This is a genomic window from Kitasatospora sp. NPDC101176, assembly GCF_044768035.1.
Lineage (GTDB): Bacteria > Actinomycetota > Actinomycetes > Streptomycetales > Streptomycetaceae > Kitasatospora.
This window is the reverse complement of the sequence record NZ_JBIWPA010000026.1, coordinates 57408-112808: the sequence shown is the minus strand read 5'-3', so window position 1 is coordinate 112808 and position 55401 is coordinate 57408. Positions and strand designations below refer to the sequence as shown.

At 75.0% G+C, this 55401-nt stretch carries 55 protein-coding genes (2 of these 55 running past the window's edge); 32 read left to right on the top strand and 23 right to left on the bottom strand.

From position 1 onward, the window contains the following. Positions 1-1745, top strand: the 3' portion of a protein-coding gene (locus ACIRS1_RS29020) for an amino acid adenylation domain-containing protein (protein ID WP_402844844.1). The gene continues 1444 nt to the left of window position 1, outside the view; 1745 of the gene's 3189 nt are visible here — the last part of the coding sequence; its start codon lies beyond the left edge, outside the window; its stop codon occupies positions 1743-1745. A gap of 278 nt (positions 1746-2023) precedes the next feature. Here ACIRS1_RS29020 and ACIRS1_RS29015 read toward each other — a convergent pair whose 3' ends face one another. The 4 genes from ACIRS1_RS29015 to ACIRS1_RS29000 form a co-directional block, all read right to left on the bottom strand. Then, positions 2024-2962: a sigma-70 family RNA polymerase sigma factor gene (locus ACIRS1_RS29015; RefSeq protein ID WP_402844845.1), complete on the bottom strand. Its 939-nt coding sequence runs from the start codon at positions 2960-2962 to the stop codon at positions 2024-2026. 10 nt (positions 2963-2972) lie between these two features. Then, a complete protein-coding gene (locus tag ACIRS1_RS29010; RefSeq protein WP_402844846.1) occupies positions 2973-4163 on the bottom strand; it encodes an NAD(P)/FAD-dependent oxidoreductase in 1191 nt (396 codons plus the stop codon). Positions 4164-4367: 204 nt separating this feature from the next. Then, positions 4368-7643, bottom strand: a complete 3276-nt coding sequence (locus ACIRS1_RS29005; protein WP_402844847.1) for an AMP-binding protein — start codon at positions 7641-7643, stop codon at positions 4368-4370. Positions 7644-7796: 153 nt separating this feature from the next. Beyond that, the gene (locus ACIRS1_RS29000) at positions 7797-8186 is read right to left on the bottom strand and encodes a carboxymuconolactone decarboxylase family protein (protein WP_402844849.1); all 390 of its coding nucleotides are present in this window, start codon (positions 8184-8186) and stop codon (positions 7797-7799) included. Positions 8187-8390: 204 nt separating this feature from the next. Here ACIRS1_RS29000 and ACIRS1_RS28995 point away from each other — a divergent pair, with 204 nt between their 5' ends. From ACIRS1_RS28995 to ACIRS1_RS28975, 5 genes are all read left to right on the top strand, one after another. Then, positions 8391-9290: a LysR substrate-binding domain-containing protein gene (locus ACIRS1_RS28995; protein WP_360219034.1), complete on the top strand. Its 900-nt coding sequence runs from the start codon at positions 8391-8393 to the stop codon at positions 9288-9290. Positions 9291-9384: 94 nt separating this feature from the next. Further along, the gene (locus tag ACIRS1_RS28990) at positions 9385-10620 is read left to right on the top strand and encodes a hypothetical protein (RefSeq protein ID WP_402844850.1); all 1236 of its coding nucleotides are present in this window, start codon (positions 9385-9387) and stop codon (positions 10618-10620) included. 90 nt (positions 10621-10710) lie between these two features. Beyond that, complete coding sequence (locus ACIRS1_RS28985; RefSeq protein ID WP_402844852.1) at positions 10711-11442, top strand: leucine-rich repeat domain-containing protein; 732 nt, start codon at positions 10711-10713, stop codon at positions 11440-11442. Positions 11443-11662: 220 nt separating this feature from the next. Further along, entirely contained in the window at positions 11663-12892 is a 1230-nt protein-coding gene (thrS, locus tag ACIRS1_RS28980) for a threonine--tRNA ligase (protein ID WP_402844853.1), read from the top strand. A 220-nt stretch (positions 12893-13112) separates the two neighbouring features. Beyond that, entirely contained in the window at positions 13113-13367 is a 255-nt protein-coding gene (locus ACIRS1_RS28975; protein WP_360219022.1) for a hypothetical protein, read from the top strand. Positions 13368-13422: 55 nt separating this feature from the next. On the opposite strand, the gene ACIRS1_RS28970 is transcribed toward ACIRS1_RS28975, so the two are convergent. Further along, complete coding sequence (locus ACIRS1_RS28970) at positions 13423-13833, bottom strand: VOC family protein (protein ID WP_402844855.1); 411 nt, start codon at positions 13831-13833, stop codon at positions 13423-13425. Positions 13834-13952: 119 nt separating this feature from the next. Here ACIRS1_RS28970 and ACIRS1_RS28965 point away from each other — a divergent pair, with 119 nt between their 5' ends. Continuing rightward, the gene (locus tag ACIRS1_RS28965; protein WP_402844857.1) at positions 13953-14462 is read left to right on the top strand and encodes a MarR family winged helix-turn-helix transcriptional regulator; all 510 of its coding nucleotides are present in this window, start codon (positions 13953-13955) and stop codon (positions 14460-14462) included. Positions 14463-14518: 56 nt separating this feature from the next. Here ACIRS1_RS28965 and ACIRS1_RS28960 read toward each other — a convergent pair whose 3' ends face one another. Next, complete coding sequence (locus tag ACIRS1_RS28960) at positions 14519-15184, bottom strand: C40 family peptidase (RefSeq protein ID WP_402844913.1); 666 nt, start codon at positions 15182-15184, stop codon at positions 14519-14521. A gap of 223 nt (positions 15185-15407) precedes the next feature. Here ACIRS1_RS28960 and ACIRS1_RS28955 point away from each other — a divergent pair, with 223 nt between their 5' ends. After that, positions 15408-15812: a RidA family protein gene (locus ACIRS1_RS28955; RefSeq protein WP_402844859.1), complete on the top strand. Its 405-nt coding sequence runs from the start codon at positions 15408-15410 to the stop codon at positions 15810-15812. Between the two features lie 16 nt (positions 15813-15828). Here ACIRS1_RS28955 and ACIRS1_RS28950 read toward each other — a convergent pair whose 3' ends face one another. Beyond that, on the bottom strand, positions 15829-16338 hold the full coding sequence (locus ACIRS1_RS28950; RefSeq protein WP_360223285.1) for a nuclear transport factor 2 family protein: 510 nt from the start codon (positions 16336-16338) through the stop codon (positions 15829-15831). A 205-nt stretch (positions 16339-16543) separates the two neighbouring features. On the opposite strand from ACIRS1_RS28950, the gene ACIRS1_RS28945 reads away from it, so the two are divergent. Then, on the top strand, positions 16544-17566 hold the full coding sequence (locus ACIRS1_RS28945) for a LysR substrate-binding domain-containing protein (RefSeq protein WP_402844861.1): 1023 nt from the start codon (positions 16544-16546) through the stop codon (positions 17564-17566). A gap of 186 nt (positions 17567-17752) precedes the next feature. Here the strand turns inward: ACIRS1_RS28945 and ACIRS1_RS28940 are convergent, their stop codons facing one another. Both ACIRS1_RS28940 and ACIRS1_RS28935 read right to left on the bottom strand, forming a co-directional pair. Next, positions 17753-18241: an SRPBCC family protein gene (locus tag ACIRS1_RS28940; protein ID WP_402844863.1), complete on the bottom strand. Its 489-nt coding sequence runs from the start codon at positions 18239-18241 to the stop codon at positions 17753-17755. Then, positions 18238-18699, bottom strand: coding sequence for an ArsR/SmtB family transcription factor (locus tag ACIRS1_RS28935; protein ID WP_402844865.1), 462 nt, complete (start codon positions 18697-18699; stop codon positions 18238-18240). Before ACIRS1_RS28935 ends, ACIRS1_RS28940 begins: the two co-directional genes overlap by 4 nt. A 344-nt stretch (positions 18700-19043) precedes the next feature. Between ACIRS1_RS28935 and ACIRS1_RS28930 the strand changes: the two genes are divergently transcribed. The 3 genes from ACIRS1_RS28930 to ACIRS1_RS28920 all read left to right on the top strand — a co-directional run bounded on the left by ACIRS1_RS28930 (position 19044) and on the right by ACIRS1_RS28920 (position 21872). Next, positions 19044-19775: a ScbR family autoregulator-binding transcription factor gene (locus ACIRS1_RS28930; protein ID WP_360223297.1), complete on the top strand. Its 732-nt coding sequence runs from the start codon at positions 19044-19046 to the stop codon at positions 19773-19775. A 407-nt stretch (positions 19776-20182) separates the two neighbouring features. Further along, on the top strand, positions 20183-21049 hold the full coding sequence (locus tag ACIRS1_RS28925; protein WP_363365654.1) for an AfsR/SARP family transcriptional regulator: 867 nt from the start codon (positions 20183-20185) through the stop codon (positions 21047-21049). 97 nt (positions 21050-21146) lie between these two features. Then, on the top strand, positions 21147-21872 hold the full coding sequence (locus tag ACIRS1_RS28920) for a TetR family transcriptional regulator (protein ID WP_402844867.1): 726 nt from the start codon (positions 21147-21149) through the stop codon (positions 21870-21872). 97 nt (positions 21873-21969) lie between these two features. Here ACIRS1_RS28920 and ACIRS1_RS28915 read toward each other — a convergent pair whose 3' ends face one another. Next, positions 21970-22752: an MBL fold metallo-hydrolase gene (locus ACIRS1_RS28915; RefSeq protein WP_402844869.1), complete on the bottom strand. Its 783-nt coding sequence runs from the start codon at positions 22750-22752 to the stop codon at positions 21970-21972. A 90-nt stretch (positions 22753-22842) separates the two neighbouring features. Between ACIRS1_RS28915 and ACIRS1_RS28910 the strand changes: the two genes are divergently transcribed. The 5 genes from ACIRS1_RS28910 to ACIRS1_RS28890 all read left to right on the top strand — a co-directional run bounded on the left by ACIRS1_RS28910 (position 22843) and on the right by ACIRS1_RS28890 (position 28190). Next, a complete protein-coding gene (locus ACIRS1_RS28910; RefSeq protein ID WP_402844871.1) occupies positions 22843-23451 on the top strand; it encodes a CGNR zinc finger domain-containing protein in 609 nt (202 codons plus the stop codon). Positions 23452-23500: 49 nt separating this feature from the next. Beyond that, positions 23501-23686: a hypothetical protein gene (locus ACIRS1_RS28905; RefSeq protein ID WP_402844872.1), complete on the top strand. Its 186-nt coding sequence runs from the start codon at positions 23501-23503 to the stop codon at positions 23684-23686. A 278-nt stretch (positions 23687-23964) separates the two neighbouring features. Next, positions 23965-26040, top strand: a complete 2076-nt coding sequence (gene ligA, locus ACIRS1_RS28900; protein ID WP_402844874.1) for an NAD-dependent DNA ligase LigA — start codon at positions 23965-23967, stop codon at positions 26038-26040. A 55-nt stretch (positions 26041-26095) separates the two neighbouring features. Continuing rightward, complete coding sequence (locus ACIRS1_RS28895; RefSeq protein ID WP_402844876.1) at positions 26096-26995, top strand: DUF1963 domain-containing protein; 900 nt, start codon at positions 26096-26098, stop codon at positions 26993-26995. Between the two features lie 391 nt (positions 26996-27386). Continuing rightward, positions 27387-28190 (top strand): putative protein N(5)-glutamine methyltransferase, encoded by an 804-nt coding sequence (locus ACIRS1_RS28890; RefSeq protein WP_402844877.1) that lies wholly within the window; start codon positions 27387-27389, stop codon positions 28188-28190. A gap of 70 nt (positions 28191-28260) precedes the next feature. Here ACIRS1_RS28890 and ACIRS1_RS28885 read toward each other — a convergent pair whose 3' ends face one another. From ACIRS1_RS28885 to ACIRS1_RS28875, 3 genes are all read right to left on the bottom strand, one after another. Beyond that, complete coding sequence (locus tag ACIRS1_RS28885; protein ID WP_360221738.1) at positions 28261-28692, bottom strand: PPOX class F420-dependent oxidoreductase; 432 nt, start codon at positions 28690-28692, stop codon at positions 28261-28263. A gap of 128 nt (positions 28693-28820) precedes the next feature. Next, positions 28821-31745, bottom strand: coding sequence for an RNA repair domain-containing protein (locus tag ACIRS1_RS28880; protein ID WP_402844879.1), 2925 nt, complete (start codon positions 31743-31745; stop codon positions 28821-28823). Next, entirely contained in the window at positions 31745-33583 is a 1839-nt protein-coding gene (locus ACIRS1_RS28875; RefSeq protein ID WP_402844880.1) for an RNA ligase family protein, read from the bottom strand. Before ACIRS1_RS28875 ends, ACIRS1_RS28880 begins: the two co-directional genes overlap by 1 nt. A gap of 452 nt (positions 33584-34035) precedes the next feature. Here ACIRS1_RS28875 and ACIRS1_RS28870 point away from each other — a divergent pair, with 452 nt between their 5' ends. Then, positions 34036-34281, top strand: coding sequence for a hypothetical protein (locus tag ACIRS1_RS28870; protein ID WP_402844881.1), 246 nt, complete (start codon positions 34036-34038; stop codon positions 34279-34281). Positions 34282-34317: 36 nt separating this feature from the next. Here ACIRS1_RS28870 and ACIRS1_RS28865 read toward each other — a convergent pair whose 3' ends face one another. Then, positions 34318-35148 carry a PIG-L family deacetylase gene (locus ACIRS1_RS28865; RefSeq protein WP_387899436.1) on the bottom strand — a complete coding sequence of 277 codons (831 nt, stop codon included), beginning with the start codon at positions 35146-35148 and terminating at the stop codon, positions 34318-34320. A gap of 418 nt (positions 35149-35566) precedes the next feature. On the opposite strand from ACIRS1_RS28865, the gene ACIRS1_RS28860 reads away from it, so the two are divergent. From ACIRS1_RS28860 to ACIRS1_RS28840, 5 genes are all read left to right on the top strand, one after another. Beyond that, positions 35567-36739: a CopD family protein gene (locus ACIRS1_RS28860; protein ID WP_402844884.1), complete on the top strand. Its 1173-nt coding sequence runs from the start codon at positions 35567-35569 to the stop codon at positions 36737-36739. Positions 36740-37146: 407 nt separating this feature from the next. Then, a complete protein-coding gene (locus tag ACIRS1_RS28855) occupies positions 37147-38700 on the top strand; it encodes a carboxylesterase/lipase family protein (RefSeq protein ID WP_402844886.1) in 1554 nt (517 codons plus the stop codon). A gap of 207 nt (positions 38701-38907) precedes the next feature. After that, a complete protein-coding gene (locus ACIRS1_RS28850; protein WP_402844887.1) occupies positions 38908-39603 on the top strand; it encodes a hypothetical protein in 696 nt (231 codons plus the stop codon). 271 nt (positions 39604-39874) lie between these two features. After that, positions 39875-40039 (top strand): GPR1/FUN34/YaaH family transporter, encoded by a 165-nt coding sequence (locus ACIRS1_RS28845; RefSeq protein WP_402844889.1) that lies wholly within the window; start codon positions 39875-39877, stop codon positions 40037-40039. Between the two features lie 115 nt (positions 40040-40154). Beyond that, positions 40155-40871, top strand: coding sequence for a flavodoxin family protein (locus ACIRS1_RS28840; RefSeq protein WP_402844891.1), 717 nt, complete (start codon positions 40155-40157; stop codon positions 40869-40871). 487 nt (positions 40872-41358) lie between these two features. Here the strand turns inward: ACIRS1_RS28840 and ACIRS1_RS28835 are convergent, their stop codons facing one another. Next, positions 41359-42018 carry a hypothetical protein gene (locus ACIRS1_RS28835; protein WP_402844893.1) on the bottom strand — a complete coding sequence of 220 codons (660 nt, stop codon included), beginning with the start codon at positions 42016-42018 and terminating at the stop codon, positions 41359-41361. A 233-nt stretch (positions 42019-42251) separates the two neighbouring features. Continuing rightward, complete coding sequence (locus ACIRS1_RS28830; protein WP_402844895.1) at positions 42252-42896, bottom strand: TetR family transcriptional regulator; 645 nt, start codon at positions 42894-42896, stop codon at positions 42252-42254. An 87-nt stretch (positions 42897-42983) separates the two neighbouring features. Here ACIRS1_RS28830 and ACIRS1_RS28825 point away from each other — a divergent pair, with 87 nt between their 5' ends. The 3 genes from ACIRS1_RS28825 to ACIRS1_RS28815 all read left to right on the top strand — a co-directional run bounded on the left by ACIRS1_RS28825 (position 42984) and on the right by ACIRS1_RS28815 (position 44969). Further along, positions 42984-43658, top strand: a complete 675-nt coding sequence (locus ACIRS1_RS28825; RefSeq protein WP_402844897.1) for a class I SAM-dependent methyltransferase — start codon at positions 42984-42986, stop codon at positions 43656-43658. Continuing rightward, positions 43655-43849, top strand: coding sequence for a hypothetical protein (locus ACIRS1_RS28820; RefSeq protein WP_402844899.1), 195 nt, complete (start codon positions 43655-43657; stop codon positions 43847-43849). The genes ACIRS1_RS28825 and ACIRS1_RS28820 overlap by 4 nt, the downstream gene beginning before the upstream one ends. 295 nt (positions 43850-44144) lie before the next feature. Beyond that, complete coding sequence (locus ACIRS1_RS28815) at positions 44145-44969, top strand: SAM-dependent methyltransferase (RefSeq protein ID WP_402844901.1); 825 nt, start codon at positions 44145-44147, stop codon at positions 44967-44969. Between the two features lie 64 nt (positions 44970-45033). Here the strand turns inward: ACIRS1_RS28815 and ACIRS1_RS28810 are convergent, their stop codons facing one another. Further along, positions 45034-45876 (bottom strand): hypothetical protein, encoded by an 843-nt coding sequence (locus ACIRS1_RS28810; RefSeq protein WP_402844902.1) that lies wholly within the window; start codon positions 45874-45876, stop codon positions 45034-45036. Next, the gene (locus ACIRS1_RS28805) at positions 45869-46381 is read right to left on the bottom strand and encodes a SigE family RNA polymerase sigma factor (protein WP_402844904.1); all 513 of its coding nucleotides are present in this window, start codon (positions 46379-46381) and stop codon (positions 45869-45871) included. Before ACIRS1_RS28805 ends, ACIRS1_RS28810 begins: the two co-directional genes overlap by 8 nt. A 477-nt stretch (positions 46382-46858) precedes the next feature. Between ACIRS1_RS28805 and ACIRS1_RS28800 the strand changes: the two genes are divergently transcribed. The 4 genes from ACIRS1_RS28800 (at position 46859) to ACIRS1_RS28785 (ending at position 49894) form a co-directional block, all read left to right on the top strand. Beyond that, the gene (locus ACIRS1_RS28800) at positions 46859-47437 is read left to right on the top strand and encodes a hypothetical protein (RefSeq protein WP_402844906.1); all 579 of its coding nucleotides are present in this window, start codon (positions 46859-46861) and stop codon (positions 47435-47437) included. Between the two features lie 169 nt (positions 47438-47606). Next, positions 47607-48167, top strand: coding sequence for a hypothetical protein (locus ACIRS1_RS28795; protein WP_402844908.1), 561 nt, complete (start codon positions 47607-47609; stop codon positions 48165-48167). Positions 48168-48626: 459 nt separating this feature from the next. Further along, positions 48627-49016: a tyrosinase cofactor gene (locus ACIRS1_RS28790; protein WP_402844909.1), complete on the top strand. Its 390-nt coding sequence runs from the start codon at positions 48627-48629 to the stop codon at positions 49014-49016. Positions 49017-49066: 50 nt separating this feature from the next. Further along, positions 49067-49894 carry a tyrosinase family protein gene (locus ACIRS1_RS28785; RefSeq protein ID WP_402844911.1) on the top strand — a complete coding sequence of 276 codons (828 nt, stop codon included), beginning with the start codon at positions 49067-49069 and terminating at the stop codon, positions 49892-49894. 68 nt (positions 49895-49962) lie between these two features. On the opposite strand, the gene ACIRS1_RS28780 is transcribed toward ACIRS1_RS28785, so the two are convergent. The 4 genes from ACIRS1_RS28780 to ACIRS1_RS28765 form a co-directional block, all read right to left on the bottom strand. Further along, the gene (locus tag ACIRS1_RS28780; protein ID WP_402844911.1) at positions 49963-50790 is read right to left on the bottom strand and encodes a tyrosinase family protein; all 828 of its coding nucleotides are present in this window, start codon (positions 50788-50790) and stop codon (positions 49963-49965) included. 50 nt (positions 50791-50840) lie between these two features. Then, positions 50841-51230: a tyrosinase cofactor gene (locus tag ACIRS1_RS28775; RefSeq protein ID WP_402844909.1), complete on the bottom strand. Its 390-nt coding sequence runs from the start codon at positions 51228-51230 to the stop codon at positions 50841-50843. Between the two features lie 459 nt (positions 51231-51689). Continuing rightward, the gene (locus tag ACIRS1_RS28770; RefSeq protein WP_402844908.1) at positions 51690-52250 is read right to left on the bottom strand and encodes a hypothetical protein; all 561 of its coding nucleotides are present in this window, start codon (positions 52248-52250) and stop codon (positions 51690-51692) included. A 169-nt stretch (positions 52251-52419) separates the two neighbouring features. Continuing rightward, complete coding sequence (locus ACIRS1_RS28765) at positions 52420-52998, bottom strand: hypothetical protein (protein ID WP_402844906.1); 579 nt, start codon at positions 52996-52998, stop codon at positions 52420-52422. 477 nt (positions 52999-53475) lie between these two features. Between ACIRS1_RS28765 and ACIRS1_RS28760 the strand changes: the two genes are divergently transcribed. Both ACIRS1_RS28760 and ACIRS1_RS28755 read left to right on the top strand, forming a co-directional pair. Continuing rightward, the gene (locus ACIRS1_RS28760) at positions 53476-53988 is read left to right on the top strand and encodes a SigE family RNA polymerase sigma factor (RefSeq protein WP_402844904.1); all 513 of its coding nucleotides are present in this window, start codon (positions 53476-53478) and stop codon (positions 53986-53988) included. Continuing rightward, complete coding sequence (locus tag ACIRS1_RS28755) at positions 53981-54823, top strand: hypothetical protein (protein WP_402844902.1); 843 nt, start codon at positions 53981-53983, stop codon at positions 54821-54823. The genes ACIRS1_RS28760 and ACIRS1_RS28755 overlap by 8 nt, the downstream gene beginning before the upstream one ends. A gap of 64 nt (positions 54824-54887) precedes the next feature. On the opposite strand, the gene ACIRS1_RS28750 is transcribed toward ACIRS1_RS28755, so the two are convergent. Further along, positions 54888-55401 carry the 3' portion of an SAM-dependent methyltransferase gene (locus ACIRS1_RS28750; protein WP_402844901.1) on the bottom strand. Its footprint extends 311 nt past the window's final position, so the window shows 514 of its 825 coding nt (coding positions 312-825); its start codon lies beyond the right edge, outside the window; its stop codon occupies positions 54888-54890.

Sequence of the window (55401 nt, the reverse complement as noted above, 5' to 3'; positions counted from 1 at the left end):
GGTTCGCCGAGCAGGCCGCGGCCCGCCCGGACGCGCCCGCGCTGGAGTGCGACGGCCAGGCCCTGAGCTATCGCGAACTCGACCGGCGCTCCACCGACCTGGCCCGGCGGTTGGGGCCGGTGGCCGGCCGGGTGGTCGCGGTCTCGATCCCGCCCTCCTTCGACCTGGTCGTCGCCCTGACGGCGGTCTGGAAGGCCGGCGCCGCGTACCTGCCGCTCGACCCGGCGCACCCCGAGGAGCGCCGCCGGCTGATGCTGCGCGAGGCCGACGCGGTGCTGGTCCTCGACGGGGCGGAGAGCGGGACCGGCCCGGAGAGCGGGGCCGGCCCGGAGGCCGGGAGCGACCGACCGGACGGGCCCGAGGCCGCCGCCGACCCCGGCGGCCTGGCCTACGTGCTCTACACCTCCGGATCCACCGGCGCCCCCAAGGCCGTCGCCGTCGACCACCCCGCGCTCTCCGCCCGGGTCGCCTGGATGGCCGGCCCCGACGGGTACGCGCTCGGGCCCGCCGACCGGATCGTCCAGTTCGCCTCCCTCGGCTTCGACACCCACGCGGAGGAGCTGTGGCCGGCGCTCGCCTCCGGCGCGTGCGTCGTCCTGCTCCCCGGCGGCGGCCGCAGCCTGCCCGACCTGCTGGGCGGCCCGCACGGCGACACCGTCACGGTGCTGGACCTGCCGACGGCGTACTGGGAGGAGCTCGTCGGGCTCGGCGAGCAGACCCGCTGGCCGGCCGCGCTGCGCCTGCAGATCCTCGGCGGCTCCCAGGTCGGCGCCGACGCCGTCGCCCGGTGGCACGCGCGCCACGGCGACACCGTGCGGCTGGTCAACACCTACGGCCCCACCGAGGCCACCGTGATCGTCACCGCGACCGACCTCACGTCCGACGACGCCCTCCATCGCCCCCCGCTGGGCCGCCCGCTGCCGGGCGTCCGGCTCTACGTGCTGGACGAGCAGGGCGGGCTGCTGCCGCGCGGCGCCGAGGGCGAGCTGTACGTCGGCGGTGCCGGCCTGGCCCGGGGCTACCTCGGCCGCCCCGACCTGACCGCCGCCGCCTTCGTGCCGGACCCGTTCGCCGGGGGCCGGATGTACCGCACCGGTGACCGCGCGCGCTGGCGCACCGACGGGCGGCTGGAGTACCTGGGCCGCGTCGACGGCCAGCTCAAGCTGCGTGGCTACCGGATCGAACCCGCCGAGATCGAGTCCGCCCTGGCCGCCCACCCGGCCGTCGCCCAGGCCGCGGTGGCGCTGCGCGGCGGGCGGCGGCTGCTGGCCTACGCCGTCCCCCGCCCGGGCGCCGAGGCCGACGCCGCCGGACTGCGCGCGCACCTGGCGGCGCGGCTGCCGGCCTACCTCGTACCGGACACCGTGGTGGTGATGGGGAGGCTGCCGCTGACCCCGAACGGCAAGCCCGACCTCGCCGCGCTGCCCGACCCCGAACCCGACGGCGGCCCCCGCTACCTCGCGCCGCGCACCGATGCCGAACAGTTCGTCACCGGGCTCTGGCAGGAGGTGCTCGGCCTGCCCCGGGTGGGGGTGCTCGACGACTTCTTCGCGCTCGGCGGGGACTCCCTGCTGGTCACCCGGGTCGCCGCGCGGATCCGGGCGGGCCTGGGCCTGGACGTGCCCATCCGCGAGGTGTTCGAGAGCGGTACGGCGGCGACGCTGGCGGCGCGGATCGAGGCGCGGCTGATCGCCGAGATCGACGCCCTGAGCGAGGACGAGGCCGCCGACCGGCTCGGCGGGTGAGCTCCCGGCCGGCCCCGCCGGTCGGGGGGCTTCCGGGGGTGCTGGCGCCCGGAAGCCCGGACGGCCCTCGTCGACCGGACCCCCGGGGCGTGTGACCGGGCGCTCCACCTGGCCGGAGCGGGGGGCCGGGGCGGGGGAGGCGGCGCTGTCGGGAGCGCCGTCACGGGCCCCGCTCGGTCAGGGCGGTTCGTCGCCGCCGAGGCCGAACCGTCCGCGTGCAGGGCCGGAGGAGTGCCGTCCCCGCTCCGGCTCACCTCACCGGACCGCGGTGGCTCCGGTCACCACGCGCTGATGACCGGCACGTCGTGTTCGTGCTGTCGCCAAGCCTCGTCGAGGCGCGCGATCCGACCCGCGGCGGCGATGCCGCGCAGCGACGCGACCTTGCCGCCGCTGACGTCGAACGCGACGGCGCCCACGACCCGGTCGTCGACCACGGCGAGGACCGCCGGGGATCCGTTGACCAGCGCGATGTGCATCGCGGGCGAGCCGCCGGCCAGCCGCCGCTTCGCCGGCGTGGCCTTGAAGCCGGCCCGAACGAAGGAGGCGATGCGCTCGCGCGTCGTGTACCGCAGGAGCCGCCTGGCCAGTCCGGCGCCGTCCGAGACCGCGGTGGCGTCGGCGGTGAGCAGCGCCACGAGCCGTTCGGTGCGCCCCGACACCGCGGCGGCGAGGAACTCCTCGACGACCCGGCGCGCGGACGCGGAGTCCACCTCGCCACCGCCGCGGCGCTCGGCGGATACCCTGCGGCGGGCCCGGTGGACGTGCTGCTGGCTCGCGGACTCGGTGATGTCGAGGATCCCGGCGATCTCGGCGTGGGAGTAGGAGAAGGCCTCGCGCAGGACGTAGGCGGCCCGCTCGACCGGCGAGAGGCGCTCCATGAGGGTCAGCACGGCCAAGGACACCGATTCCCGCTGCTCGAAGGTATCGGCGGGGCCGAGCATCGGATCGCCCTCGAGGAGTGGTTCGGGCAGCCAGTCTCCGGCCGCTCGCTCGTGGCGCGCCTGCGCCGAGCGGAGCCGGTCGAGGCAGAGGTTGGTGACGACCTTGGTCAACCACGCCTCCGGCACGTCGATGCGGTCCCGGTCCGCGGCCTGCCAGCGGAGGAACGCGTCCTGCACGGCGTCCTCGGCGTCGGCGGCCGAGCCGAGCAGGCGGTACGCGAGCGAGGCCAGCCGGCCCCGGCCGGCCTCGAACCGATCGATGGCTGCGCTGTCCATGCGGGGCAGCCTATGCGGCGGTCCCCGCAGCGGTCCGGCCAGGCTCGGCGGCCAGGCGGAGCTTGCGCTTCGGCATGCCGAAGGTCGGGTGGACGATGCCCCACCCGGCCCCCGTGAGCACGCCCGACTTGAGCCGGGCGGCGGCCCGGCCGCCCAGGTACCAGGACCTCGACCGGACGTCCCCGTCCACCATCTGGAAGATCGCGTCCCGCTGCCCGAGGCTGATGTGGTTCCCGTAGTACTTCAGCCCGGTGGTCGGGACCCGGCGGCCCGTCAGGCGCGCGATGATCGCGGCGGTCGCCTGCATGGTGGTGAAGCCGGCCGAGGCGCAGGACATCGGCAGAGGCCGCCCGTTCGCGCCGATCGCGTAGGCACAGTCACCGACGGCGTAGACGTCCGGGTGCGAGATCGAGCGCATGGTGCGGTCGACGACGATCTGGCCGGTTTCGGCGACCTCCAGGCCGCCGGCGGCTGCGATGGGGTGAACGGCGAACCCGGCCGACCACACGGTCACGTCGGCGGGAGCGGACCTGCCGTCGGAGGCGATCACCCGTGTCGGCTCGACGGCCACGACGCCGGTGTGCTCGTGGACGGTGACGCCGAGCCGGTCGAAGGCCCGGTACAGGTGACGGCGGGCCCTCGGGGAGAGCCAGGCGCCCGGCTCGCCGCGGGCGGCGAGCGCGACGGAGAGGTCGGGCCGGCACTCGGCCAGCTCCGTGGCGGTCTCGATGCCGGTCAGCCCCTCACCGACCACCAGCACGGTGCCGCCCTCACCGAGGGCGGCCAGGCGCTCGCGCAGACGCAGCGCCGAGGCCCGGCCGGTCACGTCACAGGCGTACTCGGTCACGCCGGGGACACCGTGGTCGGCCGCGGAGCTGCCGAGCGCGTAGAGGAGCGTGTCGTACTCCAGCTCGCCGTCGCCGTCCTCGCCGGTCAGGGCGACGGTCCTGCGCTCGGGGTCGACGCCGGTGACGAGCGCCAGGCGCAGGCGCACCCCGGTGCCCGCGAAGACGTCGGCGAGCGTGAGGGACGCGAGGTCCCGGCCGGCCGCGAGCTGGTGGAGTCGCATCCGCTCGACGAAGTCGGGCACGGCGTTGACGACGGTCACCTCGGTGTCGGCGGGGGAGAGCCGGCGGGCCAGGTTCCCGGCGGTGAAGGCCCCGGCGTATCCGGCGCCGAGTACGACGATGCGGTGCTTCATGGCGTTACTCCTGTCTCGTTCGCGTGCCCCTTGGACGAGACGGCGCCCCGGTTGCTGACAGGAGCGGGATGTGATGCGGGTCACTCGGTCGGGCCGCAGGTGCTCGGGCGGGTCCGTCACACCGCGGGACCCCCGCTGCTCGGGTGGCCGGTTCAGCGGCTCACCGGCCGGCTGCAGCGCCCGGCCGCAGGGCGGCCCCGGCGGTCAGGCCCCCGCCGCCGCGGCCAGTGCGGCGGCGAGGTCCGCGGCCAGCGCGTCCACCGCACCGGCCGGAAAGGCGTGCTCGTTGTAGCGCAGCCAGCAGCGCAGCCCGCCGTCCGGCTGCTCGGTGACGGCGAGCTCCGGGACGTGCCGGTCGCCGCCGGGGAGCGGGTAGGGCACGGTGGCGTTGCGCGGTAGCTCCCACGCGGCGCAGGCCACCCCGGGCAGCTGTGCCGGGGCGCTCCAGCTCTCGTACCGCAGCCAGGCCGCGAACGGGACCAGCGGGCTGAACTCCGCGAAGGGGTAGAGCTGGTGGTCCAGCGCGGCGGTGGCGGCGGCCCGCACCCGGTCGAGCAGCTCGGCGAACCCGGGCGAGCCGGAGGCGTCCACCCGCAGCAGCAGCGACTGCACGAAGCAGCCGACCGCCCGTTCCGCCTCCGGCCTGGTCCGGCCCGGTACCGGCGTCATCAGCACGAGGTCCCGCTGCCCGCTGCGTTCGGCCAGCAGCCCGCTCCACACCGCGGCCACCGCGAGGAACGGCGTGGCCCCCAGCTCCGCCGCCCGGGCCCGCAGGGCCGCCGCCCGGGCGGGCGGCACGGTGAACGCCCGGGCGGCGCTCAGCACCACCTCGGTGTGCCGCCGCCCCGGGAAGGGTTCGACCGCGGCGGGCGCGCCCGCGAGCGTGGCCGCGAAGTGCGCCCGGTTGGCCGGCCAGTGCGCGTTCGACCACTCCACCAGCTCGCGGTAGGCCGGCCCGGGGCGCGCCGCCGGGGCCGGGCGGCCGTTGCGCAGCGCCGAGTAGCACACCCCCAGGTCGCGCAGCAGGACGCCGAGCGACCAGCCGTCGGCGACGAGGTGGTGGACGGCCAGCAGGACGACGTGGTCCTCCGGCCCGCGGCTCACCACGGCCAGCCGGGTCGTCGGCCCGGCCGTGTGGTCCGTCGGGCGGTCCCGTTCGGCGACCAGCCGGGCCGACACCTCGGCGTCGTCGAGGCCGGGGGCGTCCACCAGCACCACGTCGGCGGCCGGTTCGTCGTCGAGCACCGTCCGGTGGAGGCCGGGCGGGGTGTCCGGGCCGCTCCCGGGCACCGGGAGGAAGCGGGTGCGCAGCGCGGGGTGGCGGCGGACCACCTCGTACAGGGCCTCGGCCAGCGCGTCGGTCCGCAGCTCCGCCATCACCCGGAACATCACCGCCACCGAACCGACCTGGCGGCCGGGGGCCTCGGCCATCCAGCGCAGGAAGTTCTCCTGCTGCGAGGTGAGGGGCAGCGCGTGCGGCTGGGCGCGCAGCGCCCGCAGGAAGGCCGGCACCCCGGCCGCGGCCGGAGCACCGCCGGCGGGTGCGGTGGGGTCGGGCGCCGCGGTGACGTGCGGGGTGGGGGCCGTCGCCGCCTGCTCCAGCCAGGCGGCCTGGGCCCGTAGCGAGGGCCGTTCGAAGACCAGGGCCGTCCCCGCCGCGACCCCGAACTCGGCGGTGATCGCGGCGGCCAGCTGGACGGCCCGGAAGGAATCCCCGCCGAGGGCGAAGAACTCCTCCTCCACGGCCCGGACCGGCCGCCCCAGCACGCTGCGCCACAGGCCCGCCAGCGCGAGCTCCCGTGCCGTGGCCGGCGCGGTGCCGCCCGAGGCGGTCGCGGGCTCTTCGAAGCGCGCCCGCAGGCGGTGCTTGACGACCTTGCCGCTGGGGTTGCGGGGCAGGGCGTCCGTCAGCAGGACGCGCACCGGCAGTTCGGGCCGGGCCAGCCGGGTGCCGAGGAAGAGCCGCAGCTCGTCGAGGTCGATCCCGCCGGGCGCGGGGACCACCGCGGCGACCGGCACCTGACCCATCACCGGGTGCGGCAGCCCGAGCGCGGCGGCGTCGGCGACCCGCGGGTGCTCGTGCAGCACGGCCTCGATGCGCAGCGTCGAGACCTTCAGGGCGCCGGACTTGACGACGTCGCTCTCGCGGTCGACCAGGTGGAGGTGGCCGTCCCCGTCGAGTCGGCCGAGGTCGCCCATCCGCACCCAGCCGTCCCGGAACACGTCCGCCGATCCGGCTCCGACGTACCCGCGCGGCGGGCCGGGCTGGCGCAGCCAGATCTCGCCGGTGCCGCCGGGGGCGACGGGCCGTCCGGTCTCGTCGAGGATCCGCAGGGCGGCCGGGTCGGTCGGGCGGCCGACCGACCCGGGGCGGGCCGGGTCGACGATCGCGGAGACCTGGGCGGGGGAGGCCTCGGCGGAGGTGTAGGTGTTGACGACGGTCGCCTTCGGGAGGGCGGCGCAGAGCCCGGCGGCGACGGCGGGCGGGAGCGCGGCGGCCGAGGAGCTGACCAGCAGGACGCCGGAGAGGTCCCGCCGGTCGGCGACCCCGGAGTTGAGCAGCTCGACCGCCATGGACGGCACCAGGAAGACGGTGCCCGCGCCGAACTCCTCCACCACCCGCCCGAACTCCTCCGCGTCGAAGCGCGGCAGGCAGATCGTGGCGGGCTGCGCGGTCAGCGCGTTGACCAGCACGACCTGGGCGGCGTTGGTCCCGATCGGGAAGGCGTGCACGGCGTACCGGGAGTGCGCGTACGGGCGGGGGCGGGGGGCGAGGACCAGCCCGGCGGTGAGGCTGGCGTGAGCGGCGCGGACGCCCTTGGGGGCGCCGGTGGTGCCGGAGGTCCCGATGATCTGGGCGAGGTCGCCGGGGGCGGCCCGGTGCGGGGGTTCGGCCGCGGGCGCGTCGCCGGCCCGGCCCTCGGGGCCGCCCGGGTGGCCGGGGCCGTCCAGGGCGCCGGGGTCGTTCGGTCCGGTTCCTTCGTCCGGTTCATCCAGTTCGTCCAGGCGGAGGGTGGGCAGGGAGGTGTGCGGCCCGCCTCCGGCGATCGCCAGCCGGGCCCCGGCGGCCTCGATGAGCCGGTCGACGTCCTCGGGCGGCAGGTCCTCCCGGATCACCAGCCCGGCCCCGCCGGCGTAGTGCGCGGCCAGGAACGCCACGGCGTACGCGTCCCACTCCCGGTTGGTGAACAGCAGCGCCACGCGGTCGCCGGGGCGGACCCCGGCCCGGGCCAGCCCGTGGGCGGCCCGCACCGCCCGCTCGCGCCACGTCCGGTAGGTCAGGCTGCCACCGCCCGGTACCAGCAGTGCCGTCCGGTCGGGGTGCAGCGCGGCCCGGTGGTCCAGCAGTGCGGGGAGGGTGAGGGGTGCGGGGGCGGACTGGGCGCTGATGACGACTCCCGGAGGGCTGCTGACCGCTGAGTGATCCAGAACGTATCGGAACAGTGAAAGGAAGCGCCAGATCCATTCACAACTCGTCACCGCCGTTGGCCGGGGCGGTGGTTGCGGTTCAGCCGGGGCGCCTCTGCCGCCACCACCGCGGCGGCACCCTTACCACCACCACCGCAACGACACCTCCAGCAGCACCACCGCGGCGGCCCCGTGCGCCGGTGCCGCCGCGTGCGGCAGGAGGTGTCAGTGCACCGACCCGGTCGACTGCCCGGCGGCGGTCGCGTGCCGGTCGTAGAGCTTCATCGCCTGCAGTCCGTGGGCCAGCGATCCGCCGGCGCGGACGGCCCCGGCGACGAAGACGACCTCGGCCAGCTCCTCGGCGGTGACGCCGTGCCTCAGGGCCTGGCCGGTGTGGACGTCGAGGCAGTACGAGCACTGGGTGGTCAACGCCACGGCGATCGCGACGAGCTCGCGGTACCGGCGCGGCACGGCACCGTCCGTGCGGTCGACGGCGCCCTGGAAGGACTGCCAGGCGGCGAACTCCGCGGGGGCCAACCGGCCGACCTGGCGGGCCCGCTGGAGGTCGGACGGGTCCTGGTAGCCGTGGTCGTGCGAGTGGCTGACGGGTTCCATGCGGGTCACCTCTGAGAACCGGGCGGGACCTGCTCCCGCCGTACGGGACCAGCTCAGCAGCGGGCCCGGCGCCCCGTCCAAGACCGTTTCGATACCGCCCGGACCGATCCGATACCGCCCGGACCGATCCGATACCAGCCGGGCCGACCGATGCGGGCCGGACCGCTCCGTGACGAGTCGGACGGCTCCGATACGGTGTACGGCATGGACCTCCGCCGCCTGCGCTACTTCGTCGCCGTGGCCGAGGAACGGCACTTCGGCCGGGCGGCCGCCCGGCTGCACATGTCCCAGCCGCCGCTCAGCCAGCGCATCCGCGAACTGGAGCGGGAGCTGGACTGCCGGCTGCTGGAGCGTTCCGCGCAGGGCGTGCTCCTCACCGAGGCCGGTGCCGTGCTGCTGGCCGAGGCCCGCGAGCTGCTGGCGGCGGCCGACCGCACCCGGGAGCGGGTGAGCCGGACCGGCCGGCGGCGCACGCTCAGGGTGGGCACGGTCGCCGGCGCCGGACTGGAACTCGGCCCGCGGGCGGCCGAGCACTTCCGCCGCACGCACCCCGAGGCGGAGGTGCGGCTATGCGAGTCGGAGCTCAGCGACCCGACCGCCGGACTGCGGGCCGGCCGCGTCGACATCGCCCTGACCAGGCTCCCGTTCGACACCGCGGACCTCTCGCTCCAGCCGCTGGGGGAGGAGCCCCTGGTCGCCGCCGTACCCGCGGGCGATCCCCTGGCGGAGCACGCCGAGTTGCGGGTGGGCTCGCTGCGGGCGCGGCCCTGGATCCGGCTGCCCGAGACCGCCGACCCGGACTGGCGCGGCTACTGGCTCGGAGCGGCGGCGGGCCCGCTGCCGGGGCCCGGCTCGGCGGCGGACCGGGAACCGTCCGGTCCGGTGGTGCGCTCGGTGGCGGAGTGCCTGCACGCCGTCGTCTGGCAGGGCGCGGTCGGCATCCTGCCGGCCGGAGCGACCCACCGCCACGTCACCGAGGGCGTGGCCTACGTGCCGCTGGCCGACTACCCGCCGAGCCGCGTGGTGCTCGCCTGGCGGGAGGGCGCGGCCGACCCCGCCGTGCCCGCCTTCGTCGCGGCGGTGGTGGCGGCCGCCGCGCACTGACCGCCCGCCCCGCCGGGCAGGTCCGGGTACCCCCCCTCGTGCCGGACCGGGCACCCCCCTCGTGTCGGACCGCGCCCGGGCGTACGCTGCCGCGGTGGATGACGTTCGCTTCCGGGGTGGGGACCTCACGTTCGCGTGGCGCCGGCTGTGGCTGCCGGCGGGTCTGATCGGCGTGCAGACCGTGATCGCGACGATGCGCAACGGCGCGGAGGGGCTGGGGTGGACGGCCGCCGCGCTCGCGGTGGTGATCCCGGCGTCGGTCCTGCTGCTGAAGCGGTGCTGGACGGAGGCCGGGGAGGACGGCATCAGGATCTACCGGGGGCTGGGCCGGGTGCACGGCTACCCCTGGGGGGAGGTCCGCTGGATAGCGGTGCGCCACCAGAGCGGTGGCGGGGGCGAGATGACCTCGGTCCGGATCACCCTGGTGGACGGCCGCCGCCGGACCCTGCCGGGCCTCCAGGAGAGCACCCTCTACCCGCGGCCCGGGTTCGACGCCGACCTCGCCCGGCTCAGGGCGAGTTGGGAGCGGCACGTCGACCCGTCGTTCCGGCTCGGCCCGCCGCCGCGCGAGCCGCTGCGCCGCCGGTTGCGCGGCGTGCTGCCGGGCGTCGCGCTGCTGGTCTGCGCGCTGGTGATGCTGCCGTTCGGCGTCGTCCGGCTGCTCCACGGGCTGGACGACGCCCACCGCTACGACGCCGCGCCGCGCTGCACGGTGGCGCGCCCCGCCGATGCGGCGGGGCGCTGCCTGGCGGTGGAGGTACGGGTGGTGCGCGCGATCGAGCCGGCCGCGGACGGCTCCTCCACCACGGCCGTGACGGTGGGCCGGGACTGGGACGGCGCGGGCGAGGTACTCCGCCTCGGTGAGCTGCCGGAGGGCCTGCGGGGCCTGCACACCGGCGACGAGGTGCGGGTGACCACCGCGCTCGACGGGTCCACCGTCACCGAGCTCGCCTCCGGCGCCACCAGCGTCCCGACCGTCGACTCCCCGCACCGGGCGGTCGCCCAGGCCGAGGCGGGGCTGGTCTTCGCGGCCGCCGGGACCGCGCTGTTCGGGCTCTGGTGCGTCGCCGTCCGGCGCGCCCCGCGCGGCCGGTACCCGTGGTGGGCGCCGCTGGGCGCGGTGAGCCTGCTGCCGGTGGCGGTGATCGGCACCCGGGCGGACACCGCCGCGCTGCCGCTGGAGCCCCGGTCCTACTGGCCGGCCGTCGTGACGCTGCTGCTCGGTCTCGCCGTCGGCCACGCGGTGGTGCTCCGAGGCCGCGCGGCCCGCCGTCGCCGGGCCGTGCCGGTGGCCGCGCCCGAACCGGGCCGGGCGGGTGCCGTCCGCTGATCGTCCGCTGACCGGGCGGTGTCGCCGAGCGGCCGGCTCCGGGCCGGTGCCGCCTCGCCCCGGTCGGCGGAGCGCAGCGGGGGAGGGAGAATGGCCGACGTGACGGACACGACGCTCAACCTCTGGCGGCAGCCGCTCGACGAGGTGCCCGCCGGGGTGTGGGACCGGACCGAGCTGACGGTGCTCATCCTCGCCGACACCGGCCTGACCGAACTGCCGCCCGGGATCGGGAGGTTGCAGCGGCTGCGGACACTCGACCTCGGGCACAACCGGCTCGCCGCGGTGCCCGCCGAACTGGGCGGGCTCACCGGTCTGCGGGACTTCCTCTACCTGCACGACAACGAGCTGACCGCGCTCCCCGAGGCCCTCGGCCGGCTCACCGCGTTGCGCTACCTCAACGTGGGGGAGAACCGGCTGGCCGAACTCCCCTCCACCATCGGTGACATGGTCTCCCTGGTCGAGCTGCGTGCCCAGCAGAACCGGCTGACCACCCTGCCCGCACGCCTCGGCGGCCTGCCCGCGCTGCGCGAACTCTGGTTGCGCGACAACGCGTTGAGCGAGCTGCCGGGCACCTTCGCCGGGCTCGGTGAGCTGCGGGAGCTCGAGCTGCGGGAGAACGCCTTCACCGAGGTCCCGCCGGCTCTGGCCGGGCTGCCGCTGCTGCGCCGGCTCGACCTGCGCGGCAACCGGATCACCGAACTGCCCGACTGGCTGGCCGAACTGCCCGCGCTGGAGAAGCTGGACCTGCGGTGGAACGACGTGCGGCCGTCGCCGGAGCTGCGCGCGGCGCTCGGCGCGCGCGGCTGCGTGCTGCTGCACTGAGCCGGGCGGTCCGGCGGCCTGCGGGGAAAACGGATCACCGCTGCGGCCGGGGCCTGTTACCGTGGATCGCATGAAGCGCGCTGCACTCGCCACGACGACGCCGGAGAGAGTCCCGGCGCGCTGACTGCTGACCTAGTCCGAAGCCCCGGGGCCGAGTGCCCCGGGGCTTCGCCGTTCCCGGCACACTCGCCCGCCCCGACCGAGTGGAGGGAGACCACCCGTGAACGACCACCGCAAGCTCGGCCGCGAGCTCGACCTGTTCGACACCGACCCGTTGATGGGGTCCGGCCTGCCGTACTGGCTGCCCGACGGCGCCGCGATCCGGCACACCCTGGAGGAGTTCATCCGCGGGCGCGAGCGGCGGGCCGGCTACAGGCACGTCTACTCGCCGGCGCTCGGGAAACGCGAGTTGTACGAGATCTCCGGCCACTGGGCGCACTACCGGGAGGACATGTTCCCGCCGATGGAGCTGGGGTCGGAGCAGGTGGTGCTGCGGCCGAGCCTCTGCCCGCACCACGCGCTGATCTTCCGTTCCCGCCCGCACAGCTACCGTGAACTCCCGCTGCGGATAGCAGAGTTGGGAGACATGTACCGGGCCGAGCTGTCCGGGGTGCTGGGCGGGCTGAGCAGGGTTCGGGCGATCCGGCTGAACGACGCGCACGTCTTCTGCACCCCGGAGCAGGCCGCCGACGAGGCCGTCGCGGCGTTGGAGCTGATCCGCGAGGCGCACCGGGCGCTCGGCGTCCGGCCGGTCCGCTACCGGCTCTCCCTGCCCGGCGGGGGCGGCAAGTACGTGGCGGACCCGGCACTCTGGGAACGGGCGACCGCGCTGCTGACCGGCGTCCTGGAGCGTTCCGGCGTACCGTTCGAGGCGGTGGAGGGCGAGGCCGCGTTCTACGGGCCCAAGATCGACGTGCAGATCGCCGACGGCGCCGGGCGCGAGTCCACCCTCTCCACCGTGCAGGTCGACTTCCACCAGCCCGAGCGGTTCGGCCTGCACTACACCGGCCCGGACGGCGCCAGGCACCGCCCGGTGATGGTCCACCGCAGCGTGATCGGCAGCATCGAGCGGCTGGTCGCCCACCTGATCGAGCTGTACGGCGGCGCCTTCCCGGCCTGGCTGGCCCCGACCCAGGTGGTGCTGCTGCCGGTCTCGGAGGCCGAACTGCCGCAGGCCGCGCGGCTCCGGCAGCGCTGCCTCGACCTGGGGCTGCGCGCCGAGGTCGCGGGCCCCGAGCACGGCACCCTCGGTGCGCGGATCCGGTCGGCACGGCTGGCCCCGTACCAGGCGGTGGTCGGGGCCGGGGAGGCCGCGGACGGGCGGGTCGCCCTGCGGCTGCGGGGCGGCCGGCGGCTCGACCCGTTGCCGGCGGAGGAGGCCTGGGCCCGGATCGGCGCGCTCGTGGCGGCGTGCAGTGCGGAGCTGTGGCCGAACGGTGCGGGCCGCTGAGCCGCCGGCGGGCGGTGGTCCGGCAGCGGTGGGCATGACTGCCGTGGTGGGCATGACTGGTGGCCATACGTACGACTAGTGCGGTGCGCGGTGTGTCGGACCGGCCGGGGGCGGTGGCCGCCCGTCGAATGGGCGCGGGCGGCCGGGTCCACGGCCGCCGTCGTCCCCGCCGTCCCCCGGTCCGGACCGCTCCGGGCCGTTCCCGGAGGTTCCCATGCGCATGCCGCGTAGTCTCGCCGCCCCGGCGCTCGCCGGCTGTCTCGCCCTCGCCGGCGCCGTCGGCGCCCCGGCCGCCCAGGCGGCCTCGACCGTGCACCGCCCGCTGCCCGTACCGGACGTCCAGTACTGCGCCGCAGTCCTCGGGCACGTTCCCGGCGCCGACGGGCGCGCACCGCTGCTCGGCCGGGCCTGTGCGCCGGACTCCCGGTCCGACGCGCTCGGCGCCGCCGTCCGGACCGTGGCGCGGGACCGCTGACCCGTCCGGTGCCCCGGGCGGGCCGCGCGCCGACCCGTCCGGGGCGCCGCCGGCGTCAGTACGACTGCAGCTCGATCAGGTGTCCGTCCGGGTCCCGCAGGTGGGCGCTGCGGAGGTTCGGGCCCCACTCGGGGCGGTCGGTCGGGCCGACGACCGGGGTGCCGCCGTGGCGCAGGCAGAGGGTGAAGGCCTCGTCCACGTCGGGCACCCGGAGGGCGAGCATCGCGGCGTCCTGGGCGGGGGCGGCGGGCCGGGCGGGCAGGCCGCTGGTGCCGAGGGTGGCGGCCATCGCGGCGCGGTCGAAGAGCACCAGGACGGCCTGGTCGTCGACGTCCCAGTTGGCGTACGGGCCGTCGGGCGTGCCCTTGACCAGGGTGGCACCGGTGAGCGGTGGCAGGACGGCGCGGTAGAAGCGGAAGCACTCGGCGAAGCCGGTCACGAGCAGGCGGGGGTACAGGGCGTCCACGGTCGAAGCTCCCGGGCTCGGTGGTGGTCGGTCGGGGATCGGCGGGTCAGGAATCGATGGGCCGAGGGGATGATTAGTGGGTCGCCACCCACTATAGGGACTCACCCTAGACTTGCGCCATGACCCCCGAACCGCTCCCCGCTCCGGCACCGCTCGCCGCCCCCGGACCGCCTCCCGCTCCCGACCTGCCGCCCATGCTGCGGGACCTCGACAGCTACCTGCTCTCCCGGATCGGGCGCACCGCGCGGGCCCGCCTGGCCGAGCGGCTCGCCGGACGCGGGCTGCGGCTCTGGGACATGGCCGTGCTCGCCGCCCTCGCCGACTTCGGCCCGCAGGCCCAGCGCGACCTGGTCCGGCGGCTAGGCGTCGACCCGAGCGACCTGGCCAAGGTCGCCGACCAGCTGGCCGCCGCCGGGTACGTCGAGCGGGCCCGGGACCAGACGGACCGGCGGCGGGTGACGGTCTCCGTCACCGGGGCGGGGCGGGAGCTGCTCGCGGAACTGGACGCCGAGGCGCGCGCGGTGCAGGGCGAGGTGCTGGCGCCGCTGGACGAGTCGGAGCGGCAGACGCTGCACGGCCTGCTGCTGCGCGTCCACGAGGGGCTGGGCGGCGCGGGCAGCGGGCTGTAGGGCCGGCTGCCCGCGCCGCCCGGCGGCCGGGGCCCGGACCCCGGCCGCCGGGCGGGTCAGGCGGTGGGGCCGGGTCGGCGGGCGCCGGCGAACTCGCCCGCCCAGCGCGGGACGTCGAGGACGTTCTCGACCCGGGCGATCAGGGTCCCGGTGCGTTCCGCGTGGATCATCGCGCCGCCGCCCGCGTGGATCCCGACGTGGTGCAGCGGTGCGTCGGGGCGGGAGAAGAACAGCAGGTCCCCCGGGGCGAGGTCGGCGCGCTCCACCGGGGCGCTGCGGTGGAACTGGGCGACGGTGTAGTGCCCCAGCTCGACCGTGCCGTCGCTGGCCCGGAACCAGCAGTACAGCGACAGGCCGCTGCAGTCGAAACCGACCGTGCTCTCCCCGAGGCACTTGCCGTCGAGGTAGCCGTTCTCGTCGTCGCAGAAGCCGAGGCTCGCGCCCAGGCGGTCGCCGCCGCCCCAGGCATAGGGCACGCCGATCTGGGCGGCGGCCACCTCGGCGACCCTGCGGCCCAGCGCGGCGGCGTCGCGGGGCGCTTCCACGCGGGGCGTACGGCCGGGTTGGGCCGCCGCCTCCGTCGCGAGCGCCGGGACGAGGCCGGCGCCCAGGGCCAGGCCCAGCACGCGGCGCCGGCCGACGCCGGCGGGCTCCTCGCGGTCGCGGTCGGGTCGTGGTGCCCCCGCGGGCGAACCGGGCTCCTCGGGTGCTCGGGGTTCCATCGCTGACTCCCTGCTCTCGTCGGCCGATCGGGCGGCGGATGCGCGACGCCCCGGACCAGACCAGGATTCCGCTTCGCCGAGTTGACCCGCCATCACCCGCAGCGGTGAACCGTGGACGCACGGGCCCCGCAGTGGCGGGAAATCCGCTGGTAAATCGATTGACGGTCATTCGGGAGGCGCCAACGATGGGCGCGAACGTTCGGTCGCGACCTCGGGAGTCCAGATGAGCAGCCCCGTCACACTGATGCGTCACCCGCGCCTCACCCCCGTCGTCGACTACGCCTACGCGGCGGTCGTCGACGCCCCGGTCCGTACGCTCTGGCTCGCCGGCGCCTGCCCCCTGGACGAGGAGGGGCGGACGGTGGCGGTGGGGGACTACGAGGGGCAGGCCCACCAGGTGATGCGCAACCTGATAGCCGTCCTGGAGGAGGCCGGCGCCGGGCTCACGGACGTCGCCCGGACGACGGTGTACGTCGCTTCGGCCGACCAGGCCGACTTGGTGAAGGTCTGGGACGTCTACCGCGCCTACCTGGGCGAGCACGACGCCCCCAGCACACTGCTGGGCGTCACCGTGCTCGGCTACGACGACCAGCTGGTGGAGGTGGAGGCCGTGGCGGTGCTGCCCTGACCGGTGCAGCGGGGCCTCAGCCGCCGAAGATCGCCTTCGGCTCGCCGGTCAGCCAGACGTTCTCGATCCGGACACGGTGCATCAGCCAGCGGTCGCCGTCGCGGAGCAGCTCGACGTCGTAGCGGTTCTTCAGCAGTGCGTGCGTGGCCGGGTCGGCGGTCAGCAGGTGCTGTGCTTCGACGAGGGCGGTGAGCCGGGCCCGGTCGCCGTCCACGGTGATCCGCGGGTTGGTGACCTGGTGGGTGGTGTTCACCCGTCCGGTGAACATGCTCAGGATCGTGTCGACGATCGGCTCCCGGCCGACCATCAGGGGCGGCTCGGCGCCCCAGGCGGCGGCCGCGGGGCGGAAGTCGAGTTCGGCGTCGGTGGTGAAGGAGGAGGCGAAGAGGTCGCGGTCCTTGAGGTCCTGGCCGAGGGCGAAGCGGAGCAGCGCGTCCAGGATCTCGGTGCGGTCGCGGAGTTCGGCGGTGACGGCGGCGAGGTCGGCGGCGGGGGCGGTGAGCGCGCGGCCGGTGGTGACGAACATGGGAACTCCTGTGGGGGTGAGCGGCCTTGGCGGGCCTCGGCGGACGGCTCCACTCTCCCCCGGGGGCGGTGGGGTGATCAACGGCGGTCCGTGCAACGATCGTGAAGGGAGACTGAACGATGAGCGGTGCTTCACGATGAAGCGCGGCTGCTGACGCCGGCGGCTGGGCGACGGGCGGTGCGTGCCGCGGCGAACGGGGGCGGGGATGCCGGAGCGGCACGAGATCGAGACCTTCCTGGTGCTGTCGGAGGAGCTGCACTTCGGGCGGACGGCCGAGCGGCTGCACGTCTCGACCGCGCGGGTCAGCCAGACCGTGCGGAAGCTCGAACGCCGGGTGGGTGCACCGCTGTTCGCCCGGACGAGCCGCCGGGTCGAGCCGACGGCGATCGGCCGGCAGCTGGCGGAGGAGCTGGGGCCGGCGTGGCGGGCGGTCGGCGCGGCCGTCCAGCGCGCCACCGACGCGGCGCACGGGCAGGCCGGGGAGCTGCGGGTGGCCTATGCAGAGCCGGCCGCCGGCCAGCTGCTGTTCGGGGTCGCCGAGCTCTTCCGCGCGCGGCTGGCGAGGTGGGAGGTGGTGCTGCGTGAGGCGCCGCTGCTGCAGCGGCTCGACCTGTTGCGGGCGGGTGAGGTGGATCTCGTGTTCGCGGAGTTCCCGCTGCTGTCACCGGAGTTGGTGATGGGGCCGGTGCTGGTCAGCGAACCCCGGATGCTCGCCGTTCCGGCGGGGCACCGGTTGGCCGAGGCGGCCTCGGTGGCGCCCGAGGACCTGCTCGGGGTCCCGTTCGTCCGGCTGCCCGCGGACCTGCCGGAGTCCTTCCGGGCGGACCGGGGACCCGGGTCCGTGCTGGGCGGCGGCGCACCGGGCGACCTGTCATCGGGTGGCGGGCCGTCGGACGCTGCGCCGGGTGGCGGGCCGTCGGGCTCGGTTGCCCCGCGTGGTGCTCCGGCTCCTCGACCGTCCGTCGGGGAGGCGTCCGCGCTCGGGCCGGTGGGCGGCACGCTGAACGAGGTGCTGATGCTGGTCGGGGCCGGGCTCGGGGTGTTCCCGGTCGGAGCGCAGACCCGGCGCTACCACGCCCGCCCGGACGTGGTGTACCGGCCGTTGGCCGGTGCGGCGCCGGTGGAGTGGGGCCTGCTCTGGCACCGTGACCGCTCCACCGCCGCCGGCCGGGCCTTCGTCCGCGCGGCCCAGGAGCTGCTGGGCGCGGGGGAGCCGGACCAGCTGTGACGCCGGGCGGTGCCGCCGGCCCGTGACAGCGGGTGACGCCGGCTGGCTGTGGAGGGCGGCGTGGGCAGCAGTGGGCGGCGGCCGAGCGCGATGCGGGCCGCCGCCCGGACGGGTCGGGCCTCTGCGGAGGTGTCAGGAGGAGGCGTTGGGGTGAGGCGTCAGGGGTGAGGCGTCAGGGGTGAGGTGTCAGGAGGAGGCGAGCAGGGCGTCCAGCTTCCGGTAGCCCTCGACCACGCCGTGCTCCATGCCGCTGGCCAGGATGGCGTCGCGGGCGGTGAGGCTGTCGACCACGGAGAGCACGGTGACGCGGGTACGGCCCTCGCCCGCGGGTTCGAAGACGGCGGTGTCCAGCGAGACGCCGTCCGGCACGCCCTCGAAGGTGAAGGTCTGGACGAGCCGGCTCGCCGGTCGGACTTCGTGGAAGGAGCCGTAGAAGGCGGCGACCTGCTGCCCCTCGCGGTGCATGGAGTAGCGGTAGTGGCCGCCGGTGCGCCCCTCCCAGGCGTCGATCTTCATGTCGAGGTCCTGGGGGCCGAGCCACTGGGTGGCCAGCTCGGGCTCGATCCAGGCGCGGAACACCCTCTCCTGCGGGGCGTCGAACTCGCGGACGATCCGGATGGTCGGCAGTGCCGGGTCCGCGTCGATCCGGGTCTCGTGGCCGGTGGCGGAGGTCATGACGGGTCTCCTTCGTGTTGCGCGGGTCGGCCGTCCCGTGCGGGCCGGTCGCTCCCTCCGGTGTGCTCGGAGTGTTCTGTCCGTTCTGTCTGTTCTGCGTGCTGCTTCCGGTCGGGGCGGGGCCCGGGGGTCTCGTCGTCGGCCATGGCCGCGAGGACGGCGTCCAGGCGGCCGAAGCGCTCCTCCGCCTGGCGGCGGTACCGCTCGATCCAGCTCGTCATCAGGTCGAACACCTGCGGCTCCAGGTGGCACGGCCGTCGCTGCGCGTCCCGGCTGCGGCTCACCAGTCCGGCCTCCTCGAGCACCTTGAGGTGCTTGGAGACGGCCTGCATGGACATCGCGTAGGACTCGGCCAGCTCGCCGACGGTGGCGTCCCGGACCGAGAGCCGGGCGACGATGTCGCGCCTGGTCGGATCGGCCAGGGCGACGAACGCCCGGGACAGCTGGTCGACGGCCACCACGCACCTCTGTTCTTCCGCAACCGATTGGTTGAGGACAACGATACCCCCGGGCTCCGGGCTATTCAACCTTTCGGTTGCGGACGAGGCTGTCGTCGCCGAACGGGAGATTGGAATACCGATCGTTCGGTTTTGTCGGTGGCGAAGGACGCTGGTGCGGCTGCCGTTTCCGGGTGCCCGGTGAAGGCTTCGCGTCTCCTGTGGAATGACCGGGGGAGGCAGGTGGGGGAGAAGGAGCCTTTGGGGTGATTCCCGGACTTCGTCTTGTCGCTCTCGGGCCACCGGTAGCTAAGATACGGGGTGTTTGGTTTTGTTTTCCGGAGCTCTGGGCGGGGTGGTTGCGGGTGGTACGGCAGGAGCGGGCGCTCCGGACGCGTCGGCTGATCCTCGAGGCGGCGGCGTCGGTCTTCGACGAGTTCGGCTACGAGGGCGCCACCATCGGCGAGGTGGTCTCGCGGGCCGGGGTGACGCGCGGCGCGGTGTACTTCCATTTCGCTTCCAAGCGGGATCTCGCCCAGGGTGTCGTGGAGGAGCAGTTCGTCCAGGACGGTGTGCCCGAACGGGTCTGCAAACTGCAGGAGTTCGTGGACACCGGGATGGTGGTGGCCTATCTGATGCCGCGTGACCCGCTGCTCAGTGCGGGGGCCCGGCTCTCGCTCGGCCAGGACGTCTTCGACGATCTCGGCGGAGGGGCGATCCCCGGGTGGATCGGACGCCTGGAGGCGCTGCTGACCGCCGCCGGGGAGCGCGGCGAGCTGCTGCCGCACATCGTGCCGGCCGACACGGCCTGGCTGGTCACGGCTGCCTGGACGGGCGTGCAGATCCAGTCGCAGAAGCTGTCCGGGCGGGCGGACCTGGAGCAGCGGGTGGCCGGGCTGTTCCAGCACCTGATGCCGAGCATCGCGGTGCCGGGCGTGCTCGGCTCGCTGCAGATGGGGCCGGACCGCGGCGCCCGGGTGGTCGCGGAGGTGGCCGCCGCCCGGGCGGCCGAGGAGGCCGGCGCAGACCCGGGCGCGGACCCGGCCGAGGAGCGCTCCGGGGTCGGGGCGGTCGTCGACGAGGTCGGCGTCCGGTGAGCTGAAGTCCATGGTGGCGCAGCCCGGTTGACCTCGGTGGGCGTCCTCCCCGCCCGCCGCGGCGCGCCGGGTCGTGCGGGGGCGGCGGGCGCGCGGGGGCGGTCGCGCGGGGGCGGCCCGATCGGTCCGGATGAAGACGTGGCGGTGCGGGACCCGAGAGGTCCGGCGCCGCCTTCGGCACGTCCGCGGCCGGTCGCTCCGGGTGTCACAGCCGTGACGCTCGGTCGATCCGGCTCGCCGTCCAGCCCCGGGCCACCCATTCCACAGAAACAAACAGCGCGTTCGGTTTTGTATTGACAAACCGCGCGTCCTGTTTTTGACTGGTGACAGTCGCCCTAGGGGTGTCGACCCGGGTGCCGGCCGCGGCGGACAGGCCTGCGGCGTTCCGTGTGATTGGGGTGGTCATCGTGGAAATTCGGGTGCTCGGGGCGCTGGACGTCCGGGTGTGCGGGGTCTCGGTGGTGCCGTCGGCACCGAAGCCGCGTCAGGTGCTGGGGTTGCTGGCCCTGCGGGCCGACCAGGTGGTGCCGGCAAGGGCGTTGGCCGACGAGCTGTGGTCCGGGCGACCGCCGCGCAGCGCGCGCACCACCGTCCAGACGTACGTGCTCCAGCTGCGCGACATGATCGACCGCGCGCTCGGGCAGGTGGGCGCGGCGGCCGGGGTCTCCTGCGCCAAGGACGTGCTGGTGACCTCGCCCGGCGGCTACATGCTCAACAGTGGCGGCGGGATGACGGACGTCCGGGAGTTCGAGCGCCTGGCCGGCATGGGCTACCGCGCCATGGACGGCGAGGACCACCCGCTGGCCGCCCGGATGCTCGCCGAGGCGCTCGGCCTGTGGCGCGGGGCGGCCTTCGCCGACGTCCCGGCCGGCGGTCAGCTGGGGGTGGAGGCGAAGCGGTTGGAGGAGACCCGGCTCTGTGCGCTGGACCAGCGGATCGAGGCGGACCTGCGGCTGGGCCGGCACCGGGTGCTGCTCGCCGAACTGACCGTACTGGTGGACCGCTACCGCACCCACGAGAGCCTGCACGGCCAGTACATGATCGCCCTGCACCGCTCCGGCCGGCGCGGCGAGGCGCTGGAGGCCTACCAGCGCCTGCGCAACACCCTGGTAAGGGAGTTGGGCATGGAGCCGTCGATCGGCCTGCGGCGGCTGCAGCGCTCGATCCTGATGACCGGGCCGGAGCGCCCGGAGCGTGAGGCGGCCGCGCCCGCCAGGGCGGAGGCGGCGGCCGGGTCGGAGCCGGCCGCCGCCCGGCTCAGTCGGGTCGGCTGAGGCTCCGCGGAGTTCGTCGCCGAAGGCGTTGCGGCACCGGGCGTCCCGCCCGGGCGAGGTCGGAACCTGCTGGTCGCTGTGAGGGGTTGTGGGTCGGGTGGTGCAGGAGAGGTCGGAACGGACGCGCGGACGGCTGGTGGAGGCGGGGGCGGAGCTGTTCGACCGTCACGGCTACGCCGGTGCGACGCTCGGCGAGATCGCCGGGGCCGCGGGGGTGACCAAGGGGGCGCTCTACTTCCACTTCGCGTCCAAGGACGAGTTGGCCAGAGCGGTGTTCCAGCAGGCCGAGTGCTCCCTGCGCAGTGCCTGCCGCGCGCTGCGCGCGACCGCCTCCCCGCTCCAGACCTTGATCGACTCGGGCTACTGGCTGGTCGACGCCCTGGGCTCGGACGCGGTGGTGCGCGCCGCGTTCCGTCTCGGCCGCGAGGGCGGTGGCTGGCAGTCCGGCCCGGCGGCCCCGGGCGCGGCCGCCGTCGGTGCGGCTGGCCCCGGTGGGGCCGCCTCCGGTGTCGCCGCCACCGGCACCACCGCCCCGGTCGAGGGGGTGCCGGGCTTCCACGGCATCTGGGCCGGCGTCGTCCGCGAACTGCTCGTCGGGGCGCGCCGCGCCGGTGAACTGCGCGACCGGCCGGGCGTCCTGGGGCCGGAGACCCTCGTGGTGGCGGCCGCCTGCGGCCTGGAGGTGGTCTTCGGCGACGGCGGCGCCGACGAGGAGCGCGCCCGCCGGGTCGGCGCCCTGTGGGAGTGGCTGCTGCCCTGCCTCGTCCCCCCGGGCGGGTCGGGCGCCTACCGGACCAGGCCGCGGGCGCCGCTGCCCGCCTGAGCCCGGCCGGGGTGCGGGCCGCGGCACCCGGCGGGCCGACGGGCCCGTCCCCCGCCCCCCGGCCCGTCACCCCGTCCCGCCCCCCGGGCGGGGCCGGTCACGCCGTGTGCAGGCGGTCCGCCAGGCCGGCGGCGGTGAACGCGGCCACCAGGTCGTCCCGGCCCTCGGTGAAGTGGGCCCAGCTGTCGTGGTGGACCGGGACCACCCGGCGGGCGCCCAGGATCCGGGCGGCCTCGGCCGCCTGCTTGCTGTCCAGGACGAGGGGCTCGCCGTCGAAGAGGACGGGGAAGCGGGGCGCCCCGGCGAAGAGGACCGCGGTGTCCACGGGGGCGAACCGTTCGGCGATCTCCCGGACGGCGTCGAGCGAGGCGTTGTCGCCGCTGACGTAGACGGTGGGCAGCCCCTCGCCGGTCAGGACGAAGCCGACGACCTGCCCGGTGACGGCCTCCACGTCCGCGCGGGCCCCCGGTCCGTGCAGGGCGGGTGCGGCGGTCACCGTGACGGTGCCGCCGCCGGGGCGGTCCAGGGTGACCGACTCCCAGTCGGCCAGGCCCCTCGCGGTGCCCCCGAGGCGCCGGCCGCCGCCGGGGGTGGTGAGGGTGAGCGGCACGTCGGCGAGCAGTGCCCGGCCGGAGTGGTCGAGGTTGTCGGCGTGCTCGTCGTGGGAGAGCAGGACCACGTCGACGCGGCCGGCGTCGGCGGGGCCGCCGGCGGCCGGGGCGGTCTTGGTCAGGACCGGGCCGCCCGGGCGCTGGTAGTCGCCCGGGGCGTCGAAGGTCGGGTCGGTGAGGAAGCGCAGGCCGCCGTACTCGAAGAGGGCGGTCGGGCCGCCGAAGAGGCGGACGGGGAACTGCTCGACGGTCGGGTCGGAAGAAGCCATGGCGAAGCACACCTCACGGATGGGAGTGGTTTATCCGTGAGAAACCGTAGCGGGCTCTCACGGATGGGCGCAACCGATACCATGAGATCCATGAGGGAGACCCAGACCGACGAAGCCGCCGTGCCACCCGCGCCGGGGGAGGAGCAGCACCCCTCCCTCGCCCTGGTCAACAGCTCCGTCACGGTGCCCGGCGGCTACGTCCTGGACCGCCTCGCCACCCCCGCGGGGACGAACCGGTGGCTCCTCGAACACGCCCTCGCCCCGGCCGACGCCGGCCTGCAGGACATGTGCGCGGGCCTGGTGCGCGCGATGCGCGAGCAGGTCAGGGCGCTGTTCGCGGCCAGAGTCGCCGGACTGCCCGCGCTCCCCGCCGCCCTGTCCGCCGTCAACGACGCCCTGATCCGGCTGCCCACGGCCCGGCTGCTCTGCTGGGACGAGGAGACCGGCCCCTACCGGGCGGCCCCGCACCCCACCGCCGCGATCGTCGAACACGCCCTCGCGGCCCTCGCCGCCGACGCCGCCGACCTGCTGACCGGCCCCGACGCCGATCGCCTCACCGCCTGCGGCTCCACCCCCTGCACCCGCTACCTGCTCCGGCACGGACGCCGCCACTGGTGCTCCACCCGCTGCGGCGACCGGGCCCGCGCGGCCCGCGCCTACGCCCGGCGCACCCGCCCCGAACAGGACTGGCTTCCGTGAGGACGGCCTACCCGCGCTGCAGCGCATCGACGGCTACCTCGGCGGCTCGATGCTGATCAGCGTCGAGGACGAACGCGGAGCGGTGGGCGGGTTGTTCGCCGACCGGGCCGCTCTGGTCGCCTCGCGCGGGGCCGCCGCCGCGACCCGGGCCCGGGGGACGGCGTCCGGCGGGCTGACCCTGCGTTCGCTGCAGGAGTTCGAGACCGTGCTGCTGGACCTCCCGCAGTCGCGCTGAGCGCCCCGCCGTCGCCTCCGGCCGGTGCTCCCCGGTCCTGGACCGTCCCCGACCGTCCCCGTCCGCTCGACCACGACCACGACCACGACCACGACCACGACCGTGCCCGAGCCGGGCCCGGCCGCACCGGAACGCCCGCCGGCGCACCGGCCGCCGCCGGAACCGCGCCGACACGCCCGTTCACCTGGGACGCAGCCGCACCCGCGGGCGCGGTGCGCGGCCGTCCGCCGCGGGGCGGGCGCAGGCCGAATGTCAGTGCGGGTCGCCATGATGTCGGTATGAAGGACGCAGCCACCACGGCTTCCCCCGCCGCCCTCGCCTCCCCGCAGGCCTACGCCGACGCCGTCGCCACCGCCGTGCGCGCCGCCGCCGCGTACTACGACGACGGCTCCACGCCGCTCGGCGACGACGAGTACGACGCCCTGGTACGGGCGATCGAGGCCTACGAGGACGCGCACCCCGCCGAGGCGCTGGCCGAGTCGCCGACCGGCAAGGTCGCCGGCGGCGCGGTCGTCGGCGACGTCCCGCACAGCGCCCCGATGCTCTCCCTCGACAACGTGTTCTCGGCCGAGGAGCTGGAGGCCTGGGCGGCAGGGCTGGAGCGCCGGCTCGGCCGTCCGGTCGCAGCCTGGTGCGTCGAGCCGAAGCTGGACGGCCTCGCCGTCGCCGCCCGCTACCGCGCCGGCCGGCTCACCCAGGTGCTCACCCGCGGTGACGGCCTGGCCGGCGAGGACATCACCGCCGCCGCCGACGCCGTGCTCGGCCTGCCGGCGCGGCTCACCGAGCCGCTGGACGTCGAGCTGCGCGGCGAGGTGCTGCTCACCCACGAGCAGTTCGAGCAGGCCAACGCCGTCCGCACCGCGCACGGCGCGACCCCCTTCGCCCACCCGCGCAGCGGCGCGGCCGGTACCCTGCGCGCCAAGGACCGCCCCTACCGGGTCGAGCTCACCTTCTTCGCCTACGACGCCCTCGGCCTTTCCGGGGCCGACGAACGCTTGGACCACGCCGAGCTGTTGGCCCGGCTGGCCGTCCTCGGCGCCAACACGGCCGCCGCCACCGACGCGGCGCCGCTCCGCTGCGCGACCCTGGCCGAGGCGCAGCAGCGGATCGACGGGATCGCCGCGCTGCGCGCCGCGCTGCCCTTCGGCATCGACGGCGTGGTGGTGAAGGCGGACGCGGTGGCCGACCAGGAGGAGGCCGGCTCCGGCTCCCGGGCCCCGCGCTGGGCGGTGGCCCGCAAGCTGCAGGCCCAGCACAAGGTGACCAGACTGCTCGGGGTGGAGTGGAACGTCGGCCGCACCGGCATCATCGCGCCGCGCGCCGTGCTCGAACCGGTGGTGATCGACGGCGTCACCGTCACCTACGCCACCCTGCACAATCCGGCCGACATCGAACGCCGCGGTCTGATGATCGGGGACGAGGTGTTCGTCTACCGGGCCGGGGACGTCATCCCGCGGGTGGAGGCGCCGCTGGTCGACCAGCGCACCGGCGCCGAGCAGCCGATCGTCTTCCCCGAGGTCTGCCCGCGCTGCGGTGACGCGATCGACACCTCCGAGCAGCGCTGGCGCTGCGTGCGCGGCCGGGCCTGCCAGGTGGTCGCCTCGGTGATCTACGCCGCCGGGCGCGACCAGCTCGACATCGAGGGCCTCGGCGGCACCCGCGCCGTCCAGCTGGTCGAGGCCGGCCTGGTCGCCGACCTCGCCGATCTCTTCACCCTCACCCGGGGCGAGCTGCTGACCCTGGAGCGGATGGGCGACACCAGCGCCGACAAGCTCCTCGCCGCCATCGAGACGGCTCGCAGCCGCCCGCTGAACCGGGTGTTCTGCGCGCTCGGCATCCGCGGCACCGGCCGCACCATGTCCCGCCGGATCGCCGCCCACTTCGGCAGCATGGCCGCGATCCGCGCCGCGGACGCCGAGGCGCTGGCCGGCGTGGACGGCATCGGGGTCGAGAAGGCCCGGGTCGTCGTCGCCGAACTCGCCGATCTGGCAGATCTGTTGGACAAGCTCGCGGACCGCGGGGTGGGCACCGAGGTCACCGCTCCGCAGGCACCCTCCCCCGTCGGCGCCGAGGAACCGGCTGCCGAGGACGGTGCAGGCACGGGCCCGCTCGCGGGCGAGGCCGTGGTCGTCACCGGCAGCATGACCGGCCCGCTCGCCACGCTGTCCCGCAACGAGATGAACGAACTCGTCGAACGCGCCGGCGGCAAGGCCTCCTCGTCCGTCTCCAAGCGCACCACCCTGCTGGTGGCGGGCGAGAAGGCCGGTTCCAAGCGGGCCAAGGCGGAGGAGCTCGGCATCCGCATCCTCACCCCCGAGGAGTTCGCCGACCAGGTCGCCCCCTACCTCCCCTGAGCCATCGGCGCCCGATACAGCCCGCCGTCCCTTTCCCCGCCGCACGGAGACGACCATGACCCGCACCACCCCGCCACGCCCCGTGGATGTGGAGGACCTCTTCCCCGAACTGGTGGCGCTGCGCCGTGAGGCCGTACGTCTCCACCCGCGGGCCGGCGAGCCGTCCCCGTCCGAGAGTTCGGTCGGTGGGCCGCTGCTGTGGCCGGCCGGCGAGCCGTGGCCGCTGTGCCCGAGCACCAGCCACCCGGAGCAGTGGGGGCAATCCGCCACACAGGGGCCGGTGCCGATGGTCCCCGTCGTCCAGATCCACCGGAAGGACGTTCCCCAGCTCGCCGCTCCCGCCGGGGCCGACCTGCTGCAGGTGCTCTGGTGCCCGTTCATCGTCGACGGCTGCCCGACGGCCACGCCCCGGGTGATCTGGCGCAGTTCCGCAGCGGTGGGCCCGGTCGTGGCCGCCGCGCCGTCGACGGTGGGCACCGCGCCCCGGGACAGCATCCCGGCACCGTGCGTCGTGCACCCCGAGCCGGTGGTCGACTACCCGAGCTGGGACATTCCGGAGGAGCTGAGCCCGGCACTGCAGGTGCGGATGGAGGAACTGGAGGCCCGCACCGGCCTGTGGTGGGGCTATCACCTGGCCGAGGCCCCGGGGATCAAGCTCGGCGGATACCCGAGCTGGACCCAGGACCCCTGTTGGCCCGACTGCCCGAGCTGCGGGCAGGCGATGGATCACCTTCTGACGGTCAGTAGTGGGGAGTACGACGGCGAGTCGTACCGTACCTGGCTTCCTCTGGAGGACCGCGACAGCGAGACCGGCGAGGAACGCGAGGACGCCACCGGAGGCCGTGGAGCCCACCGGGCGGCCCGACTGATGATCGGCGACGCGGGCGGCGTCTACGTCTTCGAGTGCCGGGCCTGCCCGGACCGTCCGGTGGCCCACCACTGGGACTGCTCGTGACCTGGCGCGCACCCGTGGCAGCCGGCGGCCGCCGCGGGTGCGCGGCCCCGCGCGGCGGCGCGTCACGATCAGTGTGTGGAACGCGTGCGGATCCGGTCCCGTGAACGGGCGGCCGAGGCCGGGAACGGAGCAGTGCGGGCCCGGGGGCGGAGCAGTGCGGGCCCGGGGAACGGCCGGTCACCCGTGGTAGTGGTGCGGTAGGGTGGCCGGTGCCGAGTACGACCGCGACTCAAGGAGGTGAGCCCCATTACCGGTATGTCCGAGCGGGTGCTCCCGGAGCGCGGCCGTGCGGGCGCCCCGCGCGCGTAGCGCGGACGCGTCGGCGCGGCACAGACCCTGGCGGGAGCCCTGACGGAGTCGTTCTCCTCCCGATCTCCCCCAAGGGGTCCTCTTGTCCGTCTTCGCCTCCGCCACCCTCCGTTCCTCGGTGATCTCCCGGCTGCGCGCCGCGGGCTGCGTGTTCGCCGAGGACGAGGCGCGGATCCTCCTCTCCGCCTCCACGACCCCGGCCGAACTGGCCGCGATGGTCAGCTCCCGGGCCGCCGGCCGGCCTCTGGAACACGTCGTCGGCTGGGCCGAGTTCGCCGGCCTGCGGATCGCCGTCCAGCCGGGCGTCTTCGTCCCGCGCCGGCGCAGCGAGTTCCTGGCCGCCACGGCCACCGGGCTCACCCGCCCGGGCGCCGTGGTCGTCGACCTGTGTTGCGGCAGCGGAGCCCTCGGGGCCGCGGTGGCGGCCGCGGCGCCGCACCCGGTGGAGCTGTACGCGGCCGACGTCGACCCGGCGGCCGTCCGCTGCGCCCGTTCCAACCTCGCCGGCGGGGCCGGGCCCGCCGGGGCGCGGGTCTTCGAGGGCGACCTGTTCGCCGCCCTGCCGGACGCCCTGCGCGGCCGGGTGGACGTGCTGCTCGCCAACGTCCCGTACGTCCCGACCGCCGACATCGCGCTGCTGCCGCCGGAGGCACGGCTGCACGAGGCGCGGCCGGCGCTGGACGGCGGAGCCGACGGCCTGGACGTGCTGCGCCGGGTCGTGGCGGAGGCCCCGGTCTGGCTCGCGGCGGGCGGGACGCTGCTGTTCGAGACCAGTGAGCGGCAGACGCCGACGGCCCTCGCGGTCGTCCGCGCGGCCGGCCTGGCGGCGGCCGACATCCGGCACGAGGACCTCGACGCGACGGTGGTCACCGCGACCCGGCGCTGACGCGGCCGTCACGGGCGCGGTTGACCGTCCCCGGCGCGGCGTCCCGGCCGGCCGGTACGGGACCGAGGGGTCAGACCCGGGAGCCGTAGACGTGGTCGACCGGGATGGTCAGCAGGACGCGGCGGTCGGCGACCATCACCGCGCGGTACTCCGCCCAGTCGGGGTGCTCGCCGGCGGCCCGACGGTAGTAGTCCACCAGCGCCTCGACCTCCGGGCCGTCGGGGTCGGTGCCGGGCCCGGTGAGGGTGGCGACGCCCTCGGCGGTGGCCCAGGTGCGGCCGTCCGGGCCGGTCACCTCGAGGCTGACCCTGGGGTCCCGGCGCAGGTTCGCGGTCTTGGCCAGGCCGTCCCGGGTGGAGACCAGGATGGCGTTGGTCTCCGGGTCGTAGTACGGCAGGACGGGCGACAGCTGGGGCCGGCCATCGGCCTTGATGGTGGCGAGGATGCCGAGCCGGCTCCGGGCGAGCAGGGCGTACGGGTCGAACGGTGTGGTCGCGGTCATGGCAGCATCATCGGCCTTCACACCGGTGTGAAGGTCAAGGCAGGGCAGGCGTGTTGCGGCCGGCGGGCCGGCGGGCAGGTTGACGGATGGACAGGTTCCGCCGCGCTGTGCCGCGCCGCGCACGCCCGCTACGCCGGCGTCGGCAGCGCGCCGCCGTCCACCCGCTCGACGCGGACGCCGGGCAACCCGCGGCACCAGGCGGCGGCGATCCGGTCGACGGCCCCGGGGCCCGGCGGCTCGGCGCCGAGGCCGATCGCCAGGCGGGTCGCCCCGTGGGCGCCCTCGAACGGTCGCGGCCAGGCGTGCAGGCCGGTGGCCCCGGTCCGTTCCAGGGCCGTCAGCAGGGCCCGGAGCCGCCCGCGCACCGCGCCGACGGTGTCCTCCGTCGCCGTGGCCTCGACGGTGACGACCGCCCAGGCCGCGTGCCGCCGGTGCAACGGTGGCACGGCGAGCAGTGAGGGCCACGGGTCGTCGCCCTCCGTCGCGAGCTCCCAGGCGCGGTAGAGCTCCTCGGTGAGCAGCTCCCGGGCGTCCGGGCCGACCTGGGTGGTGCAGCTCCGGACCGGCGCGGAGGGCGTGAACACCGCCACCGGCTCGCCCTGGTGGGCCGTCACGGTGCCGTGCAGGCTGACCGGCTCCCGCCAGTCCCAGGCCGCCCAGGTCTCGGCGAAGCGCCGGAACAGGTCCTCCTCGGCGACGTCGTCGGCACTCAGGACCGTCCGGGCGGCCAGCACCGTCCAGGCCAGTGAGGGCAGTTGGCCGAACGGCGCGGAGTCCAGACCGCGCGCCCGGGCCCAGGCCTTGACCTCCCGGGCCAGCCTGACGAACCGCCCGTGCCGGTCGCCGACCGCCGCCAGCACGGCCTCGGCGTCCCCGACCGCGCTCAGCGCGACCGCGGCCTCCGCACCCAGCTCCGCACGGCGCCCGACCGCGTCGCCCGGGGCGAGCGACCCGCAGTGGACCACGACGAGGTCCACGTCCAGCCCCTCGGCGGTGAACCGCAGCCCCGGTACCCTGGCCCCGCGCACCGCGCGGACCCGCCGGGCGCCGGGCAGCGCCGCCGTGACCCGGGCACGCAGCCCGGCCGGATCGGCGGCCCCCGGCAGCACCGCGACCAGGTCCAGATCGGCGCCGTCCAGCTGGCAGCCCATCCGCCGGGACCCGACGGTGTGGACGACCCCGTCGGGCAGGGCCGCCGCGATCCGCTCCGCGACGGCCCGGGCCGCCGCCTCCTCCGCGCGGCGCCGGGCCCCGGGCTGCGGAGCGGTCTCCGCCCCTGCCGTACCGTGCCCGGCGACCTCGTGCGCCGCGCCCCCGTGCCCGGTGGCCGTCCGCTGCTCGGCCAGCCACCGCACCTCGCCGGTGCCCAGCGCGACCACCGCGCGCGGACGCATCGGCTCACCGCCCCGGCGGGACAGCACCACCAGTTCGCCCACCCGGGCCGTGACGGAATCGAGCAGCGCCGCGCAGTCGGCGGCGGCCTGCTGCGGATCGGCGCTGCGCCCGAGCGTCAGGTGCGGGGTGAAGCCCTCCGCCCGGCCGCGGCAGCGCGGGAAGCGCCGTTCCAGGGCGTGCCGCAGCGCGGCCCAGGGCGCGGGGGAGGAGGCCGCCGGGTCCAGCCACAGGGTGGCGTCCTCGCGGTGTCCGAAGGTGTGCACGCCGTCCAGCCGGGCGGTGAACGGCGCCTGCTCGGCGGCGGCCGCGCCCAGCAGGGGCAGCGCCCGGTCCAAGGCGGACTCCGGGACGAAGCCGAACAGCAGGTTGACGTGCGGCGGCCAGCGCCGCAGCTGAGGGTCGTACCGGCCGCGCACGCGCTGGATCGGGGGCCACAGCTCCTCGGGCGGGATCCAGGCGACGGCGGTGCGGGCGGTCGGCGCCACGTCGAGCAGCGCAGCCGCCCCGGTCCCGGCCAGGTCGAGGTCCACCAGCACGCCGTAGTGGTCGGACGGGTACAGCCCCGAGGCGTCCGGCCGGTCGCCGAGCAGGGCCGCGGCCGCCACCCGGGCCCGCTCGGTGCGGTGCAGGACGCGGTCCAGCCGGGCGGCCCGGCCGCTGAGCGAGGAGACCGCGGCCAGCGGGTTGGCGGTCGGGTCGAAGGTGGCGGTCGCGTCGGCAGGCCCGTGCACCTGCGTCCAGGCGTCCCGCAGGCCGAGCGCGGCGGCCGGGCCCTCGGCGCCGGAGCGGCCGTCGTTGAAGTCCCCGAGCAGCAGCAGGTCGCCCTGGACGCCGGCCAGGCCCTCGGCGAGTTCGGCCAGTTCGGCCTCCCGGCGGGCCGGGCCGCCCGCGGTGTGGTCGCTGGTCAGGTGGACGGCGGCGACGGTCAGCGGTGCGTCGGCGGCGCCCAGCGTGACGGCGGTGACGGCCTTGTGCGGGCCCAGCACGTGCCGGCCCGCCTCCAGCACCGGCAGCCGGCTGAGCAGCAGCAGCCCGTAAGCATCGACGTCGGGACCGAGCGGGTCGGTGCCGAGGGTGTAGCCGGCCCGTACCCAGGGGGCGTCCAGCAACAGGGCGACCAGGGCCGGTTCGACCTCCTGCAGCGCGATGACGTCCGCGTCCGCCGCCTCCAGCGCGGCGAGCAGCAGCGGCCGTCGCCGGGCGGTGTCGATCCGGTCGGCGTCGTAGCGGTCCCACAGGGTGTTCCAGGTGACCACCCGCACGGGGGCGGCGCCGGTGGTGTCGCCGGTGTCGCCGCCGCCGCTGTCGCCGTGGGTGGTGCCGGAGGCCGGTTCGGCGGGCCGCCAGCCGCCGTCCGGCCGCCAGTCGTACGGGGTGAGGGCGGTGAAGAACGGTGCCGGAAGGCGGCGCGGCGCGGTGCGCCGGCCGGCCGCGGTGCTGTCCAGGACGTCCACGCCCGAGTCGCGGTCCCAGACCCGGACGCCGTCGGCCTCGACGAAGCGCACCCGGTGCCAGGGGATGTCGCCCGCGTCGGCGAAGGCCTCCAGCGGGACGAGCTCGGTGCGGTCGTCGCGCTGGCGCACGCCCACCGAGAACCGTGCGGGGTCGAAGCGGGAGTCCCAGCGGACCCGCTGACAGACCTGTTCGATGGGGCGCATCAGTCGTCCTCTCCGTCGAGGGTGCCGGCCGTGTCCTCCACGGTGCCACTCGGGCCGACGTACCAGGTGCGGTGGGCCTGGCCGGGGTAGGGCGGGCTGAACCGGCGCAGCTGGGCCGCGAGCACCTCCGGCGGCACCGGGTGCGGCCGGGCGGCGTTGCGGCGCGCCAGCTCGGCCTCGTCGACCAGCAGCACCACCTGGGTGACCAGGGCGTCGCGGCGCTGCGCCACGGCGTGCACGGCCGCGCGCTGGTGCCGGTTGAGCGAGGTGGCGTCCCAGACGACGGTGGCCGGGCGGGCCGGGTCGGCCGGGTCGGCCAGGTCGCTCGGATGGGCGGGGTCGGGCCGGGCGAGGGCGGCGTCCAGCCGGTCCAGGCCCTCCCGGAGCACGGCGGCGTTGTCGCGCTGGTCCGCGCGGGAGCCGCGGGCCTCGCGCAGGTCGTCCAGCGAGATCCGGGCGCCGACCCCGGGCAGGGCGGCCGCGAAGGTGCTCTTGCCGCTGCCCGCCGGGCCGGCGAGGTGCACCAGCCGCGGGAAGCGGCCGTCCCGCCACCGCCAGGCGGCCGCCACGGCCTCCTCGACGGTGTGGATCCGGCCCAGCGCGTACGCCTCACGGGCCTGCGCCCAGCAGCGGTCGGCGGCGTCCCGGTCGAGGCCCGCGAGCGCCTCGCGCAGGCCCTCCCGCAGCGGGCGCAGCGGCGCCTCGGCGAGCAGCCCGGCGTCCTCGGCGTGCAGCGCGGACCAGGCCACCTGGTCGCGTTCCGACGCTCCGGGCGCGGCCGTCGCGGCGACGGCGTGCAGGACGCCGAGGTCGGCGGCGCAGGAGAGCCGGACCAGCCCGGTGCGGCGGTCCTCGTCCGGATAGGGCTGCTGCAGGCCGGGGTGCAGTCCGACCAGGTCGGCGACCCGCCGGGCCAGCGGCAGGCCGAGCACACCGGCCAGCCGGGGTGCCAGGCCCTCCCGGCGGGCCGCGCCCAGCGCGGTGGCGAGCACTCCGGCCAGTCGAGCGTCCCCGCCGCGGCCGAGCTCGTCCAGCCGGGCGGACACCTCGGCCAACCGGTCGGCGGTGGCGGGCAGTCCGGCCTCGCGTGGTCCGTCCTCGAGCAGTCCCGCCCCGAGCAGGCCGTCCTCGCGCAGTCCGTCCTCGGGTAGCCGCAGTGCGGCGGCCAGTGCGGGGAGTTCCGGCAGCGCCCCGGAGCGCACCGACCAGAGGGCGGCGCCCGGGCCCAGCCCGTTCTCCACGACGGCGGCGTGCATCCAGTGCGTGTCGGTCCGCACGTGCTGCGGCCGCACCCACTTGGCGACCCGCCGCCCGAACTCCGCCCGGGGGAAGCCCGCGGTGGTCCGCACCACGTAGCCCTCCTGGCGGTCGAGGTCCAACCGCAGCGCCCGCAGGGCCCGTTCGTCGTACCGGCCGCGCCAGAGCACCCGCGGTGCCGGCACGCCGAGGCGGCGCAGGAAGCGGACGGTGTCGTCCCAGCCGAGGCAGACGTCCCGGTCGGTCCAGACCGAGAAGCCGTGGAACCAGCTCTCCAGGTCGGTGTACGGGATCGAGTGCCGGGCGAACAGGTTCTCCCCGCAGATCCGCCAGCCGGCCGGGATCCGCGGGCCGATCCGGCCCTGCAGGCCCTTCACCCAGGCACGGGAGGGGTGGTGCGCCGAGTCCAGCGAACGGGCGTGCAGGCCGTCCCGGTAGAGCGTGGTGTTCTCGCCGTCGAGCTTCTCGGTGACGACGACCTCCGCGCCCGTCAGCCCGGAGAGGTCGCCGCTGCGGACGTCGTCCGCCGCCGCCCCCGGGGACCAGGGCAGGTGCGGCGTCCGAGGGTAGTGCACGCGCATGCCCGGCTCCTTGGAAGGTGGTTGATCCGCCGACACTGTAGGAGCGGGGGAGAACGCCCGGCCACCGATTAACGGGCCAACGGCGCAGGTGGGCGGGGTGACGGCCGGTCGGCCGACCGGGTGGGCGGGGTGGCGGGCACGGTCGGCCCCTGGTGCGGCCGGCCGGAGGGCGCCACAATGCGCGCATGGGGAGACGGCTCGGGGCGGGCTCGACGGGCGCGGGTCCGACTGGCCTGCCGGGTGCTACGGGGCTGGTCGGTCTGCGGGGCCTGCAGGGCTTGCGGGGCCTGGGGCTGACAGGCCTGACAGGCCTGACGGGGCTGGTGGTGGGGCCGGCCATGGCCGCGGCGTGCGGCGGACCGCCGACCGCCGCACGCGCCACCGTGCCGCCCGCCACGGCGTCGCCGTCCGCCGCAGGGGCGGTCCCGTCGGCCGACCCCGTGGCGGACTGCGTGCTGAGCATCGGGCCCTGGCTGCAGACCGCCCTCGACGGCGGCACCGACCTCGGCGACTACCAGGAGATGGGTCTGTCCAGCGCCCAGGGCGGGGCGCTCCGCGACCTCCAGCGGCGGGCCGCCGCCCTCCGGGCCCAGGGGCCGCTGCCCGCCGGCTGGGCGGCGGAGGAGGTCCGGCGCTCCTGTGCCGCGATCGCCGCCGCCCGGGCCACGGCGACGGCGAGGCCGACGGGCTGGCCGTGACCGGAGGGCGGCGCCGTGGCCCGGGTGGCGGGTCGTTCAGCGCAGGCCGGCGAAGAGGTCGTTCTCGGGCAGTTCCGCGTCGGTGGTGTCGTGCACCCGGACGAAGGTCTCCACACCCATCAGCTGGGTGAACTTCTCCTTGCCCATCTTCAGGAAGAAGATGTTCTCGCCCTGGCTGGCGTGCGCGGCCAGCGCGTCGTACTTCTGGCCGCCGAACCCGGTGGCGTCCACCCAGGTGGTGATCTCCTCGTCGGGGAGGCCGATCTCGGGCAGCTCCGACCCCTCGCTGCCCGGCTCCTCCCACTCCCCGCCGAGCTCGCGCATGACCTCCCCGAACTTCGCCATCATCGAGCGCGGCGCCGTCGTCCAGTACACCTTCGGAGCCGTGCCGACCAGCTCCAGCGCCCGCGTCGTGATGCGGTTGGCCTGGATGTGGTCGGGGTGGCCGTAGAAGCCGTTCTCGTCGTACGTCACGACCACGTCGGGTTGGTACTTCCGCATCAGGTCGGCCAGGCGGGCCGCCGCCTCGTCCACCGGCGTCGTCCAGAACGAGCCGGGCGCGTCGTTGGCGGGCCAGCCCATCATCCCGGAGTCGCCGTACTCGAGCAGTTCCAGGTGGCCGACCTCGAGGACCTCGCAGCTGGCCTCCAGCTCCTGACGGCGCATCGCGGCGACGGCCGCCGGGTCGTGCCCGGCCTCGCCGGGCTTGACGCCCCCCGGACCGTCTCCGCAGGCGCCGTCGGTACAGGTGACGAGCACCGTGCGGATGCCCTCGGCCGCGTAGCGGGCGAGCACACCGCCCGTGCCGGTGGCCTCGTCGTCGGGGTGGGCGTGCACGGCCATCAGGGTCAAGGGCCGGTCAGTCATGGGGCTCATCCTTCGGTCTGCCGAGTGTTCGGCCTCAGTCTGCGGCACGGGGCCGACAGGGAGCGTGGTTCGCCGTGGTTCTGATCGACTGTTGGGAACGACGGGGCCACCGCCCGCTATTCCGGCCGCCCGGCCTCCGGTGCGGGGCGCACTCCGCAGGCCTGATGCGAGCGGTGGTGGCGTCGGACGGCCGGTCCGGCGCCATCGCCGTTTCGTGTACGGAGCGTGGCGGTGAGGCGCGGCCGTCCCCGCCGTCACGCCCGCCCGGCACGCTGGTGTCACAGCCGCCCCGGCTGTCTCACCAGCCGAAACGTCGGGATCGCGGGTGGCGTGGCGGGGAGCTCGCGAGACGGCGATGGTTGCTCACCGTGGTCGACGGGGTGTTCTCGAGCGTGCATATTTAGGTTAGCCTTACCTCATGCACACTGCCTCCCTGGCCGCGACCACGGCCGGATACGTCATGCCCCAGGCCTGGCGGATCCTCAGCAAGACCGGCTACTTCCTCGGCCTCAGCGGGGCCATCGGTGCCACCGTCACCTACGCCACCACCGTCCGCCCCGCGCTGCGCGCGCCGCAGACACGCCCCGAGGACACGGTGGTGCTGCGAAGAAGAACCGCGGCCTACCTCGCCTGGGCGGGCGTGGTGCTGCTGGTCGCCGGGTACTTCCAGCTCGCGGCCCGGGTGGCACGCGCCGGCAAGGGGATGCCCTTCGGTGACGCCCTCGTGCCCGACCGGATCCTGGACTTCCTGCAGGCCCCCGCCGCCAAGGGCGCCTGGATCGCCCAGGGCACCGTCTACCTGGTGCAGAACGCGGTCCTGGTGGTGACGGCCGCCGCCCTGACGTCCCTGTTCGTCCCGGCCGTCCGCCGGCACGTCGACGCCGTCGCCCTCCTCGCGCTGCCGCTCTCGCTCGCCGTCACCCTGATCGGCGCCGTCCCGGCCACCAAGCCCGCCGACCTCGACCGCTGGCTGGACCTCGTCTTCGACCAGACCCACATCGTCTCCGGCGTGGTCTGGCTCGGCGGCCTCGCCCTCCTGGTCGCCCTGGCCGGCACCCGCGGCCGGCTCGGCGACGGCGCCGGACTGCTCTGGGCCGACGTGTGGCGCCGGTTCAGCCTGGTCGCCATGGTCTGCGTCGGCGCGGTCACCGTGTCGGGCCTCTGGCTGAGCTGGAAGCACGTCGGCGCGGTCTCCCAGCTGTGGACCACCGGCTACGGCATCGCCCTGTCCGTCAAGGTCCTGCTGGTCCTCGGCCTCGTCGCCGCCGGAGCCTTCAACCAGTTCCGCCTGATGCCGCGGATCGTCCAGGCCCGCCGGGCCGACGACCAGAGCTCGCTGCTGCACCTGACCCTGCGGCACTTCCCGCTGGTCGTGTGGGGCGAGGTCGCGCTCGGCGTCGCCGTGCTCGCCGTCATGCCCTTCATCTCGGGCTCGGCCCGCACCGAGGCCGGCAGCGCCAAGGCCGTCTCCTCCACCACGGTGTTCGCCGGCGGGGCCGCCCTGGTCGTCGCCCTGGTCGTCTCGCTCTACGCCACGGCCAAGGCCTCCGACGCGCTGGCCCGCCGCACGCCCACCACGGCCGCGGCCTGACCGGACCCGCTGCGGCGGCGCAGGCGGGCGGAGGGGCGGGGCGTCACCGCGGCGGTTTCCGGCGGACGCCCCGCCCTCCGTCGTGTGCGCCCCCGGCGCCGAAGCCCGGTCGTCGTCGCCCGCCTGCCGCACCCGCCGAAGCCCGGCCGCCACGGCGCCTGCCCGCCTGTCCCGCCGCTAGGGCGCCCGCCCGCCCCGCCGCCCGCGGCCGTCCCCAAAACCAGTGGCCCGACCGCCGATCCGGTGCGATGATCCGCGGAGCGGGCGGCCGGGCCCTTCGTCGTCCGGTGCCGACCCGGTTGCCCGAACCGGACCGGACCGGACCGGACCGGACCGGACCGGACCGGACCGGCGCGTCTCGGTCCGGATCGGCCGCACCAGCCGGATCCGCCGGAAGGGACGTCGTCGTGACCGCCTCCACAGCCAGCCCGTCCGAGTCCACGCCCGCACCGGAGGCCCGCACCACCGCGGGTGCGCTGCGCGGCACCTGGGAAGCGGGGCTCGCGGTCTTCCGCGGCGTCCCGTTCGCCGAGCCGCCGGTCGGGGCGCTGCGCTTCGCCGCACCGCAGCCCGTCCGCGGGTGGGCCGGCGTGCGGGCGGCCGAGGCGTACGGCCCGCCACCGCCCCAGGCCGGAGTGCTCGGCACGGACGGCCCCGCCGATCCGGCCGCGGACGGTGACTGGCTGACGGTCAACGTCTGGTCGCCCGACCCGGGCCCGGGCGCGGGCCTCCCGGTGCTGGTGTGGATCCCCGGCGGCGGCTACGTGATCGGCTCCTCCGCGCTGCCCGAGTTCGACGGCGGCCGGCTGGCCGCGGGCGGCCTCGTCGTGGTCACGCTCAACTACCGGCTGGGCCTGGAGGGCTTCGCGCAGATCGAGGGCGCCCCCGCCAACCGCGGTCTGCTCGACCAGCTCGCCGCCCTGCGCTGGGTCCACGACAACGTCCGGGCCTTCGGTGGCGACCCGTCGCGGGTCACGGTCGCCGGCCAGTCGGCGGGCGGCGGCTCGGTCGCCGCTCTGCTGGCGATGCCGCGGGCGGCCGGACTCTTCCGCCGGGCCGTCGCGCAGAGCGTGCCGGGGACGTTCCTCACGCCCGAGCTGGCCGCCGACGTCGCCGCCGCCTGCGCCGCCGAACTGGGACTGCGGCCCACGGTGGCCGACCTGTCCACCGTCGACCCGGCCCGGCTGCCCGCCGCGGGCGACGCCGTCTCCGCGAAGATCGGCCGGTGGGCGGACCGCTGGGGCCCGATCACCCACCGGCCGATCCCGTTCGCCCCCGTCGTCGACGGCGACGTCCTGCCCGCCACCCCCTGGCAGGCCCTCGCCACCGGTGCCCCCACCGGCACCGCCGCGGACGTCGACCTCCTCGTCGGCCACACCCGCGACGAACACCGGCTGTTCAGCCTGATCGACGGCGTGCTCGGCCAGGTCACCGAGGAACAGGCCGAGACCGCCCTGCGGATGCTCGCCCCCGGCCCGGACGGCGCCCGCCGCCACCGGGCCGCCCACCCGGCGGCCGGCCCCGAGGAACTCTACGAACTGGTCAACGCCGACTGGCTGTTCCGCATGCCGACCCTCCACCTCGCCCGGGCGCACGCCGCCGCCGGCGGGCGGACGTTCCTCTACGAGCTCACCTGGCCCGCCCCCGGCCTCGGCGGGATCCTCGGCGCCTGCCACGGCCTCGACGTCCCGCTCGTCTTCGGCAACCTGAGCAGCGGCCAACCCGCGTTGCTGATCGGCGACACCCCCTCGCCGGAGGCGGAGGAGCTCTCCGCGCGGATGCGCACCGCCTGGACGGCCTTCGCGACCGACGGGGACCCGGGCTGGCCCGCCCACGAGCCCGGGCGGCGCCTCGTCCAGCTCCTCGACGCGCACCCGGCCGTCGCCCCCTACCCGGAGGAGGCCTCCCGACTGCTCTGGCAGGACCACGACTTCGCCGCCATCCCGCTGCTCGGCGGCTGATGCCTCTCACCCGGACGAGCCCCGGCGGCCGGGGTCACGGGTGGGGTCAGCCCGGCCCGCGGGCGGGCGTGGACACCCGGGCCGTCACCCCCGCGGCGGCCGGCTCCTCCACCGGCACCCGGCGGACCGGACGCGCACGGTGCCGGCCGGCCACCGGCGGCCGTCCCGAGGTCCTGGCTGACAGTGCCGCATGACACAGTTCGGCCCATGAACATCACCACCACGAGCCACAGTTGGGACGAGGCGGTCGCCCTCTTCGAGCGCCGCGGGCTGCCCGTCTCCTCCTACGAGAACCTCTACGAGGAGGAGTACGACGTCCACTCCGGCGATTTGACGGTCGACGGTCACCTTGACCTCGACGCCGCGGAGCCGGACGGCACCGGCTACGTCGTCGACGGCGACCTCGCCGTCACCGGTGCCGTCCTCAACACCGACGACGGCTGCCCGGCGCTGATCGTCCTCGGGGACCTCAGGGCCGCCGCCGTCTACCTGGAGGGCGACGCCAAGCTCCTCGTCCGCGGGGACGTCCACGTCGAGGCCTTCGTCGGCAACATGACCGACAAGCTCGTGATGCTCCACGGCGACCTGCACGCCCGGGTCACGGTGCTGTCCGCCGAGTTCGCCCCCGACCTGGTCGAGGGCATCCTGCACGGTCCGGTGCTCGCGCCCGCCTACCTCGCCCCCTCCGCCGGCGGGCCGCCGGTCGACGCCGCGACGGTGCTCGTGCCCGAGGTCCTGACCACCGGCACCGGGGAGGACCCGGACGAGCTGCGCGGCTTCGACGCGCCCGGCGTCCACGGCGGCCGCCTGCTGAGCCGCATCGAGGCCGGCCTGCCCGTCACCCTGGCCGGCCCGTCCGGGACTGCTGGGACGGCGGCCGCAGGGCCGAGCACGGAAGGCTGACTCGCAGGACGTCCGGCCGGAGGAGCCGCTCGGCCCGGGCAGCGGCGCGGCTCGCTCGTCCAGCCGGTCGGCCGGTCGGATTGAGCGTCCGCAGACCGGAAAGACGCGAGCGGTGCGACGGGCTTCCGCGCCGGGGAACGGTCCCGGCCCGGAAGCACGGCCGCCGATGAGCGGGTGCCCGAGGCACGCCACGGCGAACCCGGGGGCGCCGTGCCCGCCGGAAGGACACGGGCGGGCGGCGCGGTCGGGCACGCCGTGGAGAGGAGTCGTCGTGGCGGGTACCGGCAGGACCGATCCGGGCTCCGTGCTCCCCCCGAAACCGCCGGCTCCGCCGACCCCTCCGGCGGCACCCACGACCATCGCCGATCCCGGCGCCCTCGGCCTCGCGGCCTTCGCGATGACCACGTTCGTCCTGAGCTGGTACCGGGGCACCTGACCGCGTCGACCGTCAGGCGACCGGACCAGCCCGGCGCGCGCCCGCGCCGCCGGGCTGGTCAGCTGTACGGGGAGTCCGCGACCCGCCCGGCTCCCGGACCACGTGGGAGGAACCCGTGCCGGACCCGACGACGTCGTACGCCGACCTTCGCGCCCTGGTGATCAACTGCACCCTCAAGCGCTCCCCGGAACGCAGCCACACCCAGGGCCTGATAGACGTCAGCACCGGCATCCTCGAACGCCAGGGCGTCGAGGTCGAGGTCCTCCGGGCCGTCGACCTCGACATCGCCACCGGCGTCTGGCCCGACATGACCGAACACGGCTGGGACACCGACGAGTGGCCCGTCATCTACTCCAAGGTGATGGCCGCCGACATCCTCACCCTCGCCGGGCCGGTCTGGCTCGGCGACAACTCCTCCGTCATGAAGCAGGTCGTCGAGCGGCTGTACGCCTGCTCGTCGATCCTCAACTCCGAGGGCCAGTACGCCTACTACGGCCGGGTCGGCGGCTGTCTGATCACCGGCAACGAGGACGGCGCCAAGCACTGCGCGATGAACGTGCTCTACAGCCTCCAGCACCTGGGCTACACGATCCCCCCGCAGGCCGACGCCGGCTGGGTCGGCGAGGCCGGCCCCGGTCCGTCCTACCTCGACGAGGGCTCCGGCGGCCCGGACAACGACTTCACCAACCGCAACACCACCTTCATGACCTGGAACCAGCTCCACCTGGCCAGGCTGCTGAAGGACGCCGGTGGCATCCCCGCCCACGGCAACCAGCGCTCCGAATGGGACGCCGGCTGCCGCTTCGACTTCGAGAACCCCGAACACCGCTGATCCGCTGCGGACGGGACGGCCCAGGTGCGAGGGGCCGGAGCGCCCGAGACCCCCGCGGGGCAGGGGCCGAGGACTTGGGTCGGGGTCAGCGTGCGGCCGGTGCGGGGCCCACGAGCTCTTTGAGGACGCCCTCCATGGTGACCGGGCCGAGCGTGGTACCGGGTTCGGCGAAGACGGCCTCGCCGGGCGGGGTGACGTTCAAGGCCGGGTCTGCCCCCGGATTGTCCGGCGGTCGGGCTGCCGAGCCGGGCGGGCCCGAGCAGCACCGCTGCGAGCTCCCGTGGCGGGGCCGATGTGGCGATCCGGCGAGCAGGACCTGCCGCCGCGACGGCGATCACCGCGCAGGCGGTGAGGAGTCCGCGGAGGACGGTGGCCGGCTCGCTCCGCCGGCCCGGCGGAGGTGAGTGCGGGCATTTCCTCGGCGAGGATCGGCGCGCCCATCGCCGCAGCCGCGGCGCGGATCCTCGTCCGTGGGGCGAGGCCCGTCTCAGCGGTCTCCCAGGAGCGCGAAGGCGAACGCCAGGCGGCGGTCGATCCACTCCGCCTTGACGGTGACCTTCTCGCTTCCTTCGGAGAGCATCACTACCACGCCGTCGGCACGCCATTCCAGGGTGCGCGGCTTGGCGGGGTGGTCCCCGCCGTCGGCTCCGAGGTCGGCGACGGCTCCGAGGACACCGACCGCGAACCGGCCGGCCGCCCGCGCGAGCGCGTCCTTCGGCGAGCCGCCCGCGATCCACTCGTTCCGGCCGACGATGGTGGGGTGGTCCGGTTGGTCGATGGCCCAGGTGTGGCGGAAAGGACGCCTGGGCGGAACGCGGCGAAGGGTCCCGATGAGCTGCCCCTGGCCGTCGTGGACGGGGTGGTGTCGCTCGCCGGCGACCTCCTGCGGTTCGCCGACGTAGCAGAGTAGACGGGTGGCGTCGCGGTCTTCGAAGAGGGCGAGCTCAGGACCGCGGGCAGGGGGAGCCGACACCGGTAGCGGCAGGTCCGACATGGCCACGTACGCGCACGGGGCGAGGACGCGGTCGTTCGTGCCGCGCTTGGCCACGCGGACGGCGCGGGGGCCCCGCGTGATGCGGTTGCGCGTGGGAGTGGCAGGCCGTTCGACGTCGCCGACCACGAACTCCCTGACCCGTTCCCAGCCCACGGGCTCGACGGGGGCTTCCGCCGGGCGGTTCCTGTTCGCGCCGAAAAGCATTCCCGCCCCCAGACGGTCCGGCTGAGCCTGATCAGCCGCCGACCCTACACGGATCCGCCCGGACGCCGCTCACGAGGCCCGCTCCCGGTCGTACTCCGGCGGTTCCGTCCGTCGGAAGGTGCCGGAGGGTGGGCGTCGGCGCCCGCGCGGGGGTGCCGTGAGCCCCGTGGCCGGGGCGGGCGTCAGCCTGCCGGCGGGGCGATCAATTGCGCTGCCATGGCGGCCAGTTCGCGTTCGATGTGAGCCCGGGAGGCCTCGGGTAGGGCGGCGAGACGAAGCGGTCGGGCGGAGATCAGTGAGATCAGCAGCCAGGCCGCCGCATCGGGGTCGGTGCCGGCGCGGAGCTCTCCGTCGGCCTGGCCCCGGCGGAGCAGCGCGGCGAGGGACTCGGCGATCCGGCGCACGGCCGTCTGTCCTGCCTCGGCGACGGATGGTTCGGCGGTGGCCGCGACCGAGTCGGCGAACAGCACGCCGATCGCTCCCCGTGCGTGCAACCGGTCGAGGTGCTCGGGTGCGGTGAGCCCGGTGAGCAGGGCGGACACCGGGACGCCGGAGCCGGCGGCCGCGGCCAGTTCGGTGCAGACGAGGTCGGCGGCGTGCGCCACGACGGCGGTGAAGAGCCTGGCCTTCGATTTGAAGTTCTGGAAGACCACCGGCTCGGTGACGCCGATGCGGGCGGCCACCTCGGAGACCTTGGCGCGCCCGTAGCCGTGTTCGGCGAAGACCTCGGTGGCGGCAGCCAGGATCGTGGCGCGGCGCTCGTCCGCGCTCAGGCGGGTCCGGCGCCGTGCGGTGGGTCGGGTCTCGCTGGGGTCGGGCTCGGTCACCCGATCATCCTAGGGGTTCTCTTGCCGAAGAACTTAGTCGCAACTAAGCTCGGGATTACTTAGTCCGAACTAAGTAGGGAGCGGGAGATGGCGCTCGGACGCCTGCTGCACGGAGACCCCCAGCACGACACCGACGGCACGGCCATCGGCCACGGCCGCGGCTACGAACTGTTCACCACCGTCGCCTTCGGCGGCCGCCGGGACCGGGTGTTCGCCCGGCTCGCCGCCCTCAGCGGCGCCCGGCCTGGCGACCGGGTGCTCGACGTGGGCTGCGGCACCGGCTACCTGACCCGGCGGATGGCCACCGCCGTCGCGCCCGACGGCACGGCTCTCGGCGTCGACCCCGCCGACCAGGTCGTCGACCACGCCCGGCGCCTCGCCGCCGCTCTGCCCGGCTGTACCTTCGAGCGCGGCATAGCGGAGGAACTGGCTGCTCCGGACGCCTCCTTCGACGTGGTCGTCAGCAGCCTGATGATCCACCACCTGCCCGCTGGGGTGAGGCCGCGGGCACTGGCGGAGATGTACCGGGTCTGCCGGCCGGGCGGGCGGCTGCTGGTCGCCGACTTCCGTCCTCCCGAGAGCCGGATCGGACGACACCTCGTCGGTGCCGCCACCGGACCGGCCATGGAACACAACCCGATCGACGAGCTGGACGGCCTGGTGCGGGACGCCGGATTCACCGGGGTCGGGGTCGGCGATCTGCGCCCGTGGATGCGCTACGTGACGGGCGTCCGGCCCGCCGAGCGTCAGGACCCCGCGTGAACCGGCCGCCGGGAGGCCACCGCGTCCTGCGGATCGTCGCCCTGCCGCTGGCAGTCGGCGGTCTCGCCGTCCATCTGTGGCTCGGCACGAAGGCCGGACTCGCCGTCGCAGGGGCAGGCCTGGCCGCACATCTCGTCGCCGCGTTCCTCGGGCGAAGGTGGCTCGAGCGGCGTGACCGCGCCATGTCCTGAGCGTCGTCCGCCGCGCCGCTCCTGATCGCCGGAGATCGGATGGTCACGACGTCGACCGAGAGCGAGGCGACCGCGAGCGAGGCGACCGCGGCCAGGACGCGGGTGAGGCCTTGAGCGCCGGTCGGCTTCCGAGCTGATCGGCGGTCATCTCGCGGCCTCCTGGACGGCCCGCTGGGCCGGGCCCGCCGCTCACGTCGGACGGATCGCGCGACACCGGTCGTGGTGGGCAGCGCGGTGCGTGACGGTTCTTCTACGATCGGCGCACCGGTGCTCCCAGAGACAGGGGTTGGTTCCGATGGCGGATTCCACCGCGGGCGTCGACCCGTCGAAGCCGAGCATCGCTCGGGTCTACGACTATCTGCTCGGCGGGAGGGACAACCACGCCGTCGACCGTGAGGTCGGCGACTACTTCATCAGGGACCTGCCCGGTTCGGTGGCGATCGCGTTCGCCAACCGCCGGGCGCTGATCCGCGCGGTGGGCGGCATGGCCGACGACGGCATCCGCCAGTTCGTCGACATGGGCAGCGGCCTGCCCACCACCGACAACGTGCACCAGGTCGCCCAGCGGCACAGCCCCGGCGCGCGCGTCGTCTACGTGGACGACGATCCGGTCGTGCTCGCTCACGGCCGTGCGCTGCTGGCCGTCGACGACCGCACCGCGATGGTCGAGGCCGATCTGCGCGAGCCGGAGGCGATCCGCGACCATCCCGATGTGGTGCGCCTGATCGACTTCGAGGAGCCGGTGGGACTCGTCTTCAGTGCCGTCCTGCACCACCTCGACGACGACGAACGGCCCGCCGACCTCGTGCGCTGGTGGGCGGACCGGGTGCCGCCCGGCAGCCGGGTCTACATCTCCCACTTCCGCTCCGGCGGGAACGAGGAGACCCGGCTCGCGCAGCAGAAGCTGCAGGACACCTTCGGCCGGGGCCGCTGGCGCACCGACGAGGAGATCACGGACCTGTTCGGTGGCCTGGAGCTGCTCGAACCGGGCCTGGTGAACTGCCCGCTGTGGCGGCCGGATCCCGCGCCGGGGGAGGAGGCCGCCCGAGCCGGGGCGGGGGCACGGGAGCTGACGGTGTGGGAACGGATGATCTCCTGCGCACTGTCCCGCAAGCCGTAGCAGCCCAACGCGCGCCGGGCGGGGATCCGCCCGGCGCCGGGCCCGCACACCGGGGCGACCCGGCCTACCTGCGGGTGTTCTTGACGTTGGGTTGGGTCTTCTGGTTGTAGATCTCCTTGCCGTCGGCGTCGTAGGCGTGGACGTAGGGGGCCGGGGGGAAGGAGGTGCGGTCGGGGCCGGTGGTGACGGCCGCCGCGTAGGCGAACGCGCCGCCCGCCATGACGGCGGGGTACTGCGTCGGGTCGTCGCCGTAGCTGATGGTGACCTTGGCGACGTCGGGCGTGTAGTGCCCGGCGCCCAGCGAGAGGTGCTGCCCGGCGCCGGTCGGTGTGCTGAAGCTGTCGAAGAACTCGATCAGGTGGCCGGCGCCCCACAGGCGGTCGTTGATGAACGTCGCGGGGACGGACTTGCTGGTGCCCTTGTTGCCCTTCGACTCGCACTGCACGTACTGGCCGGCGGAGTCGACGGCGATCACGACACCGTCGGTGTCCGTCGAGGCGACGGGAGTGCGGACCGCGATCACCGCGTGGTACTTCGACGCCTCCGAGCCCAGGCACGAACCCAGGATCCGGGCGACGGCCCCGGCCTCGATCGGAGTCGTCGCCGTACTGGTGACGGCGGGCGCAGCCGGGGCGGAAGGGGACGCCGACACGGAGGGGGTGCCGATGGGGGCTGCCCCCTGTTGTGGTTCCGGTGACCGTCGTGGTTCCGGTGAGTGCAACGCGGACGGGAGCGCCAGGCACAGGACCGCTGCGGTGCAGGCCGCGGTCGCGGCCAGGGCGTGCCGGCGGCGGCGGCGCCGGTCGGCGCGTCTGCGGATCTCCGCGGCGGGCAGGGACGGCGCGGACAACTGCGTGCCGAGCAGCCGCAGCCGGTCGCCGAGGGTGTCGTGGACGGGGTCAGACACGGAGCTTTCCTTCCTCGCTGGTCGGGGCCTGGTCGGCGAGTCTGGTCGCGAGCGCGGTCCGGCCGCGGGCGAGGCGGCTCTTGACGGCGCTGACGCTGGCACCGGTCTCGACCGCGACCTGCTCGACGGAGAGGTCGCACATGTGGTGCAGGACCAGGGCGCTCCGTTGTGCCTCGGGCAGGTCGCGGAGCGCGGTGACCAGCACGAGGTGCTCCTCGGTGGGCGGCTCGACGGTGGGTGGTTCCTGGCGGTGGTGGCGTCCGGCCAGGTGCAGGCCCCGGGCCAGACGCCGCCAGCGGGAGTGGGCCAGCCGCCGGGCCGTGGTCCGGATCCATGCCTCCGGGGCGTCGTCCGGGTCGAGGGTGCGCCGCCGGTCCCATGCACGGATGAAGGCCTCCTGGACCACGTCCTGCGCTTCGGACCAGTTGCCGGTGATCGCGTAGAGCTGCCCGGTCAGGCGGGAGAAGGACGCCGCGTAGAACGCGTCGAACTCCTGTGGCGTCATCAAGGGCCTCTCCTCCGGAGTGTCCGTCAGCTCGCGGCACGGCCGGTCCGCGAGGAGGCGGTCCTCGGCCGCGGCGGTGGAGCCGTGCGTCCTGGGTGGAGCCTCCCGCCCTGTACGCACGAGCGCCGTTGCGGGGTTGCGCCCACGAACTATGACCTGGATCACGTGTGCGGGGTGCGACCTGCCGGGCGTCAGGAGGCGTACAGGGGTGCCGGGCATCAACCGGACGCCCGCAGGAAAGGACACGGATTCATGCGCATCCGCCCGATCGTGCCTATCGCAGCCACCGCCGCAGTGGTCACCGCCGCAGTCATCGCGACCGCGGGGGGAATGGCCACCGCCGCAACCGGTACCCCCGCGCCCACCTCCACGGCGCACATCGAGCCTTCCGCTGCGGCGGCGTCCACAGCCCCCACTGCCTCCGGCAGCGGCTCGGCCGCGGCCTCACCCTCCGGCAGCCCCTCGGCGGCGACCGGTGTGACGGCAAGCCCGGCCGCTCCCGCCGTCACCAGTACGGCGACGACTCCGATCGATGCCGGGGCCGTCGCCCGGATCCTGGGTTCGTGCCTGGGCTCGGAGGCGTCGAAGTACCACGCGGTGATCGCGGTCCGCACTCCCGTCGCCGCGACGGACACCGACGGTGTCGTGATCGCCGTCGACTCCGCCGGCCAGTACGTGCAGTGCGAGTCGAAGGGCGACAAGGGCACGAGCATGTCCGTCCCCGCGACGTTCATCAACGACCGCCTGTGGGGCGCCGGCCACCTGATCGAGTTCTTCGACAGCTTCAGCACACCGACCGGCGCCGGGCAGCACCTCTCGCTGGGCGCCGGGCACTACACCCCCGGCGTCGCCAAGGTCACCATCAGCTACGGCGACGACCCGACGCAGTACCCGGCCGTCATGGCGGGCGGCGCGTTCGCCTACGCGGCGGCCGTCACCACCGGCCCCGACCGCACGTCCTTCCCCCCGGCCCCCTACGTCCACGCCTACGACGCCAACGGCAAGGAGATCTACAACCAGAAGACCCAACCCAACGTCAAGAACACCCGCAAGTAGCCGTAACCCCGGACGCCGAGACGGGCCCGGCTCCGCCCGGAGCCGGGCCCGTCTCGGCGTCTCGGGGCCACCGACGGGACGGCCCGGCCACGGCCGGTGCGCTCCGCACGCGCCGTGGCCGGGGGATGTCCGCTGGCGGGCGGCGGGCGGTGGCGGGCAGGATGCCGCCATGACGACGAGCGGAACCCCCGGGACGGCGGCCGGGGCGGTGCAGGAGCTGCGGGGGATCGCCCACGCGTGGGTCGACGGCCGCTACGCCGAGCTGGAGTCGCTGATCCAGGCCGCTGTCCGCGCCCTGTCCGCGGGCGTGGACACCCCGTCGCTGTGGTTGCTCGCCTGGCTGCTCAGCGGTGAGGAGGCCCAGGCCCCGGGGCTGTTCGACCGGGTGATGGACGAGCTCGGGTTCGGCTTCCGGCCGCCCGGGGGCGCCGGGGACTACTGGCAGGGCCGGCTGGCGCTCGCCCGGTGGTGGGCCGCCGAGATCGCCGGCGGGTGGCTCGACCCCGTCGAGGGGGCCTTGCTCATCGTCGAGAACGTGGCCGAGGCCTACGGGGCGTGCGAGGAGCTGGCACCCGTGGTCGACGCGGTGGCGGTCCACCTGGGCCGGGCCGGATCGCAGGCGCCCGCGGAGGAGATCGCCGCACACCTGACCCGGGCCGCCGGTGAACTCCTGGCCCGTATCCCGCCCCTGCGCGACGACGGGATCCCGGCCCGAGGGGCCGGCATGTGACGTCCCGTCACGAGCCCGGCGCAGTGGCCGGTCGTCGTTTCCCGGGCGGGGCAGGCCGACGCCGGCGCGTGACCGCCTGTCGGCATCGCGTCATCCTGTTCGTGTAGCGACGGTCACAAAGGGCGCGTCAAGGCCGCAGGTTCTGCGGCGCGGGGTCGTCCGGGCGAAGGATGTTCGGTTTCCGCGTGCAGGAATACCGGCGGACCGAATCTCTGGCTGATGTAGAAGATGCAACGACTTTCACGCGACCGGCTTGAATCGATCACTTTCGCTCCTCATTCCGATCACGAATCGGGGCTGTTCGCCCACGACTGGTAGGAATGATTCCGAGCGGGCCGATCGCCATCGGACGTCCTGACCAGCGCCGACGACGCGCCGGGCAGTCGACGTCGCCGACCGGTCCGCGAAGAACGGGGGGCACCGAAAGTTCTTCACACATTCCACCTGGGGGGCATTGCCATGTCCGAAATCACCACCGACCTCACCCGCCGACGGATGCTGCAAGGCGCCGTCGTCGCGACCGCCGTCGCCGCGGGCACGGTCGTCCTGGGCCTCACCGGCCCCACCGCGACACCCGCCGTCGGCGCCGACACGGCGGGCGGCGAGAGCTTCGACGAGGTCTTCCGCGGCCGCCGCATCCAGGGCATGCCGATGTCCGGCGACGGCCACCACGCGATGAGCGGCTACATGGTGCTGATCGACGGCCGGGAGCTGCACATGATGCGCAACGCGGACGGCACCTGGATCAGCGTCATCAACCACTACGAGACCTTCACCACGCCGCGGGCGTTGGTCCGGGCCGCCGTGAACTCCCTGGACGGCGCCGACCTGGCCCCGATCGCCGCCTGACTCCGGACCGCACAACGGCCTCCGCACAGACCACCCTCGAAGGAAGAACCATGGCAGTCCGCAAGAACCAGGCGACCATGACGGCCGCGGAGAAGCGCGCATTCGTCAACGCCGTCCTGGAACTCAAGCGCCGCGGCGCCTACGACGCGTTCGTCAGCACGCACAACGACTTCATCATGAGCGACACCGACACCACCGAGCGCACCGGTCACCGCTCGCCGTCCTTCCTGCCCTGGCACCGCAGCTTCCTGCTGCGCTTCGAGCGGGCGCTGCAGGCGATCGACGCCACCGTCACGCTGCCGTACTGGGACTGGACCACCGACCGCACCCCGGACTCCTCCCTCTGGGGCCCGGACTTCCTCGGCGGGGGCGGCGGCGCCACCGACGGCCGGGTGACCACGGGCCCGTTCGCGCAGAGCTCCGGCAACTGGACGCTCACCGTCAGGCCCGACTCCCGCAACTACCTGATCCGCCGGCTGGGCCAGAGCGGTCAGGGCCTGCCGACCAGGGCCGACGTGGACGCCGTGCTGGCGATGGCCACGTACGACGCCGCGCCGTTCAACAGTTCCAGCGCCGGCTTCCGCAACAACCTGGAGGGCTGGACGGGCGTCAACGTGCACAACCGGGTGCACGTCTGGGTCGGCGGCACCATGAGCACCGGGATGTCGCCCAACGACCCGGTGTTCTGGATGCACCACTGCATGATCGACCGCCTCTGGGCCGGCTGGCAGAGCCGCCACCCGGGCGAGGGCTACCAGCCCGTCCGCCGCACCAGGAACGTGGTCGCCCTGAACGACAGCATGAAGCCGTGGAACGACGTCACCCCGGCCGACCTGCTGGACCACACCAAGTTCTACACGTACGACACCGCGTACTGATCCGGCCGGCCCGGGTCGGGGGTCGGGGCAGTGGCCACTGCCCCGACCCCCGACCCGGGCCGGCCGGATCAGTACGCGGTGTCGTACGTGTAGAACTTGGTGTGGTCCAGCAGGTCGGCCGGGGTGACGTCGTTCCACGGCTTCATGCTGTCGTTCAGGGCGACCACGTTCCTGGTGCGGCGGACGGGCTGGTAGCCCTCGCCCGGGTGGCGGCTCTGCCAGCCGGCCCAGAGGCGGTCGATCATGCAGTGGTGCATCCAGAACACCGGGTCGTTGGGCGACATCCCGGTGCTCATGGTGCCGCCGACCCAGACGTGCACCCGGTTGTGCACGTTGACGCCCGTCCAGCCCTCCAGGTTGTTGCGGAAGCCGGCGCTGGAACTGTTGAACGGCGCGGCGTCGTACGTGGCCATCGCCAGCACGGCGTCCACGTCGGCCCTGGTCGGCAGGCCCTGACCGCTCTGGCCCAGCCGGCGGATCAGGTAGTTGCGGGAGTCGGGCCTGACGGTGAGCGTCCAGTTGCCGGAGCTCTGCGCGAACGGGCCCGTGGTCACCCGGCCGTCGGTGGCGCCGCCGCCCCCGCCGAGGAAGTCCGGGCCCCAGAGGGAGGAGTCCGGGGTGCGGTCGGTGGTCCAGTCCCAGTACGGCAGCGTGACGGTGGCGTCGATCGCCTGCAGCGCCCGCTCGAAGCGCAGCAGGAAGCTGCGGTGCCAGGGCAGGAAGGACGGCGAGCGGTGACCGGTGCGCTCGGTGGTGTCGGTGTCGCTCATGATGAAGTCGTTGTGCGTGCTGACGAACGCGTCGTAGGCGCCGCGGCGCTTGAGTTCCAGGACGGCGTTGACGAATGCGCGCTTCTCCGCGGCCGTCATGGTCGCCTGGTTCTTGCGGACTGCCATGGTTCTTCCTTCGAGGGTGGTCTGTGCGGAGGCCGTTGTGCGGTCCGGAGTCAGGCGGCGATCGGGGCCAGGTCGGCGCCGTCCAGGGAGTTCACGGCGGCCCGGACCAACGCCCGCGGCGTGGTGAAGGTCTCGTAGTGGTTGATGACGCTGATCCAGGTGCCGTCCGCGTTGCGCATCATGTGCAGCTCCCGGCCGTCGATCAGCACCATGTAGCCGCTCATCGCGTGGTGGCCGTCGCCGGACATCGGCATGCCCTGGATGCGGCGGCCGCGGAAGACCTCGTCGAAGCTCTCGCCGCCCGCCGTGTCGGCGCCGACGGCGGGTGTCGCGGTGGGGCCGGTGAGGCCCAGGACGACCGTGCCCGCGGCGACGGCGGTCGCGACGACGGCGCCTTGCAGCATCCGTCGGCGGGTGAGGTCGGTGGTGATTTCGGACATGGCAATGCCCCCCAGGTGGAATGTGTGAAGAACTTTCGGTGCCCCCCGTTCTTCGCGGACCGGTCGGCGACGTCGACTGCCCGGCGCGTCGTCGGCGCTGGTCAGGACGTCCGATGGCGATCGGCCCGCTCGGAATCATTCCTACCAGTCGTGGGCGAACAGCCCCGATTCGTGATCGGAATGAGGAGCGAAAGTGATCGATTCAAGCCGGTCGCGTGAAAGTCGTTGCATCTTCTACATCAGCCAGAGATTCGGTCCGCCGGTATTCCTGCACGCGGAAACCGAACATCCTTCGCCCGGACGACCCCGCGCCGCAGAACCTGCGGCCTTGACGCGCCCTTTGTGACCGTCGCTACACGAACAGGATGACGCGATGCCGACAGGCGGTCACGCGCCGGCGTCGGCCTGCCCCGCCCGGGAAACGACGACCGGCCACTGCGCCGGGCTCGTGACGGGACGTCACATGCCGGCCCCTCGGGCCGGGATCCCGTCGTCGCGCAGGGGCGGGATACGGGCCAGGAGTTCACCGGCGGCCCGGGTCAGGTGTGCGGCGATCTCCTCCGCGGGCGCCTGCGATCCGGCCCGGCCCAGGTGGACCGCCACCGCGTCGACCACGGGTGCCAGCTCCTCGCACGCCCCGTAGGCCTCGGCCACGTTCTCGACGATGAGCAAGGCCCCCTCGACGGGGTCGAGCCACCCGCCGGCGATCTCGGCGGCCCACCACCGGGCGAGCGCCAGCCGGCCCTGCCAGTAGTCCCCGGCGCCCCCGGGCGGCCGGAAGCCGAACCCGAGCTCGTCCATCACCCGGTCGAACAGCCCCGGGGCCTGGGCCTCCTCACCGCTGAGCAGCCAGGCGAGCAACCACAGCGACGGGGTGTCCACGCCCGCGGACAGGGCGCGGACAGCGGCCTGGATCAGCGACTCCAGCTCGGCGTAGCGGCCGTCGACCCACGCGTGGGCGATCCCCCGCAGCTCCTGCACCGCCCCGGCCGCCGTCCCGGGGGTTCCGCTCGTCGTCATGGCGGCATCCTGCCCGCCACCGCCCGCCGCCCGCCAGCGGACATCCCCCGGCCACGGCGCGTGCGGAGCGCACCGGCCGTGGCCGGGCCGTCCCGTCGGTGGCCCCGAGACGCCGAGACGGGCCCGGCTCCGGGCGGAGCCGGGCCCGTCTCGGCGTCCGGGGTTACGGCTACTTGCGGGTGTTCTTGACGTTGGGTTGGGTCTTCTGGTTGTAGATCTCCTTGCCGTTGGCGTCGTAGGCGTGGACGTAGGGGGCCGGGGGGAAGGACGTGCGGTCGGGGCCGGTGGTGACGGCCGCCGCGTAGGCGAACGCGCCGCCCGCCATGACGGCCGGGTACTGCGTCGGGTCGTCGCCGTAGCTGATGGTGACCTTGGCGACGCCGGGGGTGTAGTGCCCGGCGCCCAGCGAGAGGTGCTGCCCGGCGCCGGTCGGTGTGCTGAAGCTGTCGAAGAACTCGATCAGGTGGCCGGCGCCCCACAGGCGGTCGTTGATGAACGTCGCGGGGACGGACATGCTCGTGCCCTTGTCGCCCTTCGACTCGCACTGCACGTACTGGCCGGCGGAGTCGACGGCGATCACGACACCGTCGGTGTCCGTCGCGGCGACGGGAGTGCGGACCGCGATCACCGCGTGGTACTTCGACGCCTCCGAGCCCAGGCACGAACCCAGGATCCGGGCGACGGCCCCGGCATCGATCGGAGTCGTCGCCGTACTGGTGACGGCGGGAGCGGCCGGGCTTGCCGTCACACCGGTCGCCGCCGAGGGGCTGCCGGAGGGTGAGGCCGCGGCCGAGCCGCTGCCGGAGGCAGTGGGGGCTGTGGACGCCGCCGCAGCGGAAGGCTCGATGTGCGCCGTGGAGGTGGGCGCGGGGGTACCGGTTGCGGCGGTGGCCATTCCCCCCGCGGTCGCGATGACTGCGGCGGTGACCACTGCGGCGGTGGCTGCGATAGGCACGATCGGGCGGATGCGCATGAATCCGTGTCCTTTCCTGCGGGCGTCCGGTTGATGCCCGGCACCCCTGTACGCCTCCTGACGCCCGGCAGGTCGCACCCCGCACACGTGATCCAGGTCATAGTTCGTGGGCGCAACCCCGCAACGGCGCTCGTGCGTACAGGGCGGGAGGCTCCACCCAGGACGCACGGCTCCACCGCCGCGGCCGAGGACCGCCTCCTCGCGGACCGGCCGTGCCGCGAGCTGACGGACACTCCGGAGGAGAGGCCCTTGATGACGCCACAGGAGTTCGACGCGTTCTACGCGGCGTCCTTCTCCCGCCTGACCGGGCAGCTCTACGCGATCACCGGCAACTGGTCCGAAGCGCAGGACGTGGTCCAGGAGGCCTTCATCCGTGCATGGGACCGGCGGCGCACCCTCGACCCGGACGACGCCCCGGAGGCATGGATCCGGACCACGGCCCGGCGGCTGGCCCACTCCCGCTGGCGGCGTCTGGCCCGGGGCCTGCACCTGGCCGGACGCCACCACCGCCAGGAACCACCCACCGTCGAGCCGCCCACCGAGGAGCACCTCGTGCTGGTCACCGCGCTCCGCGACCTGCCCGAGGCACAACGGAGCGCCCTGGTCCTGCACCACATGTGCGACCTCTCCGTCGAGCAGGTCGCGGTCGAGACCGGTGCCAGCGTCAGCGCCGTCAAGAGCCGCCTCGCCCGCGGCCGGACCGCGCTCGCGACCAGACTCGCCGACCAGGCCCCGACCAGCGAGGAAGGAAAGCTCCGTGTCTGACCCCGTCCACGACACCCTCGGCGACCGGCTGCGGCTGCTCGGCACGCAGTTGTCCGCGCCGTCCCTGCCCGCCGCGGAGATCCGCAGACGCGCCGACCGGCGCCGCCGCCGCCGGCACGCCCTGGCCGCGACCGCGGCCTGCACCGCAGCGGTCCTGTGCCTGGCGCTCCCGTCCGCGTTGCACTCACCGGAACCACGACGGTCACCGGAACCACAACAGGGGGCAGCCCCCATCGGCACCCCCTCCGTGTCGGCGTCCCCTTCCGCCCCGGCTGCGCCCGCCGTCACCAGTACGGCGACGACTCCGATCGAGGCCGGGGCCGTCGCCCGGATCCTGGGTTCGTGCCTGGGCTCGGAGGCGTCGAAGTACCACGCGGTGATCGCGGTCCGCACTCCCGTCGCCTCGACGGACACCGACGGTGTCGTGATCGCCGTCGACTCCGCCGGCCAGTACGTGCAGTGCGAGTCGAAGGGCAACAAGGGCACCAGCAAGTCCGTCCCCGCGACGTTCATCAACGACCGCCTGTGGGGCGCCGGCCACCTGATCGAGTTCTTCGACAGCTTCAGCACACCGACCGGCGCCGGGCAGCACCTCTCGCTGGGCGCCGGGCACTACACGCCCGACGTCGCCAAGGTCACCATCAGCTACGGCGACGACCCGACGCAGTACCCCGCCGTCATGGCGGGCGGCGCGTTCGCCTACGCGGCGGCCGTCACCACCGGCCCCGACCGCACCTCCTTCCCCCCGGCCCCCTACGTCCACGCCTACGACGCCGACGGCAAGGAGATCTACAACCAGAAGACCCAACCCAACGTCAAGAACACCCGCAGGTAGGCCGGGTCGCCCCGGTGTGCGGGCCCGGCGCCGGGCGGATCCCCGCCCGGCGCGCGTTGGGCTGCTACGGCTTGCGGGACAGTGCGCAGGAGATCATCCGTTCCCACACCGTCAGCTCCCGTGCCCCCGCCCCGGCTCGGGCGGCCTCCTCCCCCGGCGCGGGATCCGGCCGCCACAGCGGGCAGTTCACCAGGCCCGGTTCGAGCAGCTCCAGGCCACCGAACAGGTCCGTGATCTCCTCGTCGGTGCGCCAGCGGCCCCGGCCGAAGGTGTCCTGCAGCTTCTGCTGCGCGAGCCGGGTCTCCTCGTTCCCGCCGGAGCGGAAGTGGGAGATGTAGACCCGGCTGCCGGGCGGCACCCGGTCCGCCCACCAGCGCACGAGGTCGGCGGGCCGTTCGTCGTCGTCGAGGTGGTGCAGGACGGCACTGAAGACGAGTCCCACCGGCTCCTCGAAGTCGATCAGGCGCACCACATCGGGATGGTCGCGGATCGCCTCCGGCTCGCGCAGATCGGCCTCGACCATCGCGGTGCGGTCGTCGACGGCCAGCAGCGCACGGCCGTGAGCGAGCACGACCGGA

Excerpts from the sequence above, each read along its gene's own strand:
- ACIRS1_RS28785 (WP_402844911.1), top strand. The coding sequence starts at position 49,067 with ATGGCAGTCCGCAAGAACCAGGCGACCATGACGGCCGCGGAGAAGCGC.
- ACIRS1_RS28905 (WP_402844872.1), top strand. The coding sequence starts at position 23,501 with ATGCTGATCAGCGTCGAGGACGAACGCGGAGCGGTGGGCGGGTTGTTC.
- ACIRS1_RS28975 (WP_360219022.1), top strand. The coding sequence starts at position 13,113 with ATGCCGCGTAGTCTCGCCGCCCCGGCGCTCGCCGGCTGTCTCGCCCTC.
- ACIRS1_RS28965 (WP_402844857.1), top strand. The coding sequence starts at position 13,953 with ATGACCCCCGAACCGCTCCCCGCTCCGGCACCGCTCGCCGCCCCCGGA.
- ACIRS1_RS28775 (WP_402844909.1), bottom strand. The coding sequence starts at position 51,230 with ATGTCCGAAATCACCACCGACCTCACCCGCCGACGGATGCTGCAAGGC.
- ACIRS1_RS28880 (WP_402844879.1), bottom strand. The coding sequence starts at position 31,745 with ATGCGCCCCATCGAACAGGTCTGTCAGCGGGTCCGCTGGGACTCCCGC.
- ACIRS1_RS28760 (WP_402844904.1), top strand. The coding sequence starts at position 53,476 with ATGACGCCACAGGAGTTCGACGCGTTCTACGCGGCGTCCTTCTCCCGC.
- ACIRS1_RS28875 (WP_402844880.1), bottom strand. The coding sequence starts at position 33,583 with ATGCGCGTGCACTACCCTCGGACGCCGCACCTGCCCTGGTCCCCGGGG.
- ACIRS1_RS28865 (WP_387899436.1), bottom strand. The coding sequence starts at position 35,148 with ATGACTGACCGGCCCTTGACCCTGATGGCCGTGCACGCCCACCCCGAC.
- ACIRS1_RS28780 (WP_402844911.1), bottom strand. The coding sequence starts at position 50,790 with ATGGCAGTCCGCAAGAACCAGGCGACCATGACGGCCGCGGAGAAGCGC.
- ACIRS1_RS28770 (WP_402844908.1), bottom strand. The coding sequence starts at position 52,250 with ATGACGACGAGCGGAACCCCCGGGACGGCGGCCGGGGCGGTGCAGGAG.
- ACIRS1_RS28960 (WP_402844913.1), bottom strand. The coding sequence starts at position 15,184 with ATGGAACCCCGAGCACCCGAGGAGCCCGGTTCGCCCGCGGGGGCACCA.
- ACIRS1_RS28940 (WP_402844863.1), bottom strand. The coding sequence starts at position 18,241 with ATGACCTCCGCCACCGGCCACGAGACCCGGATCGACGCGGACCCGGCA.
- ACIRS1_RS28860 (WP_402844884.1), top strand. The coding sequence starts at position 35,567 with ATGCACACTGCCTCCCTGGCCGCGACCACGGCCGGATACGTCATGCCC.
- ACIRS1_RS28895 (WP_402844876.1), top strand. The coding sequence starts at position 26,096 with ATGACCCGCACCACCCCGCCACGCCCCGTGGATGTGGAGGACCTCTTC.
- ACIRS1_RS28885 (WP_360221738.1), bottom strand. The coding sequence starts at position 28,692 with ATGACCGCGACCACACCGTTCGACCCGTACGCCCTGCTCGCCCGGAGC.
- ACIRS1_RS29010 (WP_402844846.1), bottom strand. The coding sequence starts at position 4,163 with ATGAAGCACCGCATCGTCGTACTCGGCGCCGGATACGCCGGGGCCTTC.
- ACIRS1_RS28795 (WP_402844908.1), top strand. The coding sequence starts at position 47,607 with ATGACGACGAGCGGAACCCCCGGGACGGCGGCCGGGGCGGTGCAGGAG.
- ACIRS1_RS28995 (WP_360219034.1), top strand. The coding sequence starts at position 8,391 with ATGGACCTCCGCCGCCTGCGCTACTTCGTCGCCGTGGCCGAGGAACGG.
- ACIRS1_RS28910 (WP_402844871.1), top strand. The coding sequence starts at position 22,843 with ATGAGGGAGACCCAGACCGACGAAGCCGCCGTGCCACCCGCGCCGGGG.
- ACIRS1_RS28950 (WP_360223285.1), bottom strand. The coding sequence starts at position 16,338 with ATGTTCGTCACCACCGGCCGCGCGCTCACCGCCCCCGCCGCCGACCTC.
- ACIRS1_RS28985 (WP_402844852.1), top strand. The coding sequence starts at position 10,711 with ATGGCCGACGTGACGGACACGACGCTCAACCTCTGGCGGCAGCCGCTC.
- ligA (WP_402844874.1), top strand. The coding sequence starts at position 23,965 with ATGAAGGACGCAGCCACCACGGCTTCCCCCGCCGCCCTCGCCTCCCCG.
- ACIRS1_RS28805 (WP_402844904.1), bottom strand. The coding sequence starts at position 46,381 with ATGACGCCACAGGAGTTCGACGCGTTCTACGCGGCGTCCTTCTCCCGC.
- ACIRS1_RS28790 (WP_402844909.1), top strand. The coding sequence starts at position 48,627 with ATGTCCGAAATCACCACCGACCTCACCCGCCGACGGATGCTGCAAGGC.
- ACIRS1_RS28815 (WP_402844901.1), top strand. The coding sequence starts at position 44,145 with ATGGCGGATTCCACCGCGGGCGTCGACCCGTCGAAGCCGAGCATCGCT.
- ACIRS1_RS28850 (WP_402844887.1), top strand. The coding sequence starts at position 38,908 with ATGAACATCACCACCACGAGCCACAGTTGGGACGAGGCGGTCGCCCTC.
- ACIRS1_RS29015 (WP_402844845.1), bottom strand. The coding sequence starts at position 2,962 with ATGGACAGCGCAGCCATCGATCGGTTCGAGGCCGGCCGGGGCCGGCTG.
- ACIRS1_RS28955 (WP_402844859.1), top strand. The coding sequence starts at position 15,408 with ATGAGCAGCCCCGTCACACTGATGCGTCACCCGCGCCTCACCCCCGTC.
- ACIRS1_RS29000 (WP_402844849.1), bottom strand. The coding sequence starts at position 8,186 with ATGGAACCCGTCAGCCACTCGCACGACCACGGCTACCAGGACCCGTCC.
- ACIRS1_RS28825 (WP_402844897.1), top strand. The coding sequence starts at position 42,984 with ATGGCGCTCGGACGCCTGCTGCACGGAGACCCCCAGCACGACACCGAC.
- ACIRS1_RS28915 (WP_402844869.1), bottom strand. The coding sequence starts at position 22,752 with ATGGCTTCTTCCGACCCGACCGTCGAGCAGTTCCCCGTCCGCCTCTTC.
- ACIRS1_RS28945 (WP_402844861.1), top strand. The coding sequence starts at position 16,544 with ATGCCGGAGCGGCACGAGATCGAGACCTTCCTGGTGCTGTCGGAGGAG.